This is a genomic window from Nostoc sp. DedQUE09, from assembly GCF_034530915.1.
Lineage (GTDB): Bacteria > Cyanobacteriota > Cyanobacteriia > Cyanobacteriales > Nostocaceae > Nostoc.
In genome coordinates, this window is the sequence record NZ_JAVRCE010000021.1 from 1 (window position 1) to 57671 (window position 57671).

At 40.6% G+C, this 57671-nt stretch carries 50 protein-coding genes and 1 tRNA gene (1 of these 51 running past the window's edge); 30 read left to right on the top strand and 21 right to left on the bottom strand.

Annotated features, from left to right (window positions below):
* The coding region (locus RMY27_RS15375; RefSeq protein WP_322664572.1) for an RtcB family protein at positions 1–855 on the bottom strand (855 nt) is incomplete at its 3' end.
* A 373-nt stretch (positions 856–1228) separates the two neighbouring features.
* Between RMY27_RS15375 and RMY27_RS15380 the strand changes: the two genes are divergently transcribed.
* From RMY27_RS15380 to RMY27_RS15390, 3 genes are all read left to right on the top strand, one after another.
* On the top strand, positions 1229–2116 hold the full coding sequence (locus RMY27_RS15380; RefSeq protein ID WP_322664574.1) for a class I SAM-dependent methyltransferase: 888 nt from the start codon (positions 1229–1231) through the stop codon (positions 2114–2116).
* Entirely contained in the window at positions 2113–2841 is a 729-nt protein-coding gene (locus RMY27_RS15385; protein WP_322664576.1) for an HAD family phosphatase, read from the top strand. Before RMY27_RS15380 ends, RMY27_RS15385 begins: the two co-directional genes overlap by 4 nt.
* A 65-nt stretch (positions 2842–2906) precedes the next feature.
* Positions 2907–2979: transfer RNA gene (locus RMY27_RS15390), tRNA-Ala, on the top strand.
* Positions 2980–4591: 1612 nt separating this feature from the next.
* Here RMY27_RS15390 and cas12k read toward each other — a convergent pair.
* Positions 4592–6499: a type V CRISPR-associated protein Cas12k gene (gene cas12k / locus RMY27_RS15395; protein ID WP_322664578.1), complete on the bottom strand. Its 1908-nt coding sequence runs from the start codon at positions 6497–6499 to the stop codon at positions 4592–4594.
* A gap of 162 nt (positions 6500–6661) precedes the next feature.
* Here cas12k and RMY27_RS15400 point away from each other — a divergent pair, with 162 nt between their 5' ends.
* From RMY27_RS15400 to hsdR, 5 genes are all read left to right on the top strand, one after another.
* Positions 6662–6835 (top strand): hypothetical protein, encoded by a 174-nt coding sequence (locus RMY27_RS15400; RefSeq protein ID WP_292754898.1) that lies wholly within the window; start codon positions 6662–6664, stop codon positions 6833–6835.
* Positions 6836–7099: 264 nt separating this feature from the next.
* Positions 7100–8614, top strand: a complete 1515-nt coding sequence (locus tag RMY27_RS15405) for an N-6 DNA methylase (protein WP_322664580.1) — start codon at positions 7100–7102, stop codon at positions 8612–8614.
* Complete coding sequence (locus tag RMY27_RS15410; protein ID WP_322664582.1) at positions 8611–9861, top strand: restriction endonuclease subunit S; 1251 nt, start codon at positions 8611–8613, stop codon at positions 9859–9861. Before RMY27_RS15405 ends, RMY27_RS15410 begins: the two co-directional genes overlap by 4 nt.
* Complete coding sequence (locus tag RMY27_RS15415) at positions 9858–11276, top strand: ATP-binding protein (protein ID WP_322664584.1); 1419 nt, start codon at positions 9858–9860, stop codon at positions 11274–11276. The genes RMY27_RS15410 and RMY27_RS15415 overlap by 4 nt, the downstream gene beginning before the upstream one ends.
* Positions 11277–11507: 231 nt before the next feature.
* Entirely contained in the window at positions 11508–13862 is a 2355-nt protein-coding gene (hsdR, locus tag RMY27_RS15420; RefSeq protein ID WP_322664586.1) for an EcoAI/FtnUII family type I restriction enzme subunit R, read from the top strand.
* Positions 13863–14064: 202 nt separating this feature from the next.
* Here the strand turns inward: hsdR and RMY27_RS15425 are convergent, their stop codons facing one another.
* From RMY27_RS15425 to RMY27_RS15440, 4 genes are all read right to left on the bottom strand, one after another.
* The gene (locus RMY27_RS15425) at positions 14065–17166 is read right to left on the bottom strand and encodes a peptidoglycan-binding protein (protein WP_322664588.1); all 3102 of its coding nucleotides are present in this window, start codon (positions 17164–17166) and stop codon (positions 14065–14067) included.
* The gene (locus RMY27_RS15430) at positions 17166–19301 is read right to left on the bottom strand and encodes an AAA-like domain-containing protein (RefSeq protein ID WP_322664590.1); all 2136 of its coding nucleotides are present in this window, start codon (positions 19299–19301) and stop codon (positions 17166–17168) included. Before RMY27_RS15430 ends, RMY27_RS15425 begins: the two co-directional genes overlap by 1 nt.
* 9 nt (positions 19302–19310) lie before the next feature.
* Complete coding sequence (locus RMY27_RS15435; RefSeq protein WP_322664592.1) at positions 19311–19655, bottom strand: CU044_2847 family protein; 345 nt, start codon at positions 19653–19655, stop codon at positions 19311–19313.
* A 338-nt stretch (positions 19656–19993) separates the two neighbouring features.
* Positions 19994–20254, bottom strand: coding sequence for a helix-turn-helix transcriptional regulator (locus RMY27_RS15440; protein WP_322664594.1), 261 nt, complete (start codon positions 20252–20254; stop codon positions 19994–19996).
* A 216-nt stretch (positions 20255–20470) separates the two neighbouring features.
* On the opposite strand from RMY27_RS15440, the gene RMY27_RS15445 reads away from it, so the two are divergent.
* From RMY27_RS15445 to RMY27_RS15465, 5 genes are all read left to right on the top strand, one after another.
* Positions 20471–20773: a hypothetical protein gene (locus tag RMY27_RS15445; RefSeq protein ID WP_322664595.1), complete on the top strand. Its 303-nt coding sequence runs from the start codon at positions 20471–20473 to the stop codon at positions 20771–20773.
* 325 nt (positions 20774–21098) lie between these two features.
* A complete protein-coding gene (locus RMY27_RS15450) occupies positions 21099–21284 on the top strand; it encodes a DUF6262 family protein (protein ID WP_322664723.1) in 186 nt (61 codons plus the stop codon).
* A gap of 126 nt (positions 21285–21410) precedes the next feature.
* A complete protein-coding gene (locus RMY27_RS15455; RefSeq protein WP_322664597.1) occupies positions 21411–22019 on the top strand; it encodes a hypothetical protein in 609 nt (202 codons plus the stop codon).
* 312 nt (positions 22020–22331) lie between these two features.
* Positions 22332–23345: a hypothetical protein gene (locus tag RMY27_RS15460; RefSeq protein WP_322664599.1), complete on the top strand. Its 1014-nt coding sequence runs from the start codon at positions 22332–22334 to the stop codon at positions 23343–23345.
* Between the two features lie 177 nt (positions 23346–23522).
* On the top strand, positions 23523–24380 hold the full coding sequence (locus RMY27_RS15465; RefSeq protein WP_322664601.1) for a KilA-N domain-containing protein: 858 nt from the start codon (positions 23523–23525) through the stop codon (positions 24378–24380).
* 1 nt (position 24381) lies between these two features.
* Here RMY27_RS15465 and RMY27_RS15470 read toward each other — a convergent pair whose 3' ends face one another.
* Positions 24382–24861: a MerR family transcriptional regulator gene (locus RMY27_RS15470; protein WP_322664602.1), complete on the bottom strand. Its 480-nt coding sequence runs from the start codon at positions 24859–24861 to the stop codon at positions 24382–24384.
* A 147-nt stretch (positions 24862–25008) separates the two neighbouring features.
* On the opposite strand from RMY27_RS15470, the gene RMY27_RS15475 reads away from it, so the two are divergent.
* A complete protein-coding gene (locus RMY27_RS15475) occupies positions 25009–25899 on the top strand; it encodes a DUF6731 family protein (RefSeq protein ID WP_322664604.1) in 891 nt (296 codons plus the stop codon).
* Here RMY27_RS15475 and RMY27_RS15480 read toward each other — a convergent pair.
* The 5 genes from RMY27_RS15480 to RMY27_RS15500 form a co-directional block, all read right to left on the bottom strand.
* On the bottom strand, positions 25892–26332 hold the full coding sequence (locus tag RMY27_RS15480) for a hypothetical protein (RefSeq protein WP_322664606.1): 441 nt from the start codon (positions 26330–26332) through the stop codon (positions 25892–25894). The genes RMY27_RS15475 and RMY27_RS15480 overlap by 8 nt on opposite strands.
* 213 nt (positions 26333–26545) lie before the next feature.
* Entirely contained in the window at positions 26546–27550 is a 1005-nt protein-coding gene (locus RMY27_RS15485) for a hypothetical protein (protein WP_322664609.1), read from the bottom strand.
* Between the two features lie 132 nt (positions 27551–27682).
* The gene (locus RMY27_RS15490) at positions 27683–28237 is read right to left on the bottom strand and encodes a TniQ family protein (RefSeq protein WP_322664611.1); all 555 of its coding nucleotides are present in this window, start codon (positions 28235–28237) and stop codon (positions 27683–27685) included.
* The gene (locus RMY27_RS15495) at positions 28191–29045 is read right to left on the bottom strand and encodes an ATP-binding protein (protein ID WP_322664613.1); all 855 of its coding nucleotides are present in this window, start codon (positions 29043–29045) and stop codon (positions 28191–28193) included. The genes RMY27_RS15490 and RMY27_RS15495 overlap by 47 nt, the downstream gene beginning before the upstream one ends.
* Positions 29046–29048: 3 nt before the next feature.
* Complete coding sequence (locus tag RMY27_RS15500; RefSeq protein ID WP_322664615.1) at positions 29049–30908, bottom strand: transposase; 1860 nt, start codon at positions 30906–30908, stop codon at positions 29049–29051.
* A 1034-nt stretch (positions 30909–31942) separates the two neighbouring features.
* Here RMY27_RS15500 and RMY27_RS15505 point away from each other — a divergent pair.
* From RMY27_RS15505 to RMY27_RS15525, 5 genes are all read left to right on the top strand, one after another.
* Positions 31943–32146 (top strand): hypothetical protein, encoded by a 204-nt coding sequence (locus RMY27_RS15505; RefSeq protein WP_322664617.1) that lies wholly within the window; start codon positions 31943–31945, stop codon positions 32144–32146.
* Positions 32104–32505, top strand: a complete 402-nt coding sequence (locus RMY27_RS15510; protein WP_322664618.1) for a hypothetical protein — start codon at positions 32104–32106, stop codon at positions 32503–32505. The genes RMY27_RS15505 and RMY27_RS15510 overlap by 43 nt, the downstream gene beginning before the upstream one ends.
* 238 nt (positions 32506–32743) lie before the next feature.
* Positions 32744–33196 (top strand): Hsp20/alpha crystallin family protein, encoded by a 453-nt coding sequence (locus RMY27_RS15515; protein ID WP_322664620.1) that lies wholly within the window; start codon positions 32744–32746, stop codon positions 33194–33196.
* A gap of 730 nt (positions 33197–33926) precedes the next feature.
* Positions 33927–35828 carry an ABC transporter ATP-binding protein gene (locus tag RMY27_RS15520; RefSeq protein ID WP_322664622.1) on the top strand — a complete coding sequence of 634 codons (1902 nt, stop codon included), beginning with the start codon at positions 33927–33929 and terminating at the stop codon, positions 35826–35828.
* A gap of 31 nt (positions 35829–35859) precedes the next feature.
* Positions 35860–37167: a recombinase family protein gene (locus RMY27_RS15525; protein WP_322664624.1), complete on the top strand. Its 1308-nt coding sequence runs from the start codon at positions 35860–35862 to the stop codon at positions 37165–37167.
* Between the two features lie 13 nt (positions 37168–37180).
* On the opposite strand, the gene RMY27_RS15530 is transcribed toward RMY27_RS15525, so the two are convergent.
* Positions 37181–38350, bottom strand: coding sequence for a hypothetical protein (locus RMY27_RS15530; RefSeq protein WP_322664626.1), 1170 nt, complete (start codon positions 38348–38350; stop codon positions 37181–37183).
* 739 nt (positions 38351–39089) lie between these two features.
* Here RMY27_RS15530 and RMY27_RS15535 point away from each other — a divergent pair.
* Complete coding sequence (locus RMY27_RS15535; RefSeq protein ID WP_322664628.1) at positions 39090–40709, top strand: glycosyltransferase family 39 protein; 1620 nt, start codon at positions 39090–39092, stop codon at positions 40707–40709.
* A gap of 427 nt (positions 40710–41136) precedes the next feature.
* On the opposite strand, the gene RMY27_RS15540 is transcribed toward RMY27_RS15535, so the two are convergent.
* Positions 41137–41523, bottom strand: a complete 387-nt coding sequence (locus RMY27_RS15540) for a hypothetical protein (RefSeq protein WP_322664630.1) — start codon at positions 41521–41523, stop codon at positions 41137–41139.
* A gap of 169 nt (positions 41524–41692) precedes the next feature.
* Between RMY27_RS15540 and RMY27_RS15545 the strand changes: the two genes are divergently transcribed.
* Positions 41693–41821 carry a hypothetical protein gene (locus RMY27_RS15545; RefSeq protein ID WP_322664632.1) on the top strand — a complete coding sequence of 43 codons (129 nt, stop codon included), beginning with the start codon at positions 41693–41695 and terminating at the stop codon, positions 41819–41821.
* Positions 41822–42000: 179 nt separating this feature from the next.
* Complete coding sequence (locus RMY27_RS15550) at positions 42001–43905, top strand: chloride channel protein (protein ID WP_322664634.1); 1905 nt, start codon at positions 42001–42003, stop codon at positions 43903–43905.
* A 156-nt stretch (positions 43906–44061) separates the two neighbouring features.
* On the opposite strand, the gene RMY27_RS15555 is transcribed toward RMY27_RS15550, so the two are convergent.
* Complete coding sequence (locus RMY27_RS15555) at positions 44062–44475, bottom strand: AbrB family transcriptional regulator (protein ID WP_104909531.1); 414 nt, start codon at positions 44473–44475, stop codon at positions 44062–44064.
* 491 nt (positions 44476–44966) lie between these two features.
* Between RMY27_RS15555 and RMY27_RS15560 the strand changes: the two genes are divergently transcribed.
* From RMY27_RS15560 to RMY27_RS15575, 4 genes are all read left to right on the top strand, one after another.
* Positions 44967–45407 carry an Rrf2 family transcriptional regulator gene (locus RMY27_RS15560; protein ID WP_322664725.1) on the top strand — a complete coding sequence of 147 codons (441 nt, stop codon included), beginning with the start codon at positions 44967–44969 and terminating at the stop codon, positions 45405–45407.
* Positions 45408–45464: 57 nt separating this feature from the next.
* Positions 45465–46436, top strand: a complete 972-nt coding sequence (gene cbiB, locus RMY27_RS15565) for an adenosylcobinamide-phosphate synthase CbiB (protein WP_322664636.1) — start codon at positions 45465–45467, stop codon at positions 46434–46436.
* An 89-nt stretch (positions 46437–46525) separates the two neighbouring features.
* On the top strand, positions 46526–47062 hold the full coding sequence (gene pyrR, locus RMY27_RS15570) for a bifunctional pyr operon transcriptional regulator/uracil phosphoribosyltransferase PyrR (RefSeq protein WP_094353001.1): 537 nt from the start codon (positions 46526–46528) through the stop codon (positions 47060–47062).
* 465 nt (positions 47063–47527) lie between these two features.
* Complete coding sequence (locus RMY27_RS15575) at positions 47528–50110, top strand: GAF domain-containing protein (protein WP_322664638.1); 2583 nt, start codon at positions 47528–47530, stop codon at positions 50108–50110.
* Positions 50111–50156: 46 nt separating this feature from the next.
* Here RMY27_RS15575 and purN read toward each other — a convergent pair whose 3' ends face one another.
* Positions 50157–50819, bottom strand: a complete 663-nt coding sequence (purN, locus tag RMY27_RS15580; RefSeq protein WP_322664640.1) for a phosphoribosylglycinamide formyltransferase — start codon at positions 50817–50819, stop codon at positions 50157–50159.
* A gap of 24 nt (positions 50820–50843) precedes the next feature.
* Here purN and RMY27_RS15585 point away from each other — a divergent pair, with 24 nt between their 5' ends.
* Positions 50844–51725, top strand: a complete 882-nt coding sequence (locus tag RMY27_RS15585) for a sugar ABC transporter permease (protein ID WP_322664642.1) — start codon at positions 50844–50846, stop codon at positions 51723–51725.
* A 169-nt stretch (positions 51726–51894) separates the two neighbouring features.
* Here RMY27_RS15585 and RMY27_RS15590 read toward each other — a convergent pair whose 3' ends face one another.
* Positions 51895–52461 (bottom strand): thermonuclease family protein, encoded by a 567-nt coding sequence (locus RMY27_RS15590; protein ID WP_322664644.1) that lies wholly within the window; start codon positions 52459–52461, stop codon positions 51895–51897.
* Positions 52462–52646: 185 nt separating this feature from the next.
* Between RMY27_RS15590 and RMY27_RS15595 the strand changes: the two genes are divergently transcribed.
* Both RMY27_RS15595 and RMY27_RS15600 read left to right on the top strand, forming a co-directional pair.
* Positions 52647–53390, top strand: coding sequence for a ferritin-like domain-containing protein (locus RMY27_RS15595; protein ID WP_322664646.1), 744 nt, complete (start codon positions 52647–52649; stop codon positions 53388–53390).
* Between the two features lie 557 nt (positions 53391–53947).
* Positions 53948–54289, top strand: a complete 342-nt coding sequence (locus RMY27_RS15600; RefSeq protein WP_322664648.1) for a helix-turn-helix domain-containing protein — start codon at positions 53948–53950, stop codon at positions 54287–54289.
* A gap of 211 nt (positions 54290–54500) precedes the next feature.
* Here the strand turns inward: RMY27_RS15600 and RMY27_RS15605 are convergent, their stop codons facing one another.
* The 4 genes from RMY27_RS15605 to RMY27_RS15620 all read right to left on the bottom strand — a co-directional run bounded on the left by RMY27_RS15605 (position 54501) and on the right by RMY27_RS15620 (position 56915).
* The gene (locus RMY27_RS15605; RefSeq protein WP_322664650.1) at positions 54501–54896 is read right to left on the bottom strand and encodes a salt stress protein, Slr1339 family; all 396 of its coding nucleotides are present in this window, start codon (positions 54894–54896) and stop codon (positions 54501–54503) included.
* Positions 54897–54923: 27 nt separating this feature from the next.
* On the bottom strand, positions 54924–55529 hold the full coding sequence (locus tag RMY27_RS15610) for a VWA domain-containing protein (protein ID WP_322664652.1): 606 nt from the start codon (positions 55527–55529) through the stop codon (positions 54924–54926).
* Positions 55530–55679: 150 nt separating this feature from the next.
* A complete protein-coding gene (locus RMY27_RS15615; protein ID WP_322664654.1) occupies positions 55680–56285 on the bottom strand; it encodes a VWA domain-containing protein in 606 nt (201 codons plus the stop codon).
* Between the two features lie 369 nt (positions 56286–56654).
* Positions 56655–56915, bottom strand: coding sequence for a hypothetical protein (locus RMY27_RS15620; protein WP_322664656.1), 261 nt, complete (start codon positions 56913–56915; stop codon positions 56655–56657).
* 516 nt (positions 56916–57431) lie between these two features.
* Between RMY27_RS15620 and RMY27_RS15625 the strand changes: the two genes are divergently transcribed.
* Positions 57432–57671: the 5' portion of a PAS domain S-box protein gene (locus RMY27_RS15625; RefSeq protein WP_322664658.1), read on the top strand. It continues 2814 nt past the right edge of the window; the window shows 240 of its 3054 coding nt (coding positions 1–240); its start codon is at positions 57432–57434; its stop codon lies beyond the right edge, outside the window.

Genomic DNA, 57671 nt, shown 5'->3' on the forward strand with positions numbered 1-57671 from the left:
ACCTTTACGAGTCACGTATACATCCTCGTCAAAATGCACTTCTTTTTCAGCATAATTGTGATGACAATTAACCTGCAATAAAGGTTTAGTTGCCTTCCCACCTGCGAGATGCTTCTCAACTATGTGCTTAAAACGCGCCATCATCACATCACGGTTGACACGCGCATAGTTTTGTGACCATTGTAAATCGTGCCAGTATGCTTGAAATTCTGGCGTACCAGCGACAAAGTGAGCCAAATCTGGGTCAGGCAACTTATTACCTGCCATTTTTGCTAATTCTCTGGCTGTATGAATATGACACTGGGCGAGTTTATTGCCGATGTTACGCGAACCAGAATGCAGCATCAGCCAAACTTGATTCTCTGTATCAAGGCACACTTCAATAAAGTGATTTCCTCCACCGAGAGAACCCATCTGTTTCATTGCTTTACTTTGTAGGTCTTGTACACCGCGATGCAAGTCTTTAAAATCATCCCAGTGTTGCCAATTGCTGACGGATTTTTCAACGTCTTTATTTTCGTTGAATCCAGTCGGAATTGCTGCTTCAATATCCAGGCGGATTTTCTTTAGTTTACCTTCTAGTTGTTCGGCGGTAAATGCTGTTTTGATCGCGCTCATACCGCAACCAATATCCACACCGACAGCAGCTGGAATAATTGCCTCTTTGGTTGCAATTACAGAACCCACTAAAGCACCTTTTCCTAAGTGAACGTCTGGCATTAATGCCACGTGTTTAAATACAAATGGTAATGATGCCACATTCTTGGCCATCTTGGTTTCTTCTGGGCCCAAAGAGTGATTTGCCCAAGATAAGACGGGTGCTGGTGTGGTAATTTCTAATTTTTCGTAGGGCATAATTTTTTCTATTTTGGATTTTAAATTTTAGATTTTGGTGAGGCAGTGCGGTCTTAGGGGTTTCCCCTATGAGCAACTGCTGAACCCGTAGGGATTTGGTATAGGGCAGTGACACTTATCGGTATGACATATAACCCATTACCTAGTTAGTTGTAGCAATTTATATGTTGTATTGTCTTTCATTTAGCTCCCTGAATTTTCGTGAAGCTGAAGAACTACTTTTAGGAATTACATCTATATACTACAAATGTAACAAATTTGATTACAAGCGTCAATCTATCACCACAGGGAGAAAGCAAATGTTTTCCCAATGTATTAAAATTTGTAAAGAAAATCACTGTGTTTAAATAGCTCCTTAAACTTCCGACACAATATGGCAGTGCGTCAAGATACAATCTGGGAACGTTTTTTATCCCCTGTAGTGCGTCTTTTGATTGATGAAGATGGGTTACGGCGTTACGCTGATAGTATTAATTGGGAAAAAGAGAGCGATCGCTATCGACGAGATGATGTCATAATTCCGTCGTACTACAGTAATCAAAACTTTCATGGTATTGCTGGCGGATATCTCAATTCCGATGCAGCAGTTACTTACGATCCGGTTACTCAATACGTTCTACCGCCTAATGAAGGTATTGTTCGTCAAGCTTTAGTTGATGCTGTCCAAGTGAAACCACGGCGCATACTCGATTTAGGTTGCGGTACTGGTTCCACTACTTTAATGTTAAAGCAGGCTTTCCCTGAAGCGGAAGTTATTGGTTTGGATTTATCACCTTATATGCTGGTAAGGGCGGAAGATAAAGCTAGAAATGCTGGCTTGGAAATAGTCTGGCGACACGGAAATGCTGAAAAAACTGGTTTGAGGGATGCAACATTTGACTTAGTAACAGCTTCTTTGCTATTCCACGAAACACCAGATGCGGTGTCACTAGGGATTTTGCGGGAAAGCTTCCGGTTGCTGGTAACTGGAGGACAAGTATTAATTCTAGATGGGAATCAGAAGACTCTGCGTCAGTTAGAATGGCTCAATGATGTTTTTGAGGAGCCATATATTCGTGAGTATGCTGCTAGTAGTACAGAAGCGAATATGGGTGCAGCCGGATTTGAAGCAGTGCGATCGCAGGATGTATGGTGGATAAATCAGGTAACTAGCGGCATAAAACCAATAGCAACCGAAAATGTCCGTCAGTATACTCCCACATCAGTAGATAATAATGATTTGGAGGGACTTGGTTCTCCAGCGTTTGGCATAAGGGCATGAGTTTAAAGGCAGTTCTCTTTGATTTTAATGGTGTCATCATTAATGATGAGCCAATCCACCTGCAACTGATAGATGAGATTCTCATTGAAGAAAATCTCCAACCCCAAAAGGTAAGCGAGCGTCAAGCTTCTTTAGGACGCAGCGATCGCGCTTGTTTTGGGCAACTACTCGCTAATCGTGGTAGAGTAGCCAATGAAACCTATTTAACTCAGTTGCTATACCGCAAAGCCCAAGCTTATACGGTGGAATTAGAGAAAATAAAGAAACTGCCTTTATATCCAGGTGTAGAAGACTTAATATTTCAGGTGCGATCGCACAATCTGAAACTAGGATTAGTCAGTGGCGCGATTCGCCAAGAAATAGAATTAGTACTCAATCGCGCTAAACTAGCTGAACATTTTAAAATTATTGTCGCAGGTGATGACATCACCACCAGTAAACCAGAACCCGATGGTTATCTGCTGGCAGTAAAACGCCTAAATAAAGAATATCCCGACTTGAATCTTCAACCACACGAGTGTCTGGCAATTGAAGATACTCCAGCAGGTATTGAAGCCGCGAAGCGATCGCAAATGCAAGTTGTTGGTGTAGCCAATACTTACCCATTCCACATGCTCCAGCGCTGCTGTAACTGGACTGTTGATTATCTCAGTGATTTGGAACTCGAACGGGTGCAAAAAGTTTATTCCCAAAAACAGCCTCAACCATCGGTAACAGAATGTTAGAATAATCTATGGTGATAATGTCTTGAGTTAATGAGTAATATTACTCTTGACTTAGCACCGATTAAGGGGAATTAGCTCAGTTGGTAGAGTGCTGCGATCGCACCGCAGAGGTCATCGGTTCGAATCCGTTATTCTCCATGTGTCCATTTGTACATTCGCAAATTATATGTCGCGATTCGCAAATTAATGTCGCTTGTTGCCAATTAAGGTCGATTTCGTAAGTTTGTGTCACTAATTTTAGTATATAAGGTTTTCGCAAATTAACGTCGTCTTCTTTCGTCATTAACTGTAAAATTTACCACAAGCAAATTATTTTTCCTTAACATTTGTTCGATCGCAGCACTCCTTTCAACCCTCCTAATAACTTAGTTGTACTTTTTGACCATTTTCAAATCTGGTTAGAATGAGTACATAGTTTGTATTGCTTATTCTTGGGATCTACTCCTAGCCGGGATGGTTGTTGAAACATAGCACAATCTCTAGAGAGGATAGCGATGTCTTTCAACCCACCCCTAGCCGGGATGGTTGTTGAAACTTTCAGTTTTACCTTCAGCATCCGTGTACTCAAACGATTCTTTCAACCCACCCCTAGCAGGGATGGTTGTTGAAACTTTGAACGATAAATATTTTCGATAATCTGCTTGGCTCTTTTCAACCCACCCCTAGCCGGGATGGTTGTTGAAACTTTGCCCGTCAGCGAACTAAATCAATGGGAGAACTTTCAACCCACCCCTAGCCGGGATGGTTGTTGAAACGCTAGGGGCACGGCTCCTCAAAGCAGTTTGGAGTTCCTTTCAACCCACCCCTAGCCGCAGGGCTGATTCATTCCATTTCAAACAGGATTTGTCAAGATGGTTAGCAAGAAAATTGTAAGTAAGCGTGACGAAGAGATGAATATTTAAGCACTGAAATATCAGTAAAATAGTTGGTTTCATCGGCACGCTAGTAACAAAATAACTAATTTTTAATTGCTATAACCCTTGATTTTTAAAGCTCTTTGGGGAATGAAACAGCCCTGCCCCTAGCCGGGATGGTTGTTGAAACAGCGCGGCGGAAACTTTACGGTTTACATAAGGCTCTTTCAACCCACCCCTAGCCGGGATGGTTGTTGAAACCTAACGCCGGAAATGTCGCTGCTCTCCTCAAAGATTCTTTCAACCCACCCCTAGCCGGGATGGTTGTTGAAACCTACAGGTTAGTTCAAGATAGTTACGGGATTCTTCTTTCAACCCACCCCTAGCCGGGATGGTTGTTGAAACTCTACCCGTCTAGAACCCTTTCTATAAAAGCTTTCCATACACATAATTTGGCAGGTCTGCTTAAAATGTCTCGAATTGCAAATTAAAAAACTAAATGCATTGACATACTAGTTTCTTAAATCAAGACTGGATAAGGGTTTTAAAGTTTTGGCGGGACTCCAGGGATTTTGCCCCCGCTTTGACACGCCAAAAAAATATTTGGAGGGTTCCCCTGACGAAGGGGGTGATTCAGTAGCCACCACTGTGGTAATCCACACCGTTATGAATAACGACTATGGCTAAAAGCCTTACTCCTTATTGCTGGGAGCGCACCTATCCTGTCTTGCAACAGCAGCATCAGAAGCGGGCAGCTACCAGGGTCAGAAAGCATGACGGTCTGACAACCGCCAAACTAACCCAGATTTTTCACAGTACATTGGCTCAAAAGAGCATGAACTGCGGCGCTGTTATAAAAATATTATATTTTCTAGGTTCGGATTAGTGAATTAAATTTAAGCGGCTTGACGTTCTTGGTAAGCAAAGACGGCTAAATTGCCCGCTTTTTCTTGTGGACTACCTTTGATTGGCTGTGTACCAATTTCAGTAGAAATTCCGACTTTTGCAGCTTGGGATTTAATACTCTCAATTAATCGACCGTAACTCCAGCGATGAATGCTCATACGATATTCTTTGGCATATTTTTGTTGAGCTTCCTTGTAACCAGGACATTTCTTTTCTGCTCTGGATTGGATTTCGCTGCTGATTTGCTCACGCATATCGCGGAGTTTTGGGATAACTATGCTGTCTGCTTGATAGGTTTTGGCGATCGCAATAATTGCATCTGCTAATAATCTATCTATATATTGCCCTAACTCTGATTCACCAAACGAGTTTGGCGCATTCTGTTTCTGAGCTTTGTGTCGTTCGTGAGATAGGCGTTGCTGTTGTTGTCGCTGACGATTGAGAAGATTGTAGTTTTCACCAAGTAGTTGTTTGACACTGCGATAAGCTAGAACTTCATTTTTAACAACATCTACCACCGCTACTGTGACTGGCTTTTTTAGACCAAAACTAACGCCAACTAGGATTGAGGGTTGACCTTGATAATTAGGCTTGCTGGGGCGAGGGAAAGGGTTATTAATTCGATCTAGCGTGGATTGCTGACGAGTGATAAAAGCTCGTTGTTCATCGTTGAGGTCATCTTTCTGTTTTGTTACAGTTAAAATTTTGGTAATTTTTGTGACTTTCTCTTCAATTACTTGTTGAGTTCCTTCAGTAGTCAACAACCGAGTATCTAAAGCACAATAAAGATTGAGTTGGTTTACTTTCCAGGCTTCACCTTTTTCTTCTCTTGGCAACCAAGCAAGTCTTCCTGAACACAGAGTGAACACACTGCTTGAATATTGATTTTTACTACTGCGTTTAATTTCTTGATCTTCTAGGAAGCGTTGGAAGTAGTGCAAATGACGTTTGTCGCAGTAAATCTCAAAGGTCAGTTTTCTCAAACCCTTGCCCTTGAACCGAACAAAAAGACGATTTTTATCATTCTTTAACCATGTCATATCTTCTTTAGATTCGTAAGCCACAGGAAAGGGAACATCAGCAGTTTTTCTTAAAAGTGCTGCTTGCCAAGCTTTTGCTTCTTTTTCATTTTGAGCTACATTAGCTGTAGCAATTTCTAAAGTTTTTAACCACTCTTCTCCTGTTAAATCTCTACCTTTCGGTATGCGGCTTTGAAGTTGGTCTTTTAATCGCTCAATTTCTATTTCCTTTCTGCGTCTATTTCTATTAAATTCTTCTGGGTCTTCGTCGAGTTCATTGATTTTACACTTATTTTTGAGCAGATATGCGAGAGCGCAACGAGTAAGAGGGTCTTGTGTTGCTCCGTAAGTGTTTAAGAGAATTTGGAAAAGTGAAGATTTTTTGGACTTTGTAGATTTTTTAGTGTTTTTACCCTTTTTCTGGTTGCTATTCTGCTCGGACTGAGGGGTAAATTTTGTAAGAATTTCGGTGGCTTTAGTACGAATTACGTTTAAGCTACATTGACTTTCTTGTTCGAGTTCTAGATCGCTTTTGAGCATTTTCAGCCAACGCTCTTTCCCTTCTATTTGGTACTTTCTGCGTTTTTGTAAGGCGAACCAGGATTTATATACATAATCCACTAAAGCGATCGCTGAGGTGTAAAAGCGTCCAGGTTGATCAGCAAAACGCTCTTGAGTTTTGAGGGAGTTAACAAGTGTTTTGAGTAATTCAGTAGGTATTTTGCCTTCTTCTAGCCAGGTTTCAAATTCTGGGTGCTTTCCTACCTGTAGCAACAATTCATTGATAAGTGGTGTATTTTTTTCAGCCATAAGTTCCCACAGTTGACGGAGAGTGTCTTCTTCCGCAACCAAGCGACATTGAATTGTAATAACGCTCATGGTGTCCTCAGCTTTGTAGATTGGGTAACACTGACAGGATTGTTAATTGTTTTTTTACTTCTAATATTATAGCGCAACGCCGCAATAGCGCAATTACGCAAATGTTTTTTTACTGAGAGGCTGTGCAAAAATGAAAGCCGCAAGTTTTGGCTTCAAATTAGGATGGCAGAAGAAACTAGAGAAGTTCGGGGTAGACTCCCTAAAGACTTAAAAATCGCTTTTGAAATTGCCTGTGCGCGTCTGGAATTGACCCAGACTGCGGCTTTGGAGGAGGCGATTAGAGATTGGTTGAAAAAAAAAGATTCCCCTCCTGGTGGAGAGTCACAGGGGAGTTAAAGGTTTATGGTCAAAAATACTGTAGTGATTGTATAATCTATATCGTAATTTTTTCTTGATTACTGCTTTGTCAGCCTTTGTGAGAAAGCGAGGTTTACACCTACATCAGTCGATAAGTTTAATCTAGGCTTAGGAGTTTTAGATTGCATTAACTATGTAATTTTTTTGACCGTGCCATAGCACTGAATCACAGGCTCATTTCTCCTTTTAGGTGCAAAATTATGAGCCAAGCTATTAATATTAAAAATCCCACAGTAAAGCTAAATGTTCGAGCAGACTTTTAAAAATATTGATGATGTTCTCTGGAAAGAGGCGGGTTGTACTACAGAGTTAGATTACACGGAGCAAACCTCTTGGCTGCTGTTTCTGAAGTATTTGGATGATTTGGAGCAGGAAAGGGCGCTAGAGGCGGAACTGGCTGGCAAGCCATACGAATTTATTATTGATGAGGCGCATCGCTGGTCATCTTGGGCAGCACCGAAAAAAGCGGATGGTACATTGGATCATGATAATGCGCTGATTGGCGATGATTTGATTGATTATGTCAACCGCAAGTTATTCCCATATTTACAGAGTTTTAAGCAACGGGCTACTAGTCCAGATACAATCGAATACAAGATTGGGGAAATTTTTAGCGAGATTAAGAATAGGTTTCAAAGCGGCTACAGCTTGCGGGATGCGCTGGAATATATTGATGAGCTACGGTTTCGATCGCAGCAGGAGAAACACGAGCTATCCCATCTCTATGAAGCCAAAATCAAAAATATGGGCAATGCAGGGCGTAATGGTGGGGAATATTACACACCGCGTCCGTTGATTCGGGCAATGATTCAAGTGGTGAAGCCGAAGATTGGCGATCGCATTTATGATGGTGCTTGTGGTTCAGCTGGGTTTTTGTGCGAGAGTTACGATTATTTACGTCGGGGTAAGCTGACTACCAAAGAGCTTGAGATTCTTCAAAAACATACGTTTACGGGTAAGGAAAAGAAAAGTTTGGCGTATGTGATTGCGATCATGAATATGATTTTGCATGGCATTGATGCGCCGAATATTATCCACACCAACACGCTGACGGAAAATCTCAGTGATATTCAAGACAAGAATCGTTTTGATGTCATCTTGGCTAATCCGCCATTTGGGGGGAAGGAACGCAAGGAAGTACAGCAGAATTTCCCGATTAAGACAGGGGAAACGGCGTTTCTGTTTTTGCAGCATTTCATCAAAATCCTGAAGATGGGCGGTAGGGCTGCGGTGGTAATCAAAAATACGTTTCTGTCAAATTCGGACAATGCTTCGCGGGGGTTGCGTCAAGAGCTTTTGAATAGTTGCAATCTGCACACGATTTTGGATTGTCCGAGTGGGACTTTTATCGGGGCGGGGGTGAAGACGGTGGTACTGTTTTTTGAGAAAGGAAAGCCCTTCGATTCCGTTCAGGGAACGCCTTTATTTTCTCAGGGAAAACCTTTAACTCAGGGAATGGCTACTCAAAAAATTTGGTATTACCAACTCGCTCCGGGGCGGAATATGGGTAAAACCAATTCTTTGAATGATGAGGATTTGCGCGAGTTTGTGGAGTTACAGGCTAGGTTTGCGGAAACAGAAAAGTCTTGGCTGGTGGATATTGCTGATGTGGATCGGGAGACGTTTGATTTATCGGTGAAGAATCCGAATAAAGCTGAAGAATCAACATTACGAGAACCGCAGGAAATCTTAGATGAAATCGCTGCTTTGGATGCGGAGAGTGCGGAGATTTTGGCTGGAATTGGGGAAATGGTATGAAAAATTGGGAACTGGTACGCCTTGGAGACGTATGTAACTTAATTAACGGTAGAGCTTACAAAAAAGCAGAATTGCTTCATGAAGGTAAGTACCCCGTTCTGCGTGTAGGGAATTTCTTTTCAAACCGTTCCTGGTATTACTCAGATTTAGAACTTGATGATAGTAAATATTGTGATGATGGCGATCTACTCTACGCTTGGTCTGCGTCATTTGGCCCGCGTATTTGGAAAGGTGGAAAAGTTATATATCATTACCATATTTGGAAGACCAATCTTAACTTAGACAAGGTTGATAAAAAATATTTGTATTATTGGTTTGAGTGGGACACTGAAAGAATCAAAGCAGAACAAGGTGTTGGCACGACCATGATTCACGTTACTAAAGAGGCAATGGAGAATCGTAGCCTTTATCTTCCTGCTATCTCAGAACAAAAGCGGATTGTGGCAATTTTGGATGAGGCGTTTGAGGGGATTGATAGAGCGATCGCTAACACCGAAAAGAACCTCGCCAACTCCCGCGAATTATTTGAAAGCTATCTAAACGCCATCTTCACCCAGAAAGGCAACAGGCGGGGAGATATAAAGTCTCAGTTCGTTCCTCTATCGACTCTGCTTTCTGAACAGCCTCGTAATGGTTGGTCACCACCAGCAATATTTCAAACTGGCGAGGGAATCCCAGTATTAACTTTATCTGCTGTAACAGGATTTAATTATGATGGTTCTCGCGTGAAACTAACAAGTGCCCCAACTAAAGAAAAGGCACATTATTGGTTGAAAAAAGGCGAATTATTAATAACTCGAAGCAATACCCCTGAATTAGTTGGTCATGTAGCAATCTATGATGGTAATCCGCAACAGGCTATTTGTTGTGATCTGATTATGAAAATGACATTAGATTCAACAAAAGCTGACACAAAATTTATATACTATTACCTTCGATCTTTGGCAGCACGTAAATACCTCATGAGTAATGCTACAGGTGCTAGCGCAACAATGCCAAAGATTAATAAGCAAGTTGTTCAAAATGCTCCAATTCCTGTTTTTTGTGTGGCTGAACAAAAAATTATTGTGACAAAGCTAGACGAGATAGCATCTCAAGCCCAACGCCTCGAAACCATCTACCGCCAAAAACTCGCCGCACTCAACGAACTCAAACAATCCATCCTGCAAAAAGCATTCACTGGCGAACTCAACGCAGACACCGCCAACCAAACAACAAAAGCCGCTCAAGAGGGAATTGCAGCATGATTACCCTAGAAACTCTTGAAAAATGGCTGAATGCACCTGCTGAAACCGAGAACCTTGAATTTAAACAAGCCAAGCAGCAATTTAATAAAGTTGACTTACTCAAGTATTGTGTAGCCTTAGCCAATGAAGGAGGTGGATATCTAGTTTTCGGCGTAACCAATAGGCCACCACGTCAAGTTGTAGGTTCCCAAGCTTTTCCATCACAGACTTCCCTGAATGAAATTAAATCCCGTATTGTAGAAAAACTCGGATTCCGCGTAGACGTAACAGAATTAGCCCATCCCAATGGTCGAGTGTTAGTCTTTGAAATACCACCTCGTCCTTTAGGACAAGCATATACCTTTGATGGTGCATACTTGATGCGATCTGGTGAAGATTTACGCCCGATGACACCAGATGTACTCAAGAAAATTTTTGCAGAAGACCAACAAGATTGGTTTTGCCAAGCTGCTCGATGTGACGCTAGCCCGGACGATGTAATCGCCCTCCTAGATACCCAAACATACTTTGAACTGCTAAAAATTCCCTATCCAACTACCCGCGATGCTGTCCTAGATCGATTGCAGAGCCAACAGTTAATTAAACTAACAGCACATGGTTGGACAATCACAAACCTAGCTGCGATCCTGTTGGCAAAAAAACTGGATGCCTTTTCCCCTACCTTGGCTCGTAAAGCTCCCCGTGTCGTAATCTACGAAGGTATCAATAAGCTAAAAACTCGTAATGACACCACAGGCATCCGAGGATATGCTGTTGGTTTTGACGGATTAGTGGATTTTATTCACTCAGCAGCACCGCAAAATCGCTTTATCGAGGAAGTTGTGCGGGAAGAAGTAAAAATGTTTCCGAAACAGGCTTTACGAGAACTTATTGCTAATGCTTTGGTGCATCAGGATATTCTAGCAACAGGTACCTCAGTGATGATCGAGATGTATAGCGATCGCATTGAAATATCTAATCCCGGCATCCCACCCATTAAGGTAGAGCGATTTATTGATGAAAATCGCTCCCGTAACGAACAACTTGCCAACCTAATGCGACTTTTCCATATATGTGAAGAAAAAGGCAGTGGCATTGACAAAGTTGTAAGCGCGGCAGAAATGTTTCAACTACCCGCACCAGATTTTCGAGTAGGTGACACACGCACTACAGCAGTGCTGTTTGCCCATCAGGATTTCGCCGATATGAGCAAGAGCGATCGAATTCGAGCCTGCTACCAGCATTGCTGTCTGCTGTATGTCAGCAATCAACGAATGTCTAACCAAACCCTACGAGAGCGGTTTCGTCTAAGTGAGTCACAAGCAGCTAATGTTTCTTACATTATAGGATTCACCAAAGAAGCTGGCTTAATCAAGGCAGATGAATCCGAATCAACCTCTACCCGCTATGCTCGCTATCTCCCTTTTTGGGCATAAAAGTGCTTAAAAGCAAACCGAGATTAGTCACTCTCAAAGCCTGAAACCCTTACAAAACAAACAAAAAAGTCCTTAAAAGCAAACCGAGATTAGTCACTCTCAAAGCCTGAAACCCTTACAGAACAAACAAAAAAGTCCTTAAAAGCAAATCGAGATCAGTCACTCTCAAAGCCTGAAACCCTTACAGAACAAACAAAAAAGTCCTTAAAAGCAAATCGAGATGAGCCAAATATGAACGAAGCCGAAACCCGCGCCGAACTAATTGACCCCGCACTAAAAGCCGCAGGCTGGGGAGTTATTGAAGATAGTCGCATCCGCCGCGAAGTTATTGCCCCTGGTCGCTTAGTTGGCAATGGTAAACGCGCTCACTCAGACATCGCCGATTATGTCCTGGTTTATCGTGGTGAAAAACTCGCCGTCATCGAAGCTAAAAAACGCGACTTACGAGATACCGAGGGTTTAGGACAAGCCAAAAAATACGCCGACAAATTGCAGACTCGATTTGCCTACTCTACAAATGGCATCGGCATCTACCAAGTAGATATGCACATAGGGGCAGAAGGCTACATCAACCAATATCCCACCCCGGATCAGCTATGGGAAGCTACCTTTAGCGAAAATAATGAGTGGCGCGATCGCTTTGCTGCCATCCCCTTTGAAGACAAAAGCGGCACATGGGAAGCCCGTTATTATCAACACAATGCCATTAAGCACGTCCTAGAAGCAATCTGCCAAAGACAAGACCGGATTTTGTTAACAATGGCAACTGGCACAGGTAAGACTTTCATTGCCTTCCAACTCGCCTGGAAACTCTTTCAAAGCCGTTGGAATCTCAGCCGACAACCCACCCGCCGTCCGCGAATTTTGTTTTTAAGCGATCGCAACATCTTAGCTAACCAAGCCTATAACTCTTTCTCTGCCTTCCCCGACGATGCCCTAGTCCGCATCGATCCTGAAGCCATCAAAAAACGCGGTCGAGTTCCCAAAAATGGCAGTATCTTTTTTACCATTTTCCAGACTTTTATGACCGGACGGGACGACGCTGGCAATCCTACCCCCAAATTCAGCGACTATCCCCCCGACTTTTTTGACTTCATCATCATTGATGAATGTCACCGAGGCGGAGCCAGTGACGAAAGCACCTGGCGGGGCATTTTAGAATACTTCTCCCCAGCAGTACAACTGGGACTCACCGCCACTCCTAAACGAAAATATAACGCAGACACCTACGCCTACTTCGGCGAACCGGTCTATACCTACGCCCTCAAAGACGGCATTAACGACGGGTTTCTTACTCCTTTTAAAGTCAGGCAAATCGAAACTAACCTAGATGAATATATTTACAGCACTGAAGATGAACTCATCGAAGGTGCAGTAGACGAAGCCAGAACCTACACTGAAGCTGACTTCAACCGCATCATTGAAATTAGCGATCGCGAACGCTATCGGGTGCAGTTGTTCATGGAAGAAATCGACCAGAATCAAAAAACTCTGGTGTTTTGTGCCAACCAACCCCACGCTCTAGCTGTGCGGGATTTAATCAACCAAATGAAGATTAGCAGTGACCCTAATTACTGTGTCCGCGTCACCGCCGATGATGGGAAACTGGGAGAACAGCACCTCAGCAACTTTCAAGACAATGAGAAAACTATTCCCACCATTCTCACCACCTCCCAAAAGCTCTCCACTGGGGTTGATGCCCGAAATGTTCGTAACATTGTGCTGATGCGTCCCATCAACTCGATGATTGAATTTAAGCAAATTATTGGTCGCGGTACTCGCCTATTTGATGGGAAAGACTACTTCACTATTTATGATTTCGTCAAAGCCTACGAACACTTCAACGATCCTGAATGGGATGGCGAACCCCAGGAACCTGTTCTCGTCAAGATTGCCAGAGGGGGAGAGAAATCACGCGTATACAACGACTCTATAACAGATGGTGGTATAAATAGAGGCAAAAATAGAAACGAAATTGCAGAAGTTCCCAACCCCAAAACCATCAAAATCAAACTCGCCGATGGTAAAGAACGAACTCTCCAGCACCGAATATCCACCAGCTTCTGGAGTCCAGACGGTAAACCTATGAGCGCCGCAGAATTTGTGCAACGTCTCTTTGGTGAAATTCCCGAACTATTCACAGATGAAGACGAATTAAGAGCAATTTGGAGTCGCCCTGACACCCGTAGACCTTTATTAGAAGGACTGGCAGAGAAGGGCTACGGGGAAGAACAACTCACAGAAATTAGCCGCCTGATTGATGCTGAGAAAAGCGATTTATATGATGTGCTGGCTTATATCGCCTATGCCTCACCACCTATAAGCCGCCGAGAGCGTGTCCTCGCTCACAAGTCATTAATTTTCTCGCGCTATATCGGCAAACAGCAAGAATTTCTCGACTTTATACTCGAACAATACATCAAAGCTGGGGTGGGGGAACTCGATCGCACTAAATTACCTCAACTTTTAGAGTTGAAATATCATACCGTTCGTGATGCTGTTGAAGAACTAGGGAGCGTTGCAACTATCAGTCAAGTATTTGTCGGGTTTCAGCAGTATTTATATTCTCAAGACAGAGCAGCTTAATTAGGCAGATAGCTAAAATTAAGCACCCCAGTTAGCCGATTAACTCAAAGCTACATAACCATAGCTAAAAATAGCGATCGCTTGTTTTGTAGTGAGGATGCGATCGCAATTCCTTCTACAGCAGAATTTCAATAACTATTAGATAATCTTATAGCAATCTCAGAAAAGAATGCAACAGATGGGTAGCGACTGTCTTAAATGCCTACCTACTTACTCGTGCATCTAGTCCATAAGCTCGCAATAGTTTAGCAAGACTTTCAGCAAGTGAGCGATCGCTAAATGCTCCAGCATTCACATAATCCCCTAGACTGGATTGCTCTGTAACAGCATTGGGTATATATTGTTGCACTTTACTTAGAGTCTTATTACTGGAGATGGGAATTATTACTCTGTAAGAGCTATTCAACCCTAATGCTTCCCAAGTTTGCCAATCTACATTTCCAGTGGAATTAATTCGAGAATATTGCTGGAATGCAATCACAGATTGTCTAGTGTAATCGCCGAAAAGTCCATCAGGATTCGTATTAGAGAAACCCAACTGCGCCAAACGCTCTTGAACTAACCTGACATTTTCTCCGCGATCGCCTACAGTTAGATAATTTCTACCTGGTTGTTGAATGCCACCTGTAGAGAATCTACGCACTGAGTCCAAAACTTGGGCATTAGCAATGCCATCAACAGGTAGTCCATTATTTCGCTGGAATGCAATTACAGCTTCTCTAGTTATTGGGCCAATATTCCCAGTGGGATCAGCATTTAAATAACCTAGCTGCCGCAAACGCACCTGGAGTTCTTTGACTTGTTGAGTGGAAAGACTCGAACTTCCTGGAGTCGGAGAGGAACCCATTAGTGCGTTCCAAGTTTGTCGATTCACAATCCCGTTAGCAGTTATGCGATAACTTCGCTGGAATGCAATTACAGCATCTTTAGTAATTGGTTCAAAATTCCCAGTCGGATTAGCATTAAAGTAGCCTAACTGCCGTAGACGCTGTTGTAGCTTTATTACTGCCGAACCATTACTGCCTTCTCTTAGAGAAGGATACTCACCACCTGTACCAAGACCACTGGATATTGCTTGTTGAGTTCTGGTATTGACAATACCATTAGCAGTAATTCCAGCAGATCGCTGGAATCGGATTACTGCTTGCTGAGTCTCTAAGCCAAAATAGCCTGTGTTCAGGCCGTTAAAATATCCTAACTCTCGCAAATCTTGTTGTAGCCTTGAGACTGCCGAACCTCTGCTACTCAGTTGCAGTGTACTGTCGGTATTAATACTTGGAGATTCAGTCTCGCCATCTTTAAAGGGAAGATTATTATTTAATATATTAAGAGTTTCCTCTAGTCTATTTTGAGTACTCTCAATTTTACTTTGGACTTCTTGAATTAAAACTTGTGTTGATTCTCCTCCTACTTTTACATTTTGCAATTGTGCATTAAAATCTGCTATTTGATTTCTAACTTTATCTAATTCTACGTATGTAACATCTGCTTTCTCTTTAACTTCTTTAATTATATTATCAGCATTTGTTTGCTCTATAACTATTCTCTTTATTTTAATTTTTTGTTTCTTGTTCGCTTCAGATAACTTTTGATTTTCAAATTTTGCTTTTTTTATATCATTTTGTACTTTATTAACTCTCTGTTCTGCTTTTTTTCTAATTATGTTATCTCTTGCAATTTTTATTTTCAACTCTTGGCTTTCTTGTTGATTTTTTTTTCTATCTTGTTGGTATTTCTTATCAGATTTTTTGATTTGTATCTTCAAATTTTTATTTGTTAATAAAAGTTGATTAGACTCTGATCGCTTATTTTGTACTTCTTTATCTAAAATTACTAGTTGGTTCTTTGCTGTCTCTAATTCTCCCTGTGCTTGTCGGGCTATTATTATTATTATTGCTGATAACACTGAGGTCATAGCCAATACAAAAATCCCTATACGAATCCTCAAATTTGCTTTTTTCTGAGAATCGGCCAATGTTTTATTCGCTTCAGCTAATATTTGGCTTGCCTCTTTTTCAAAGACTAAAGCAATTTCTACTGCTCTTTTATCCAATTCCTGGCTTGCAGCTAAAAACTGATAATCACGATCGCTCAAGCTTTTACCAATAGCCCATATTTGTGCGTCTTGTAAATTCTGACCACGCAATAAATGTGATTCATCCTGACAATATGAATCTAACCATGCTTGAATTAACTCTGCATAGGGACGCATTTGAGCTAAAACCTTATCAATCCAATTGCCGTCAAAAACAGCCTTATAAATACGGTTATAAATCCTTAACTTATTCTGTTGCTTAACTACCAACCCTGATAGTCGCAATTCCATTTGTTCTGAAGTCTCATCAAATGCAATTTCTCCTTGTTGTAAAATTTGCTGATAGAACCCCAGTCGCCGTCCTGCATGTTGCTCATTTCTGAGGATTTGATCGCGTATAGTCCTCAAATGCTCTGGCTCATCCTGTGATTCCCAGTTTTCGATGATGTGCGATCGCACCAATTCTTCAACTCTCCCCGCTTCTATATCAGCAGGAATAAGTTGACAAAGTTTTTGAGTGAGAAACGGTTGCCCACCCGTCCAATCTACAACCTCTTGCAGAATCGTTTGAGGGTTACTGACTTTTCCCACCAATCCCTTAAGTAAAGGCTGAACTTCAAACAATTCAAAGCCTTTTAGTTCAATTGCTCTACCAATATTAAATGGCGTGCGGTTTTTATCTTGAATCAAATCTGAGGGTGTAGCCACTCCTAACAGCGTAAAAGTAAGACGCTTATATTGTTGCTTGTCAGCACGCTGGTTATAGCAGTCTCGAATTAAAGCAAAAAAGTTGTCAGTCGAAAAATTCAGGCTGAGAACGCTATCGATTTCATCTATAAAAATGACAATAGGTTGAGAAACTTCAACCAGCAAAACTTCCTCAATAAATTCACTCAGTCGCTGTACCGGAGAAAGATAATCGCGATCGCGCCACCAACTTCGTAAATTAAACTTGCTTGAAAGCTCAAAACTACTGACTAAAATACGCACTACACCCGCATACCATTGATCTGATGTAACGTGCTGGCTACCAATTTTTGTCAAGTCGATTACAGCACAGGCAATACCTTCATTTTGTAGTCGTTGCATTGTTTGCACTCGCAAGCTAGACTTGCCCATCTGCCGCGAATTCAAAACATAACAGAACTCGCCAGCCTTCAACGCTTCATACAAATCTGTATCTGCTTGGCGCACCACATAACTGGGAGCATCAACTGGCAAACTTCCCCCGACTTGATATTCGTAGGCTGGGTTTGGTGCTGTGTTCATTAATTGACTCTCAGGCGATCACGGAAATATTGACGATACAAATTGCAACGTGGAGTGACATCATTTCCTTGCTGTTGTAGCAAGCCCATGCTGAGTAATTTAAAGCATTCTATCGAATTCAAGCGAACAGGGCTAGTAGCGGCAACTACTTTCTTAATTGCAGCAGCTAATTCCGGATGCTGTTCTAAATTCCACAAATGCCTTCGTAAATGGTCGCTATAAGGCCCAGCTTCTGTGGGTGCTTTTTGTAAGAGCAAATCGAGCGTAATATCCTTTCTGGCAATGCGATAAAGTGCCATCCGTACAATATAGGGATGTCCTCCTACCATTGTCATTAACTGCTCAACTTGATTAAAACTCCAATTAAGTCCATGCCTTTGTGCTAAATCTAGTACCTGTTGGGCATTAAACTCTGGTAATTCAATTGGCAAGCCTACATTAAAAGGTGATTGGTTAATATTCAACGGAATATAAACTTCGGTAGAATGTACCACTACCAACCGCAGTTTCTTCCAAATCTCCCGATTTTTTCCATCTTCATGCCAAGCGCGTAGTAGTCCAAAAAAGTCGGCAGCAATTTCGGGATATTGAAATACACAATCAACTTCATCCAATCCCAACACTAGCGGTTGGTTGATTTCTGCCAAGAGATACTCCTCAAAATAAGCAGTACAGTTATCTTTACTACCAAAAATCTCGTCCCAGTAATCTGTTAACTTGTTGGGTATCCTTAACCTCCGTCCTACACTTGCACAAAACCACCGGAGGAACTTGTCCAAATCAGCAAAAACCTTTCCATCCGCTAACTGAAAGCTCAAAGGTACAGTTAAATAATCTTGTTGTGAAGCTTGATGAAGAATCCGCGCCATGAGAGAGGTTTTACCCATTTGCCGAGGCGCTTTAATCCGAATGAGAGAACCTGGCTTCAAAATTGTCTCATTGCAGCGAGATTCAATAGGAGGACGTTCAACATAAAACTCTGAAGCTAAATCCACCTGTCCTTCAGGTAATTCTGGTTCTGCTACTGGCATGGGTGGATTTGAAGACAGAAGGATGATTTTCTCCTCTGTGCGAGTGGTGAAGTCTTTAGCTTCCTCACTACCTGCCAGTAAACTCAAGACTTCGTGCAAAATTCTAGAAGTATCGGCAGGCGACTTCCATTCTCGCTGCTGAATCTGATTTAAATAACCTCGCAAATCATAATTTAGTGGTTCACTCCAAGGGAAGTTGACGCGAATCGGCAAAATTAATGGCTTACGTTCAGAACGTAAATCCCGCAACTGTTTTGCCCGTCTCACCTCTTCTGTCACCATTTCGCTAGTGGCTGATTGTGAAGACAACAGCAGTAAGAAGTAATCACATCGTTCTAATTCTTTATCAATGCGTTGGGGCCAGTTTTCTCCTAAGCGAATACTCTCCCCCGCCATGAATACCTGATGTCCAGCAGCTTTAATAGCTTCGTAAAAATTCTGGGCGAGGCTCAAATCTGGATCTTGACTGCGATAGCTAATGAAAACTCTGGCAGTTTTGCTGGCTGGTGGTAATGGTGGCACATTGGGATGAATATCTATAAATTTTGACAAATTTGACCATTTTTCTAACACTGTCGATAGTGGTAGAGCCAATGCACCTTCTGTGTTGTCGTAAGCTGCAATTAATCCAATGACTCGTTGAGTTTCAGCGTCAAACACAGGTGAACCACTGTAACCTCCTTGTACCTGTTGAGAATTCGCCTTGACACGCAATCGCAGCATTGGCAAGTTGCCAAATTCGGACTGGGAGTTAATGTCAGTGATCGTGCCATCAATCGAAGCGCCTAGAGGAAAATCTAGCCGTCCATAGCCAATAGACAAAAATCGATCCATTGGCTGAAAATTTAAAGATATGGGCGCTGAAGCACCCTGATAACCAGGTAATTGCAAGATGGCAAAATCATCGCTAGTGCGATCGCCCAAATAAATTAACTTAACTCTCTGACGATTGATTCGGATTTTTTCCCAACCACCAACTGACTCAACTACATGAGCGCAGGTAAGTAAATATCCTGTAGGTAAGACGAAAAAGCCTGTACCCTGGATATTACCTTCTGGAGTAGCGATCGCCACTGTACAAGCTTTAACTAAATCCCAACTCATGAAAATTTATTACTTGTTTACTTCTGGTGTCAGATTCCATGTGATTTTCACCTTAAGTGATGCTTGTCCAGCAGATTCGACTACATAGACTGAGCCTTTGGCAGTAAAATTCACGCCAAACTCAACTTCTCCACTCATGGGTTGCGATTCTTGCTGCAAAGTACGAAATGCCTTTGTAATTGGGCGACACCCATGAACAATCAAATCCCTCACTGCATCAAAGCTCGCCTCTACTTTTTCTATAGGCAACTCACCAGGAGCAGATACACGGCCCACTGATACATCTGGGACATCAACTGCTACCAAAATCGTTCCGCCATCCTCTGTATTCAGTTCTAAAAGTTTACGAGCCATAATTCAATTAGCTTGTGAATATCTGTAAAAGTATCAATTAAGTAATTTTTCAAATAAATTTATCTAGGATTTTTAGGTAAATATTTTTTTCCAAGGAAATCTAATTAAGGATAATTGCTAAAAAAATGATACCAAAAAAGCAATTCCTTTAAAAACTTATACTAATTCAAAAAATGTTTGCGACAGATACAGAAACCGTCCAGGAACGCAATATTGAAGCAGGTGTGTTGCTTACTGATTCAGCAACAGCCCAAGCCTTACGCTTGTAGTTTGACAGTTCGGCGTCTCACAAAATCCTGCGTCCCATTCCTGGGATTTGATTGTTATAGCAATCGCTTTCAAACGATATCAACCTGAGAAACAACATTCTCTTCACCTTCATCTGATACGTATTCCAACAGTTCCCCTGGTTGACAATTCAACGCTTTACAAATGCCATTCAATCGTTCCGGTGCTAATCTTGGCATTTCATCAACCTTACGTAATCTATAAATTGAGTTTTCAGTTATACCAAGTAGCTTGGCTAGATCCTTATTTTTAACCCGCTTTCGCGCCATCACTTCATTTAATTTCCAACGAATCACTTTATCCATAGGCATATCACTACATCCCCAGTTTAGTGGCTGTTAGATGTAGATTTCTCTACTTGTCAGTATCTAAAATGACAAGTAGATTTATAACATTCTAAGTTTTACAAATCTACGCTTGACGTAAGTCTACACGTCACGTAGATTAATTGATAGACAAAAGCGATCGCCACTCCGGGAAGAGACTGCGATCGCCTTTTGTAAAACCCCATTGATGAGGTTACTTAGATGATTGTACAAGAAGAATTTGATAACCAAGCCTTGGCTCAATCAGAGTTTGAGGGCTACGTTGACCAACTAACAGACCCAGCACCCCCAGAAATAGAAATTGATTCCATAAACGATGATTTTGGAGAACTTTATCGAGTTTGGAACGGTTCACAATTGTTAGGTACTTTTTATCAAAATCTAGAGGGTAAGTGGATAGCGCAGCCTTGTAATAGAGATGAAAGACCCTGTTTTGATACTCCTTTGCAAGCACAGTTAATCATCATAGCTGTTAATGGCTTGCTGGTTGCAGATGTAGCATAACCTTTAAAAAATTTTCCCATCGCCTGAAGACGTGGTTCGTACCCGTCTCTTTTTTATTTATGAGTGGCAGTGCGATCGCATCTCTAAATATTCAAGATTCGCAAGAATCAAAATAGGAAAAGGTCAGTTTAACCTGTACTCATTTCCGAACTACTTCAGAATATTTAGCGGAACACAAGCAGCAACTAGAGCAGACCAACCAGATTATCCAAAAAGCTGAGGCTAATGGATGGGTGCGCCAAGTTGAGATGAACCAGAAGATCAAAATCAATTTAGAAAACATCATTTCCGCGCTGGAGGTAGAGGCAAATGACGTTTGAACACAATGGTTGATGGGCTGCGTGCTAATGCTCAAAGAAAACAGAAAGAGGCATTTGAGAAAGTTGAGCAGGGAATTCAAAAGTTAATCGATGAAAAACAAACTATTAACTTCAACACAGTGGCAAAAGCTTCTGGTCTGAGTAAGGCTTGGCTTTACAAACAGCCTAAAATTAAAGCTTGGATAGAATAACTTAGGGAAAATAACTCAAAAACCAAGAAAATACCACCTAAGCAAAGAAGCTCAGATGCTTCTAAAGATGCAATCATTAAAACCCTAAAAGAAAGAATTAAAAGAGTTGAAGCTGAGAATAGAGGATTGCGTGACCAGCATGAAGCAATTTATGGGCGCGTTCTTCAAGCTTCTGAAATAGAGCAGCGATTGGAGAGACTAGAGGCAGAGAATAACAGACTAAAGAAAGAATTAGAGGCATGTCTTACCCAGCCACGATCTCAGACACAATCATTCGCAGTATCTAATGAGCCTGAACTTACACCTCATTTAACAAAAAGACCAAAAAAGGAGATTAGCGACGCGATTAGAGATGAGTTAATTTCTTTGGGCATTAAGCTTAGTACCATCCTTGCTTCCAAGATACGGAAATCTACCGAAGAAGTAGTATTGACAGCTATTGAGGCACTAAAAGAGCAACTACAACATCAGGTAATTAAGAGTCCAGGAGGATGGTTGGCTAGTGCAATTGATGATGCATGGGAACCTAACCAGCCCCAAGGTGTTGAAGGTAATCCAACAGACCTGTTTAGTGAATGGTATGGCTTGGCTAGAGAATTTGGGATTGTAATCGGGAGCAGGAAGGAAGAAGATGGATCTCTGTGGGTTCAAGAAAATACTAGCCACTGGTTCCCGTTTGAGCAGTTTTCATCAAAATGGACGCTTGAGTATTTGCATTCAAAAAAGATTAAGTAAGGACGCAGCAAGTCAAAATCGATATTTATTGCCTTGAGTCTAAATGAATCCCTTGAATCGATAAAAATATTTATTCCAATCTTTCAACTATTCTTCTTCTGTGGTAAAACTTAGAAAGCAGACATTAGTCTGCTTTCTAACATAATCAATAGTTCCACCTTGAGCAGAGTAAGCGAAAGTGAATTTCCAGGCCACAACGCTTAAGCTGCCTAAAGATGGAGCCGACACAAACCCTCACCATAAAGGAGGTTTAATATGTCTAGACTAAAACCTAGTCTAGATGACAGTGCGCTGCGTAGTCAACTCTCTGACTTGAAGCAATCTGTCGATAATTCAACTAAGCAGTTGATAGATAAAATCTTGAAATTATCGCCAGTAAAACTGCTTATTCTTTTCATTGTTTATTGCTTAGACAAAGCTACCAGCAAAGAAGTTGCTGAAAAGATTTTTTTCAATCGGCGTACAGCAGGACAGTACCTGGGAGAACTTGTTGAAGAAGATAATTTCCTTGGTTTTGTCCAGGCTGTGAATGATAATCCAAATTTTCCAGGGCTAAAAACTTATTTCGTCTTAAATGAGTCAACCAAGATAATTCTTGGTTTTGTTGCTGGAGCGGTCAAGTCAATAGATTTAAGCAATCATAAAAACAACGGGACTTTGCCTAAAGCAGTTGTGGAACCTAATTTCGACAACCTTGACGAAAACCTGATGGATAACAAGCTAATTACTATAGAGCAAATCTCTCAAATCCCTGAAAGTATCCTGGTTTTCCCGCCTACATCTCAAAAAATTTATTCTTGGCTTGATGAAACTCCGAAAACGGTTAAACAATTTTCAGAGCGGATTGGGTGCGATTATACAACTGCAAGCAAGTACCTAAAAAAATACTGGGAATTGGGTATAGCACATAGAAAAATAGCACCTTCCTCCGGTAGTGGCAGGGGAGAATTTTTGTATTTTTTAAATCCTGATGTCGCTAAAGCACAACCAAAAGTCAAGAATCAGCATTTAACTCTAGCGTCTGCAACTCAACCAGAGTCTGGAGATACCAGTCATGTTGATGCAGAAGATACGGCAGTCTCCACTTCAAACATAAAAACATGCCAGAGCAGCGAAGGAGTCAATATGAGTACAGAATCTTCTCAGCAGCAATCAGTTGGTCAACCTATCGATACAAATGTTGCTGAAAGATTTGATGATATAGACGACCTAAATGAAATAGTTGCTCATTTAGAGCAAATTGAAAAAATCGAAAAAAGACTACGCGAGCGTTCAGGCTCAAAGGTAGAGAAGTTAATAGCTATAGTCAAATCCAAAAAGTCATAAAACAAAGTGGTGAGGTTTTACCCTCACCACTTTGTCAACTCATGGGCGGTGCTTGGTGCCAGACGGGTCTCCTAAACTCAGTGCTGAGGATTTCGATTATCCTGCCGTCCAAAAGCTGATACGCACATATTAATACCTGTGCGTCGAATTTTGATATGACTCTAGCCAAAGAAAACCATGAACAAAAATAAGCCAAAAGAACTCCAGTACGAAGGTCATGTGGTTCACCGCCGTGTAAGCGATGGACTGGTTAGCTTAACTGATATGTGGAAGGCTGCTGGAGAGCCACCAAATAAATCTCCGCGAGACTGGAAACGCCTCGATAAAACCCAAGAATTACTTGAAAATTTAGCTTTTACGACGGGCATCTCGCCCGTCCGAGTTAAAACTCAACGAGGCAAGTTATCTAAAGTTCGGTACATTATTTCTGAAATTCTTGGAATTATTGAAACTATTAAGAACGGAAGGCATCCTGCAACATACGGTACTACTGAATTAGCAATTGATTATGCACAGACTCTTTCAGTTAAGTTTCATCGATGGGCTTTGGCTGCACTCAAAGAACGAATTGAAGAGGAAGGCAATCCAGAACTTGCCCTGAGCAGAGGACGGGCAAGAGCTATTCAAGGATGGAAGAAACAAGGTAAATCTGATGATTGGATTCAAGACCGTATCAATGGTATCCAGAATTACAAACAACACACAAATATACTTGCTGCTCATGGTGTTGGCTGGCAAGGACATCGTAATGGCTTTGCTGAATGTGCAGATGCCATTAATTTAGAAATTTTGGGAGGACGTTCTAAAAGACTCAAAGTAATTTTAGGATTAACCAAAAAATCTGCACGGCTTAGAGATAGCTTGAATAGAAAACAATTGACAGCACTAAGCTTCGCAGAAGCATTAGCTGATGATGAAATTGAAGTAAATGATTTACAAGGCAATAATCTTTGTCGGCAAGCATGTTCTCAAGCAGCCTATAGAGTAGTTTTAGCTGCTCAAGGCTCGACAAGGATTGTAGCTTATCTAGACTAACTTATAACCTTTTGCTGGGCTGCATTTTAGCTCTGCTCTTAAAATCTTCAATAGCAATTATTTTGGATCTTTCTGCAACATCCCAAATCTCATTAACAATGTCTCGCAAAGCTGGAACAACCAACAGCGTATATTGTCCTATTCCTTTGCCACCACGATCTGCAAGCTTAAGTGCTGAAATTCTTTCAGCAAAGTTTGACCAATCACAATCTATCAAAAAAACTTCTTCGTTAATCGCTATTATTTGTTTGTCCCTCAAGCTTTTATCAATTTTATAGCCTTCAAAGAAGTCTAAAATCTTCCGAATAACTTGCAGTGAAGTCGTTTTTCTCAAATTACGTATTACTCTGACTTCTAAAATTTGTTGCCAGTTGTAGTAAACGTTAGGCTTTTTTTTACCCTTCCATTCCCGCATCGGTTTGATCAACCCTGAGCGCTCAAGATACTGCAACTGATTGGAGGTTGCTCCAGTCAATTCCATCGTTTCTCGCCTAGTAAACTGCTCAATCAGGATCTTTTCCCCAGAAAAACTATTCAAACCCGCAAAAATAAATGTATTTGCTAGCATAGGCAAGAGGGTGAGCTAACTAAGTAAGGGCTTGCTCCTTCTACATTCTATTTGGTTGAAATGAGTAAAATACTAAATATTGATTTTTTCAAGGTTGTAATACCTTCAGAAATGAATTTAACTTTTGGAGAAGTTTTACAAAAAGTTATAGCTCTACCTGCGAAAGAAAGATTTAAAGAAGTTCGTCTACACCATCTCTCTGTACACGAGGCTAACTTTGGATGGCAGCAGACATGGGAAGGAGAAATACTTCGTATTCGGATGGACAATATACCTACCAAAGCTGATCTTGCCGGAAAAATAGAAGAATTCAAGCTCGCAGACGATGAAGGCATAGGTGAACAATCAGCATTTATATACCATCCGGATACCAATATTCTGCTGCTTCAATCCAACAAACATGGTGTATCGCCAGGAAACTTTGCTCAATATTTTGAATTAATAATTGGCTCTAATACTTCTATTTATATTGAGCCGGTCATTCAGGAGGATGCGTTACAAAGACTAGAAAGTATGAGCAAGGTTAAAAAGTTTGACATTAGTATCGCTGCTTTAGAAGATATGAGCATTTTTAATAATTGTGGGCTTGAAGAGTTTGCTAACCTCACCACAGTTTATCAAGCTCCATCAATTAACATAGAGCTAAAGGTTTCTCGGAAAAAAAATTCATCTTTACCTTTAGAAAAAGTGCGTAACGCAGCAAAATCATTGCTAGGGATTTCTGCTCAAAACCAAAGTCAAGTTAAAAAAATCAGAATTTCCGGTTCTAGCGATGAAGATGATAGTTTATATGTAGATTTATTGAAAGACAGAATGCGTGAATCTATACAAATTAATGCTTTAAAAAATCAACGTAATATTTCTTATGTAGAGCGACAAGAAGCTTTACGTAATGCTTGGCAAAAGCGAGAATCGGAAATATTAAAAAATTATACTAAGTTAACTAATTAGCACCACGTAGTATTGCCGCAAACACTCTAATAACCCTATAGGAACTAAGACCAGATGTTAAAAGAGTGAATAACCAAATCCCAAAAACCAGCCATTGCAATGAACCAAAAGTTTTAATTTCAACAAACAAACCAAAAAAACTTAAAGATGCTAACAGGAATGACCAGTTAATAGCATCCATAAAGTAATTTATCAGTATAGTATACTTGTTAGAATTTTTCATCTGCTTTACAACATTAGTATTGCCTATTGTAAACAAGATTGACATTGCAGTAGCAAGAAAACCTATTGCAATACCACTAAGTGTTGTGGCAGCAGAAAATACGTCTTTTAAAGAGGTTGGTAAAGGTTTACTCCGCAACAATGAGCAATACAATACTGTAAGAGCTAATCCAAATGTTATGGGATACCATCTTTCTATGTTTTTATGCATATAAATCACCCGGCAACCCAATCAAATATAGTATCTGTAAACATTGTATCCTTTTTATAGTAATTTTGTACTATAAAAAGGATACAAACAATCATTCTTTAAAATCTTTTAAATTTTAAAGATATACACTTACTATCTTCTTTAGCCAGTTATGAAAAAGAGCAAGTAAACTTCTTAAATATTAAAGTTTTTTAAATATTCTAGCTATCTATTTTAGTTAGATATTTTACTTTGTGGATATATATTCAAAGTAAAACCATTATTGCATAAAGATTTGATAATTTTAGCTATAGATAAAATTAAATTATGCAAACCTACAGCACCACTAGGATCACATTCAGTCCCAAAATCGGTAACTGGGAATGAGTTACCTGGACAAAGACAATTTTCTAACTTTACTTGCTCCGCGATCGCTTCTATCAACCAGCTTTGAGCAACTTGAATCAGAATTTCTGCATCTACTTGCTCCATAAATTCTGGGTAGCGTCTCAGGCGATTTGTTGCAATGTGTGCATCTTCTAGAAGATTACGCATTTGCCTAACGCCTTCTAGCCACCCAGGATAAATGCCAGGGCCATTCAATCGAATCTTCAAATCCTGCTCTATTTGGCCAGATTGATGTAAATCACGGGTATATCGGTTACTCAGCCAACCATTTTGAGCTTGGTTGAACTTCATACCAATGTACTCTAGGTCAGTAACTGAGCCTTCAAACCAATAGCGACGCAATCCTTCACTGCCCAGTTCGGCTAGTAGAGAAGCAATCCGAGTTTCATCCCACAAATCAACAGTGATCCCTGGATGAGTTGTCTTAGCAAAAGTTATAAATTTATTCCAGCGATCGCGTTCAGTGTCAACTCTTTGTCCGTTTTTACCAATTCTTCTGACATCACTCAAGTCACGAGGAACCACAACTACGTATCTTACTAACCCACTCCTTTGAGTCGCAGCTGTGCTGAGTGAACCTTTAATCTGAATAATTTGAGAAGATTCAAGTGGTTCTCTAAACCATTTTGCCTGTAATCCAATGATATCCCCATTATTCAACTGAGCATACGCTTCAACGCCGCCATCTCCTCCAGCCCCATTAACAAATATCACCTGCCTAACCTGTGAAGCATATTCACGGTGACACCATCGCTCGAAAATTATTCCTGTTAGAGATTCAAAAGCACGTTGAGGAGCATCGCCATGAAGATTGAAGCTAGACCAGTCCAATTTTCCCTAAACCTTGTTCTCAAGACGGATTTTACTTTATTGCAATTTTATCTCTAGAATTCTGCCGTGTCTGGGTGACAAATACTACTCTATTTGTTTCATAGACATATATTTTTTTTAGACATCTAGAGGTCAATAAATCTTTTGACGCTTTGCCATCTTTGCAAAAGGCAGAGAACAATGAGGGCATTCACTTTTTACCCAATCTGAGGGAATTGAGAAAGGTGTCTCGCAGTTAGTACATTTGGTTAAAAAACCCAACTGGTGGCGATCGCACTTCATTTTCTCCTTAAACTGCCACTCAATGCGGTGACAAGGAACTTCTGCATAGCAAGCACCACATAACCGAATTGGTCTGGGTTTCATAGTTATACCCTTTGGTGGCAGCATCTCATATAACCTCTCGACCTGCACACCAATTAGCTTACTCAAAGCTTTTAATTCCTCAAGACTCGGAAAGGGATTGAAATAAAGCTTCTCCCATCGTGTTGTGATAGCACCAAGACCAGTAATTTTTCCTAAAGAATATCCTGAAGGAAGACTGTTAGCCTTAAATCGGCGCAAGCGTCCTAGATAATGACTTATGCTTTCATTTGGGTATGGCTCAACATAGCCCAACCTTGGCAGAATGTCATAATCTTCATTTATTGCTATTTCTGTTTTCGAGGGGAATGTATTTTCTGCCATACCGACTAGCGATTTTTTCTAAAATGCTTTGATCAATTTTGCCAAAGCCATGCTTGAGTGAATGTAAAACTGCCTTAGTGAGTATTTTGACTAGCAGTCCTATCCGCGCACCTGTACTTTCAGCTAGAACCTCAAATATAGGACTGCAAGATAAATTAGAAGCTTCCGGCAGAGCCAGAATATCGAATTCAATTGTACTTAGTGTTTTCTTAAAATCATCGTATTCTAGGCGATCAAACTCATACAGTGTTGGAAAGCTAGTCAACAAATCAAAATCTATCAAGATTTTATCTAGCTCCTGTCCTCCAACTAAGACGACAGGAACATGACATTCGTCAAAAAGTTGCTTGAGGTCTAACAGTGCTTCTCTTTGGAGGTTTTCAGCATTGTCAATAATGACCTGTTCTATCCCAAATAATTCAAGACTACCAGCCAATCTTGGACGTAAATCTACCCGCTTACCTGTTGGTGCTGCGTGGTTAATATCCTTAAGAATTTGCGAAAATAGACGCTTGGAACTCGATGCTGACCAAGCTCTGACATACGAAAGTTTTTTCCTATCCTCTTGGCGATAGTGAAGAGACGCTCGGCTTTTCCCCACATCTCTGGGGCCAATTACTCGACCGCATTGTTTCAGTATCCGCAACTCATCTAACCATCTAAAATATTCTGAAGCACGATCAGTTGGTATGAAGCAATTATTGAATATTTCTTCAACTTCAACGACTTTAGCAAGTTGAGCATTTAAATCTAGCTCAGGAGCTAAGGCTTCAACGGAAGACTGAATAGCAAGTTGCGATCGCGCCATAAATTACCAAATCTTCTTCAAATGTTGTTTACGGTTAGGGACAAGCAGTTTGTGTCTCTCCTGCTCTTGAGTGTCAGCTTGACCAGATAGTTCTGGTTGCAGTTCTGTTTTCGGAAGCTGTATTTCTTCCCTTGAAACTCTCTCTGGTAAGAGTTCCAGTTTGTCATCTTTGTTTGAAGAAACGTTAGCTCTACTTTTCCTCAGTTCAACAACATTTGAGGCTTTCTTGGAAGCTGAACGTAGACGCTTTTGTTCTGAGCGTCTTTTTTCTTTTTTGTCTTCTTTACGTTCCTCTACAAGTTCCTTCCGTTTACCTAATGCTAATAAGGCATCATAGTTAAAATGCTCCTTACGAGCTTGACTTCGCTCTTTATTCAAGGCTTTCAATTCTTCTATACTCAAATCATGGGTATCCATGTTTACGGCATGAGCGTAACCCAAAAATTCTTCTCCATTATCATTAGTTTCGCAGCTGTAGATATATAAAGTCAGGATATGGTCTGGATCATATCTCAGCGTTACAAATTCACCTCTATATGCCTTGAGTGATTCTCCTCGATAAATCAGGTTCTCAAACTGTATAGATCCATGCGCTTGAACAACTCGTTGCGCTTCTTTCATCAAACAGATATCTAATTCTCGCTCATCCAAAGGTTCAGGTAGTTTTCTTCCCATTCCTATAAACCAGCGCTCAAATCTTGTTTCGCGGGGATCTTTGGGATATGGTTCGTGGTTATAAATATCACAAAAGAAACTAGCTAGGATCTTGTCTATATCTTGTATTGTCAAACACGCTTCTTTCTCTGCATTTTTGGGGCGTTCCTGAACATTTGACCCTGTATAACCAGGTAAATCTTTGAGAACTTGAGTATTAATAGTTCCAAAAAGCCGTTCTACAATACCGCCTTCGGGAGGGCGATCGCGTAGTTCACACTTAAATCCTAGTTTCTTACCAATGGCTTTTAGATGTTTTGATCCTAAATCTTTTCCACCATCAGTAAAAAAATATTGAAAAGGAGGACCGCATATTTCCCAAACTTTATTTAGCTGATAATCTTCAGGATAGTTCTTGGGCAAAATAGCATGTCTTAAGGCTAAAGCCACCTCTGTAGAACCTGGTTGTTTGATCCATAAGTGGAAACCAACAACACAGCTTGAAAAAGTATCCACAACAGTAGTTAGCCAAGGACGGTCAGACAATAAATTACCATTACTATCAACTATGCGAATATCCAGTTTGGTATGGTCGCATTGAATAATTTGGTTACTAAAGTCAGCCTTCAGTAGCTGTCCATCTTTTGTTACAACTGTCATCCAAGATCCCGAACCCGGATTTCTGACTTTTGTCTTCTGTTTCTGTTGTGCGATTAAAGGATCTAAAATTCTATAAACAGTAGCTTGATGAGGATAATCTCCTGGTTTCAGCTTAAGGTCAACCTCCGCGTGTCGCTTTACTTCACGAACTATAGATGCTGGTGAAATTGGATGTTTCTTGTCAATACTTTCTTCATAAATTGCTTTGATAAATTCTTGCCACTCTTCGCTGACTCGATGTTTTCCCTTATCTGAGCGTTGTACTCCTGCTGATTCTGATAACTTGTCATCATGGTATTGCTTGAGGAGACGTTCCACCTGGCGAGTAGAAACACTAAGCGTATTTGCAATAGCGTGCTTTCTCTGAGACTTAATTGTGCGATTCGGTGATTCAGCAAGCCACTGGATCAGATTAAATGTCAGTTTATGCCTATCTGATGTTTCCAGAATAATTTGGGATGGATCTACAACAAAATTACTCTTGTCAAGAAAAATAGCATCTGGAGCTTGCGTTAATTCTTCCGTGAATTCAAATTGTTTGTCTGCCATTGGAGTGAAAAACACTCATGAATAATTAAGGTACTAATGTACCATTAATTTACTAAGAATGCGACATACAATTTGATAAATACCTAAATCTTAACAAACGACATTTAATTTGATAATCTAGGATTTACGACATAGAAAATGCGAATTAAGCAAATTTATTTTCTGCATCATTAAATAGTTTATAATCCTTACATTATAAAGGTTTCAGCTATTTCGATGCGGTTGCGACACTATCTGCGAATAGCGACATATAATTTGCGAATGTACACCATTAAATAATTATTGTCCATTTTAAAGAATTAATGTCCATTTTTTCCAATTTCAGGGGCATAAGTTACCTATTTTCGCGGCTTTCAGCAATTAAATCAGTTTTAAAGAATTATTGTCCAGAGTTGAAACCAGTTTTAAAGAATTATTGTCCAAAATCAGCCTGTAAAACTCGGCTAAATATATGTTTGCTAATTTAATTTATTACAGCAAGTCCAAGACTCTTGAATTACAAGAGTAGCTTTAAAGCCCTTTCTTTGCAGTCTAATTAAAAAATCTACTATAGCCGTAGTCACATAGGTTAGGACAGTGTTGATTGCTCAAAGGCTTGAAAGACCGGGTTCTTACTCAGCACTCAGCACTCAGCACTCAGCACTTTGCTATACCTCTTGTTTTGCTGTTTTCACCTAAACAGAGGCTCTGCTACTATATAGCTGCGTTTCTACGGCTCCGTACTCCTGCCAACGCAATTTTAACAGCGACAAATCCTTGCCTGATAGTGTAATAGAGTAAACCGTAGGTATCGCTTTTCCTCATCTACAATACTTAGGGTATTCCGAAGTTTTGCACAATTGTTAGTAATGTCAGTTTTTATGTTTGAACAGCAACCTGAAGATTTACGATTTTATGTTAAACAGTTAGCTACCGAAGCTGTACAATAATCAGAACCATCAGCATGGTTTGATGTGTTATATACCGAAGCTAAAGGTGATACAGCAAAAATTCCTTAGGCAAAGTTAACTCTTCACCCTTATCTACAAGATTGGTTGACGAATCATCAACCGTTCGCTTCTGGGCAAAAGGCGCTAGTGATTGGTTGCGGCTTGGGAGATGATGCCGAAGCTTTAGCTCATCTGGGATTTGAAGTAACCACCTTTGATATTTCACCGACAGCGATGTCTGACGACAAGCTGCTTCGCATCTACGCTTGTGTCAAGAGCGATTTCCAGATTCGACTGTCAACTATGTAGTTGCAGATTTGTTAGCAATTCCCTCACAATGGCATCAAGCTTTTGATTTTGTTTTTGAATGTCGTAATATTCAAGCTTTGCCGTTGAATGTACGTTATTGGGTTATTTCTTCAGTTACCTCCTTTGTTGCTCCTGGTGGCACACTTTTGCTGATTACTCGTGTTCGAGATACAGAAGTTGAACCCTCTGGCCCACCTTGGCCATTATCAGACTCAGAATTAGCACAGTTTGAAAATGTGGGATTACAGCAAGTAGAAAAACTCGTATTTTTAGAATCTGAGCTTGATGTTAAGCAAGTGCGGATTGAATATCAAAGGCATAATTCTTTGACAGATTTAAATTCTACAGCCAAAACCTAATTTATTACTACGTATGAATTTTACAGATTCTCAAAGTCATTATTCTGGTTTACCGAACCGAGGAATTCGGGTAAACCGTAATCTTTGTTTTAGGTCTAATTAAGTGCGGTAATCATTATTTAATGAGGTGATGATTACCGAATTTACAGGAGTTGGAACCATACTTATTATGAATACATAAGCACAAAATCAAGTGCAAAAACGATTAAACAATAGCTGAATTTTCCGAGAAAGAGTTATGGTACTAGTTCGTTACAACCCCTGGCAAGAATTGAACGCTTTAGAACGTCACATCAACGGCTTATTTGGAGATACCAGAGTACCATCTGCACGGCTTGAAAAAAGCTTTATCAGAGTTCCGGCTGCTGAACTGCACGAAACCGATGATGCGATTCATCTCAAGCTAGAGCTGCCAGGACTGGAAGCTAAAGACTTAGATATTCAAGTCACCCAAGACGCTGTTCACATTAGCGGTGAGCGCAAGTCTGAAACTAAAACCCAAGACAAGAGTATTACCAAGAGTGAATTTTACTATGGCAAGTTCCAACGTGTAATTCCTCTATCTGCTAGGGTTCAAAATACCAATGTTACCGCAGATTATAAAGACGGTATCTTGAATTTGACACTGCCTAAGTCCGAGGAAGAAAAGAACAAAGTTGTCAAGGTTAATCTAGAACAACCTGCTGCATAAATGCGAAACTTCTCACCTCCAATAGATTGAGATAGCTAAAAGCCCAGTTAGAGATGACTGGGCTTTTTTGTATGCAATCTTCTACTTTAAGGGGAATGGCACTAAGTTAAGATACAGCCCTTGCCCTGACTGGTTCCCAGCCTGGAGACTGGGAACCCATTCTGGGAGGCTCTGCCTCCTCTTTCTTGACGAGAGGCAGAGCCTCTCTGAATACATTCCCAGTCTTAAGACTAGGAACGAGACTAAACAAGCCTTTGGGCTTTTCTTAGTGCCATTTTACTTTAAGGGGCTGTGACGCTTCTGCGGACGCTTGCCGACTCGGTGTCGCTCTCTTGGTAGAGTAGATGGCGGGTATTATACCGCGCAGTTCTGTGTTAAATAGACCTAGACCTCTTGCAAAAATATATTTTTGCCCTCTTAGGGAAAAGGGTAAAGGTTAAAGGGAAAGAATTTTGAGTTTCTTTACCCTTTTCCCCTTCACCTTTACCCCGACTTTCGCAAGAAGTTTAATCTATATGTGCGATTTTCACCGCTTCCAACTTCCGATATTCTTAGCTTTCGCTTTTGCTCATGTGCAGGTAGTCATAACATTTCATGGATTGCCATCAGATTTTCCTTTTTCCAGTTGGCATGGTTCCTGTTTTGTCATCTTTAAAGCTAAGTAAATCCGTTGAATTGAGATCACAACGTCTGTCTGGGAATTTTGCTATTATTTGCTACTTTAAAATATATGCAAATAATTGAAATTTCTCCATTTCAAGCATTTCGCCGGAGTGTAGCAACAGTAATACAGGTAGTTCCAAAGGAGCTACGCTATGTAACAATACTGACATTAGTGGGTGGTGCAGGCCCAGCGATCGCTATTTGGCTCAACAAAACGATCATTGATGAAATTACCCGCTTATTGAGTACAGGGACAACGCAGAATGCAATCGCCCTCATACTTTCGCAACCGTTGCTAGTGTCCAGTATTGTAGGTTCGCTGCTAGTAAATTTGGTTAGTGATGCGATCGCTAACATTAATGCCTTTGTGTATAGTTCTTTGCGCGATCGCATTCTCGGCTTTGTCCAAGGACAAGTGATTGAAAAGGTTGCCACTTTTGAAGATATTGCGCTGTTTGAAACACCCGATTTGCTCAATTTGGTGCAGTTGACCGAAAAGGGAGTGCAAAGACTTCCAGAGCTTTGTCTTAGGCTGGTGACGATGTTAGAGGGAATTTTTATTTTCATTCCAGCCATACTGCTTTCGGTGTCCTTGGCTTGGTGGATACCGCTAATTTTGTTTAGCTGCGTTACCCCCGTCATGTATGTGCAGGTAAAATACCGTAAGCAAGCTTGGGGAGTAGAAAGAACCCAAGCAAGTGTTCTTCGGGAAATGAACTTATATAAAACGGTTTTAACTGGGGAAACATACGCCAAAGAAATACGCTTGTTTAGCTTGCAACCTTTACTACTAGAACGCTGGCACGGACTTTACCGTACCATTTTTAGAGCAATGGAACAAATCCGCCGTCGAGGGACGACAGCGGTTATTGGTTGGTCTTTATTGAGTGGGTTCGGCTTGGCGTTGCCATACATATACGTAATTCAGGGAGTGCTAGGTGGAACCCATACATTAGGAGATTTGGCACTTTACACTGGGGTAATTTTGGAAGTGCGGCGGAGTTTGGATAATCTGATGTCTGGCGGGTCAGAGTTATATAATATTGCACTGGCAACTACGCCGATTTTCCAGCTTTTGGAGTTAGAGCCGCAGTTGTCCGGTTCTCATGCAGAGTTGCAATCAAAATCAGTAACAAAGGTATGGGGAGAAGTCAGAGAATCGACTGCTAACAATCGGCATTTTCAAAGAAATGAGAACGATCGCCGATCGCAAACAGGTATTGACATCAAAAATCTATCTTTTACCTATCCCAATAGCAATCAGCCAATTCTAAAAAACATCAACCTGACGATTCACCCCAACGAGATGATTGTATTGGTGGGTGAAAATGGTGCTGGCAAGACTACATTAGCAAAGTTATTATGTCGCCTCTACGATCCTAGCCAAGGTGCGATCATTTGGAATGGCCAAGATTTACGATCGCTCTCATTAGAAGATTTGCGATCGCGAGTTGATGTAGTGATGCAAGATTACGCTCGTTTTCCAACTACCGTGCGGGAGAATGTTGCTTTTGGGGATTTACTTAAAATAAAGGATGACGATGCAATTATGGAAGCGATCGCTGAGGCTGGTTTGACAAAAGTAATTTCAAATCTCGATCGAGGTTTGGAAACTCTCTTAGGCAAACAGCTAGAAGGTGGTATCGATCTATCAGGAGGACAATGGCAAAGATTAGCGATCGCTCGTGCTTTGCTGCGACTCTCTCCAGCCGAATTAGTCATCCTTGACGAACCAACAGCGAACCTCGATCCGAAAACAGAACATGAAATTTACAATATTTTGCGTAACCTGGCGAAGGGAAGAATAGCCGTTGTAGTTAGCCATCGCCTCGCTTTGGCAAAACTAGCAGATCGAGTAGTAGTACTAGAACACGGTCAAATTATCGAAGTAGGCACTCATGACGAACTCATGGCACTAGGCGGACAGTATCACTTGATGTTTTGTCGTCAAGCTAGTAGTTATAACTAATACCATTTCTTTGTGGGGCTGCGCTAAACTTTTGAAAATAATTGCTTACTCTTACACCGATCCGTTATTAGAATCTTCTCCCGATCAAGCCGATTGGGGATGGGAGGTGGATCGGGTTTATGAAGATTTGGGCAAGCCAGACTCTTCTTTGCGATCGCAATTACAACAATTATTTACCGATTGCCAAAATGAACCAGCAGATTATCTCCTGATTCGTCGGTTGGAAGAATTGGGAGATACTGTAGAGGAAATTAGCGATCGCCTCAATCAACTTGAAGTCATGGGAATCGCAGTAATCGCCACTGAACAACCCTACACTTCCGAAAATTACCCTTTGGGCGCTGACTTGCTGAATTTGCTACACGCAATCCAACGTCAGCAACGTAGCCGTCGCATCCGCCAAGGACACGCCCGTAATCGTCTTGAGGTTGCACCGCCACCTGGCAAAGTTCCCTACGGCTATCGCAGAGGTAAGGGAAAATATACCATTGACCGCAGTACTTCACCAGTTGTCAAAGATTTTTTTGAACACTTTTTACTTTATGGCTCCCTGCGGGGTTCAGTGCGTTACTTGGCGAAAAAATACGGCAAGAAAATCTCTGTAACCACAGGAAGACGCTGGCTGACTAATCCAGTCTATCGCGGCAATACAGCTTACCAAAATGGTGAAATTATCTCCAATACCCATATTCCAATAATTTCTAAGGAAGAAGCAGCCCAAGTTGACCGACTTTTGCGCCGTAACAGCCGTTTACCATCTCGAACTGCTAGCGCACCGCGTTCTCTCGCTGGGTTGGTTGTCTGTGCTGAGTGTCAGTCACATTTCACAGTTACCCGTGTTACCCAACGCAACCAAGATAAAGAGTATCTTTATTTACGTTCTACTAGCTGTCCCCAAAGCCCCAAGTGTAGGGCTATTCCTTACCAACAGGTGTTGGAACATACCATTGAAACCGTTTGCCGTGATTTACCTCTGGCGGTAGCAGGAATGAATTTTCCTCAGTTGGATGCATTCAAGAATAGTTTAGGACAAGCGATCGCTCGTCAGCAAGAAATACTTGCTCAGTTACCCGCTTTAATTGAAACTGGAATTTTAGATGTCGAAACAGCAAAATTAAGGGCTTACAAACTCCGCACAGAAATTTCTGCACTCGAAGCAAAGTTGGCAATTCTCCCTCCAGTTAACTTGGGTTCTGTTGCTCAAGCTGTTTCAATACCACAATTTTGGTTAGATTTGTCGGAAACAGAACGAAGATTTTACTTTCGAGAATTTATTAGGCAAATTGACATCACTCTTCAGAATAAAGAATTAAAACTCCAAGTTATTTTTATTTTTTGATTTAATTTAAACACTATTTCTGAGACGGTTGATCCTTAGTATACGCAACAGGTTTTGGCCCTGCATTCCGCACATTGATAACTTTATTCAGGATATCAAACCAAAAAGGCGCACCCATAGCAATAGCAAAACCACTCACTATCCAACCGCAAATTAATTTAAAAACCTGTGAAATTCTGATGTAAATTCTATTCGATTCCGTCGTATCTAATAACTCAAACTGTTGATTAATATTTTGCCATCCAATGGGTATAGAAGCATTTCCTAATAGCTTTTCAATCTCCTTTCTGGCTTCTGGATCTTTAATATAATCGATTCGTTGACTTGCACTTTGAGTAATGGTAGAGCGGATAACCGAATCCTGCGACAGTCTTTTAACCAAGTGAAATGTATCAGTATTGGTTAAAAAAGCAACTAATATTCCAATTAAAATAGCAACTCCTTTGGCATTTCGCTTATAAACACCGCTTGCTCGATCCATCGAGCGATCAAACCATGTTTCTACTTCATTTTTAAATTGATTCACTTCCTCTGTGAGATCGCCAATCTTTATCCTGCTACGTTGAGCAATTACACTAAGGCTCTTAATTAAACTATTAGGGACTTCATCAGGTAACTCATTATTAACAAAATTTATAAATTTTTGGTCAATCTCTCCATAAATTTCTTGAATTTTTGCGTAACTTGCACTATTTGGATTATTAATGCCTTTTTTAAGTTCTTTATAAGAGGCTAATATCATCTGCAAATTGGTTTTTGTTTCTTCACTAGGATGTTTAACATGATTAATTAGCTCAGGAATTTTTAAGGTATCTAATAAAGTAATTGAAAATGTTTCCGAAGGAAGATAGGAAGGACCGCTTTGTTTTTCTAGTACTATTTTATCAGGTTTTTTAGTAATTTCTTGGAAATGCTTTTCTAATTTACCCTTGGCTTGTTGATTCAATGTATTAATCAAAGGATCGTTATAAAGTTTTTGTACCAAATGAATTGCATTAATAATATCTGACTTTTCACTTTCACTACCACCTGATAAAAGTAATTCAATTGAAGTTCTTAAATGTTTTGCTCTCCATTGTAATAATGTGGCAATTAATTCCTGAATTTCCGAAGCTAGCAAGCTCAAAATCAAGTAAATAAAAACCAAGCCAAGAGTAATATCTACAACTACAGGTAAATTCATTGACAGTCTCCAATAATTTTTAGTTATTTATTGTTATCGAAAGTGCTTCAAAAATTGTATATCATAGATATCTTAATTCAAGAATTGCTTAATTAAAATTAAAAAAGCAAAATTAGTTTATTTGAACAGGTTTATTAATAACTAGTTTCTATTAATAATTGTTGGATTTAATTGAAGTAAGTAGGTATAATTAAATATAAAATAAACTCCTAGTTTGTAGTGAGCAATTGATCGCTCAGAGCAAGGATTATCAAAAGTAAACTCCTTACTACAAACTTTAAATTTATTTATGCTTAGATACTTATTAAAAAAATGAATAATTATGTTTTATCGTAAAACTACTATTCAAAAATTTATCTATCAAATTTATGAAGTATTCAGTATAGAATTTAATTAGTGTAGCAATCGGTTACAAAATTTATGGACTTAGCCAGATAGAAATAAATAGATAAATTTTAAACTAAGCGTCACGTTCAAAAGAAAATACAAGTTTATTTACGGACTATCTAACAGGTAATAAATAATTGATCACTTGTATTATTTTTATCATTTATTGGCTTAAATGTTATTTAAATAACCAATATATTTTTTTGAAAAATAGCGCTAATTAGAAAAATTTGAGTTAATCTTGGAAACTAGCAATTGTTAAAAACATACGTTGTTACTGGGTGACAACATTGGAGATTCGCTAGATGTCTCTATGTAATCAAACCAGCAAGTAAAATGATTACCAGAGAATATGCAAGAAGGAAGCTTTATTTGGAGTCATCTGGAAAAACAGCATCGCACGGTTGGCAAATGGATTGATTGGGTATGGCTAATAGTATTGCTGTTGGCAGCAGTATTACTGTTTAGCATCAATCTGGGAGGGTTGCCGCTGCGAGATTGGGATGAAGGTACTGTGGCACAGGTTGCTCGTGAAATTTGGCACGCCCCAGCAGGTTCAATGCGTTGGCTTTACCCAACGTTAGGAGGCGAACCATATCACAACAAGCCGCCTTTGATGCATTTGCTAATAGCTTGGGCTTATTCTCTAGGAGGTGAAAATGAGTTGACAACGCGCCTACCTGGAGCAATTTTAACAGCAACATCTGTACCTTTACTGTATTGCATTGCTCAAGAGATATTTCGCCAACGTTGGGCTGCTATTTATAGCGCCTTAATTTACCTAACAATGCTACCCGTGGTACGTCATGGGCGGTTAGCAATGTTAGATGGGGCGATGGTAAGTTTTTTGATGGTGATGATGTTGTGCGTATTACGATCGCGCCGAGATTTACGTTATTGTCTTGGTGTTGGCATTAGCTTTGGGTTTATTTGTTTAACTCAAGGACTGTTAGGTGTATTACTTGGTGCGATCGCCATCGTATTTATGTTTTGGGATACACCACGACTGCTCACTTGTTACTATCTCTGGATCGCAATCTTAATTGGCATTCTACCTGTAGCTGCTTGGTATGGTGCGCAACTAATTCACTATGGTTATACTTTCGCCCAAATTGGTATTGCCAACCCATCACTAGGCCGAATTGGCTCAGTTGTAGAAGGGAATTCTGAACCGCCTTGGTACTATGTGATTGAACTTCTCAAATACACATGGCCGTGGTTATTATTCTTACCACAAACTGTCCGCTTAACCTGGGAAAATCGCAACCTTAGCTGGGCAAAACTAGTAATGGCGTGGAGTGGAGTTTATCTGCTGATAATTTCCTTCATGATTACCAAAGTTCCTTGGTATCTATTCCCGATTTACCCTAGTTTAGCTTTAGCTTTTGGTATCCAATTATCAGAAACGGAAAATTCGCCTTTACTCTCATCTTATCCCCGTGCTTGGGTTGCTGGTTTGGCAATACTTGCTGTGGCTGCTTCTGCTGGTAGTATTTATTTCAGTGCGGGTACAACACCAAAAACAGATTTACAACTGATTTTTGCCGCAGTAGCTTTAACTATGTCCTTAGCAGCTATTTTGGCAGAACGAGGCGACGGACAATTTCTGAAGATTTTGTTTTGGGGAAGTTATATTTCGCTGCTACTGTTAATGAAATCTAACTACTGGGTTTGGGAATTATCTGAAGCCTATCCAGTTAAACCAGTCGCCGCCATGATTGTGCGGGCAAATCCAACGACGAGGAAGATTTACACATCTTTTCCTTACCATCGTCCCTCGTTGGATTATTATAGCGATCGCACCATCATTCCCGCTTCTGTTGGTGAACTGGAATATTATTGGCACTACAACGGCCAACCCTACTTTCTGCTTAATGTATCTGATTTCAACAATCTTCAACTAGAGTCGATGAAGCTAATTGACCAAGCTGAAGGTTGGAAGTTAGTCACAAAAAATACTAATCGGCTGTAAATATGGGACATAGGGCATGGTTATTTTCCTTGTCCCCTTGTCCCCTTGTCAGGAAAAAATCAGATCGTTGCCCAAAAGGTAATGATAATCGTGTAGTGTAGTGATCGCCTTTTTCCCAAAAGTATAAAAAACCTGCGATTTATACCAATTGGAAAAAAGAATGCGACAAATAGACCATTTGTAGAGACGCGATTCACCGCGTCTTTACCCAAGGATCTATTGCAATCATTAGATAAGCATAAATAAACAACAGTTTGTAGTTAGCACTTTAGTGCTGAAAATACTTACCTAATTAGCGATCGCTCTTTAAACGGACATAATATAAAACCGCGTCCTATTTAGGGTAATAAGACACGGTTTATCAGAGTATTTAGTTATAATATTACAAAAATCAAAGTAGAATTTGATTTATACAAAAGTAATCCATTTACTGAGATTTGTTTCCTGGTTCATTAACTTTCTCTGTTGTGGGAATAATTTGGCGATCGTAACTTGTCTTTTCTTGGGTCAAAGCGATCGCACTAAAGAAAATGGCACTACCTACAGCCAATGCTACCATCGGACGCTTGAGTAGGACAAAATCTCTGATAATCCTCGCTAAAGGTCGGCTTTGACGACGTAGCGATGAAGACATCATCAATTGTCTCCAAGTAAACGGATCGCGGACATAATGACCACTTTGGCAAACTACTAGCCTTTCCTGGCAATAGGGACAGCAAAACAAGCCCATGCGCGTTTTAACTGGTTTTGGCGTGGCATTTCTTTGGCAAATTGGGCAAGTAACATAATGATTATCAAAAGTGTGTATATTCATTTACCTCATCCGCCTAGTCCATTTACTCGCTCTATAACAAATAGCTATATTGAATTGGGATCAATGTACGATCTGATATCAAGCATCAATCATACATACATTCTATTACTACCAAGGATGGCTCAATAGTCGCAACACGAGTATAGCTAGATTTAAACAAGGATGACTCATGGTTAATGTTTACGGGTGCGTCCACCCAGCCGAAAAAACTTTGTTGTCTCTAGAAAAAATAGTGTTGGTGCCCACTCGCACCCCACTAGCCGCAGCTACGCCCAACTTAGGCATCGCTGACCCTTAAATAATAATTGTCTCTCATTTAACCATTCTCCCCACACAAATTTTGCACAATGACATTTTTAGCTAAAGCTTTGTAAGTTAAGCAAATAAAGTCTACTTGTCCGGTTGCTAAATAATGGCTCACAATGATAAATAACAGATAAAAATTTAAATTTTTTCTTACATTTACCCCGCCTCTCAATGACTCTCTTGCCTCCCACTCAACTGAGGAAGGTAACGGAACAACCTGCCTTTCCTACACCTTCCGCTCGTTTAGCTCACCTAATTAATCGTTTTCAACCATCCCCAGAAACAGTGGTGCTGTTTTTAGCCATGCTCATTGGCGGTGGTACTGGTATGGGTGTAGTCACCTTTCACTATTTAATCCAGTTGGTTCACCAGCTGATGTTGGAAAATTTAATGGGTCAAATTGGCGCCTGGGGTGCTTGGACTTTAGCCTGCGTTCCCACCCTTGGCGGATTAATTGTTGGCTTGATGCGCTGGCGCACTCAAGACTTTGGCCCTGGACTTTCATCTCTCATCGCCGCCTCTCAGGGAACAGAGATTAGGCGACCACTACGACCAGTTAGCAAAATGCTGGCCGCATCTGTTTCTTTAGGGAGCGGTGCTTCTTTGGGGCCAGAGGGGCCGAGTGTCGAAATTGGCGCAAATTTTGGGATGTTGTTCTCTGTAATTCTCAATGTATCTCAAGAACGACAACGTTTGCTATTGGGTGCTGGCGCGGCGGCGGGACTTGCTGCGGGATTTAATGCTCCCATCGCTGGAGTATTTTTTGCCCTGGAGGTGGTGATGGGAGCGACATCTTTCGCTACTTCTGCTGTCAGTGTGGTGCTACTAGCAGCGGTGGTAGCAGCATTAATTGCCCAAATTGGTTTGGGGACCCAACCTGCTTTTGATTTACCTGTCTACCAAGTTCGCAGTCCTTTGGAATTACCTCTTTACCTTGGTTTGGGTTTAGGGGCCAGCCTCGTTTCTCTGGCTTATACTCAATCAATTCGGGGAGCAAAAGCTTGCTTTGCTGGGAAGGTTCCAGGTTTTGCCTTTTTGGGACGAATTCCTGAGCCGATTCATCCAATTATTGGCGGTGTAATCATTGGTGCTGTTGCTTTGCAGTTTCCGCAAATTCTGGGTGTAGGTTATGAAACTGTAGAAGCAATGCTTCAAGATGTGGAGTTTCCACTCTACTTATTGGTGGTATTGTTGGTGGTGAAATTATTAATGACCGCAATTAGTGCAGGTAGTGGTTTCATCGGTGGTTTGTTCGCACCAGCAATGTTTTTAGGTGCTTCTTTTGGATCGGCTTACGCCAAAATGTTGGGTGTAGCATTCCCGACAATTTGCGATCAAATGGCGGCTCCGCCAGCTTACGCAATGGTGGGAATGGCAGCAGTGCTAGCTGCTAGTGTGAGAGCGCCGTTAACGGCTATTTTAATGCTGTTTGAATTAACCCGCGACTATCGAATTGTTTTACCGTTGATGGCAGCTGTGGGTTTGAGTGTTTGGTTAGTAGAAAGGATTAAACCAACTTTTAACTCTAACTCTAATCTACAACAAATCGGTCTTTCGGAATTGAAAGATGAACAAGCGGAAATTGTGCAGCAAATTTTGGTAGAAGATGCAATGTATCCCTGTCCCAAAAAGTTACCTGCAACTTTGGGAGTATTAGATGCAGCTGTGGAAATGACCCGCGATCGCGTTCGTAGTGCTTTAGTATTTGATGAAGCAGAGCAATTAGTTGGTATACTTTCTTTGGAAGATATTAACCGTGCCCTTGCTATTTGGCAAACATACCCAAATTCCCTAACCGAAATTCCCGATAATTTATCCAGTCAAACCCTCATAGACATTTGTACTACTGAAATTCTCTATGCATGGCAAGATGAACTTTTATCTGAGGCTTTAGATCGGATGAGTCTGCGAGGTTTACATCAATTACCAGTGGTAGCAAGAGATAAACCCGATCGCATTTTGGGTTTATTAGAAAAAGAACAAATTGCATTAACCTGTAATTTAGCAGTTACGCGCAAGGCACTTCGCCACTATTTACCAGTCTTACCTACTACAGATATAGTCATTAGTCATTAGTCATTAGTCATTGGTCATTGGTCATTGGTCATTAGTCATTATTTTTCACAAAGGACACTTGACTAATGACTGTTTATAGTCATTGTTTTTCACAAAGGACAAATGACAAAGGACACAAGACAACGGAGAATTGACTAATGACCATTTATTTATTTATTAAGCCGTGGCTTCTATGGCTTCATCATCTTCGCGATCTTCTGGATCTACCTGTCTCAGACGAATGTGCTTTTTGCCTAAAGTGATCAGAAACTCATCTCCTGGTTTAAGATTCATCTGTTTTGTATAAGCTGAACCTATCAGTAAGTTACCATTCGATTGCACACTAATTCTATAGCTAGCACTACGTCCACCACGCCCATTAGCACTGGGTGTACTGTCTAATTGAATGCCTTCAGCATCAATTAGGGCATTTAAGAACTTCATCATATTGACGCGCTCTATACCATTTTTGGTAACGGTATAGTAGCCGCACTTCTTAGCTTTGTCTTCTTTGCTCTCGTTCTCTAGCTCTTTAACTTTTTTGAGCAGTTCTTCGCCGAGTAAGGGTTCAATTTTTTTCTGTTTAGGCATCAACTTAGGTCGAAAATGAATGTTTGAAGTGTTTGAATCGATTTTATTTTAGCTGAGGTTGAGCTAACAGGAACATAATCCTTTAGTTTTTATCTCAACCTAGCCAAGTATATTACACTCAGATGCACAATTGTTATGCCATTACCAATATTGCCAAGACAATCTATTTTAGAGAATGCTGGCAATGCTGATAACTATATATATAGTTTGTAAATTACTGGTAGACTATATAAGTTTTAAGTTTTCTAAACTAACGCCCTAAATTTTGTCTATTTCTTAAGGATGAGAACTGAGTCACAGAATGATAAGCAAAACTGATCCCTAGTCATTGGTGATTGGTAATTAGTCACTTGTACTGAGCGTAGTCGAAGTATTGGTTATTTAGAAATGACAAACTAAAGAAGTCTATGAGTGGGAAGCCGACATCAGAATTTCTTTTAAGGGTGATGCAGTGCCATGAAGACAAAGAAAAAACAACAAAGCTTGCCAAAATGAAATTAACTACCAGAGGACACTATAGTGTAAAGGCGTTGCTAGATTTGAGTCTACAGCCAAGATATGGGCCTGCATCTGTGAGAGCGATCGCAAAACGCCAAGATATCCCAGCTCCTTACCTCGAAAAACTACTAATAGAAATGCGTCGTGCGTCAATAGTTAAATCAATTCGTGGTAGCATCGGCGGATATCAATTGGCAAGAGAGCCTGCACAAATATCTATAGGAGAAATTTTAGAAGCTGTTGGCGAGACTAGCCATTTACCTCATCACACCCCAGCACCTACACAAGCTGAAGATTGGGTAACGTTTAGCCTCTGGCAGAGACTCAACCAAAAGCTCAAAGAAGCTTTATACAATATTACTCTGGCAGACCTTTATTACGATGCTCGAAGTCGGCAAGCTTCCCTTGGAGAAGAAGCTAGTTTTGTGGTTTAGTCAAGAGTCAATAGTCAAAATATTGACCCTTAACTTTTAACCCAAGACTTGCGACTTATGACTAATAATATCTATATCTTAATAATTGCAGCATTTTTAGATTACTTAATTGGCGATCCTTGGGATTGGCCTCATCCAGTGCAAGTTATGGGGTGGGTAATTTCTCGGCTGACCAAATTTTTTCTCCAATTGTGTCAAAATTCTCTAACACAACGCCTAGCTGGAATTGTACTAGGTATTATCTTAATAATTGGTAGCGGTCTTGTTGGCTTTTTGATGATTCAAACTGCCAGATGGGTTCATCCATTCTTAGGAATTGCAATAGATAGCATTCTTTTGGCTAGTTGTTTTGCTGGCAAAAGTTTGCGAGTAGCAGCGGAGGCTGTTTTACAACCTTTAACAGTCGGAGATTTAGAGAAGGCTCGAAAGATTTTAAGTAATTATGTTGGTCGAGATACTCAAAACCTCTCACAAGCAGAAATTTACCGAGCCGTTTTAGAAACGGTTGCAGAAAATGCCACTGATGGGGTAATAGCTCCGCTTTTTTATGCAATTGTTGGTGTCTTTATACCAGTTGTGGGGCCAACTCCCTTGGCTTTAGCATATAAAGCCAGCAGTACCCTTGATTCAATGGTGGGCTATCGAGAAGCACCCTATACTTATTTAGGATGGTTCTGTGCGCGCTTAGAAGATTATTTGACTTGGCTACCTTGTCGGTTAACAGTCGTGACTCTGGCGCTGCTATCAGGTAAGCCGATGCATATTTGGCAAATTTGTCGTCGGGATGCAATTAAAGATCCTAGTCCCAATTCTGGTTGGAGTGAATGCGCCTATGCTGCATTTTTAGGTGTGCAGATGGGGGGTACAAATTGGTATCGGGGGGTAGCTAAGTACAAACCACTGCTAGGAGATGCTCTTTATGCCATTACTGCAACTTCTATTCAGAATGCTTTACAGCTGACTCGATATTGTTTTTTGCTATGGTTAGGGATAGCGATCGCAATATTCTTAATGCTCCCAAATAGGTAATGATAAATATAAAGTTAGGAGTTAGGAGTTCGGAGTTAAGAATAAAAACTCCTAACTCTTAACTTATCACTCCTAATTGATGACTCGCTATGTCTGCCAAAGTAGTTGAAATTCTCTCATCCGAAGAAATCCGTCGTACCTTAACTCGCCTTGCTTCTCAAATTGTCGAAAGGACGCGTGATTTATCTCAACTGGTGCTTCTTGGTATTTATACCAGAGGTGCGTTATTAGCCGAATTATTAGCGCGTCAAATTGAGACACTCGAAGGTGTAGCAGTCTCAGTCGGAGCTTTGGACATTACATTTTATCGAGATGACCTCGACAAAATTGGATTGCGGACTCCAACAAAAAGCGAAATTCCTTTTGACCTTACTGGGAAAACTGTTGTACTCGTGGATGATGTGATTTTCAAAGGACGGACGATTCGCGCTGCTTTGAACGCAGTCAACGATTACGGTAGACCAGAGGTGATTCGTTTAGCTGTGTTAGTAGACAGGGGCCATCGAGAATTACCAATTCACCCAGATTTTATTGGCAAGAAGTTACCTACAGCTAAAGAAGAAATTGTCAAAGTTTACCTACAAAATTGTGATGGACGAGATGCAGTAGAGTTGATTGCAGATTAGGCTGTGGGGGCAGGGGGCAGAGGAGCAGGGGAGCAGAGGAGCAGGGGGCAGGAAGTACCAACTTTTTGTGTCGATGCATGAATTTTGCATGTCCCTTATGTACTTGAAAAATCATGTCAGTAATCAAACGGACATGAGATTACGGGTAAGGGTAACTGTGAAAACAAGTCTGTAAAACCTTGTTAAAAAATAAAGATTGTTTGGCTGCCTTGCCAGAAAACCACAACTCCTAATGAGAAAATAAGACATTCCAACCAAGCGATCGCCATCTGATTGTTAACAAGCCTGTTTATTAGACCCAATTTTTTTGAGTTGAAAGGCAATTAAAGCCCTATGGGACATAACCTAGAACATTAGTGCCTCAAAATACTCCTAAAAGCCAGTCCTTGTTTTATAAGTTTTATGTAGAATTTGATGGTGAGGTTATTTACTTGATTCTCAATTGCAGCAATCCAGGTTTTCTTTATGAGTCAGTCTTTTTCTCAAAGCCAAACAAGACAAAATCGTCAACAGAGACTCTGGCAACAAAAATGGAGTTTAAAAACTAAAGCAATAGTTTGGGCACTAAGTATAAGTGTCCTTCCTGTGGTTGCAATTGGAACAGCTACTTATAAATATGGCATTAATTTAATTAACACACAAACTCCGCAAGTAAGACTTGAGAGTGAACAAAGTTCAACAGAAACTGAACTTGCTCTAGAAAGACAATTGTCACTCTTGTTAACTGGTATGGGAGTGACAGCGATTTTAACAGGTGCGATCGCTGTTTTTGTGACGAATCGAGTTATAAGTCGAGTCAGCAACGTTGCTGCAATTTCTAATAAGATTAAAAAGAAGCTACGTCCAGACAGTGAGTTTACTCAAGTCTTCATCGCTAGCCAAGATGAATTAGTGATGTTAGAAAGAAACATCGCCTTATTCACAGACCTGCTTTCGGTTTTAGTACAAGAGAAAGAAGCCGAAGCTGATTACTCCCAACTATTAATCAAAATTACCCGTTGGGTTCGAGAATCATTCAATCAAGAAGATGTTCTCAAAACTACCTCAGAAGAAATTCGTAAAGCTTTAAGCATCGATCGCGTCACCATCTTTTGCTTCGACTCCAGCTATAATGGAACCTTTATTGCCGAATCAGTAGCACCTGGTTTACCGAAAATATTAGGGGTTACAGTCTCTGAGCCTGGATTTGAGGCAGGGTATATAGAAAAATATCAGAATGGTAGCATCCATGCTATTGATAATATCCATCAAGGCGATCTCAGTGATGGTGATATTGAGTTGCTGGAGCAATTTGCTGTCAAATCTAATTTAGTAGCACCGATTCTCAAAGGCAAACAGCTATTCGGTTTATTGATTGCACATCAATGTTCTAGACTTCGCTTTTGGCAACAGTCTGAGATTGATTTGTTCTCTCAAATAGCCATGCAAGTAGGATTTGCCCTTGATTACGCCAACCTTCTACAACAAGTAGATACCAAGGCAGATAACGCTCAGGTATTTATAGAAATTACCCGCAGCATTCGCCAATCGCTCAACGAAGAAGATGTCCTCAAAACGACGGTGGAAGAGGCTCGTAAAGCTCTGAGTACTGACCGAGTGCTGGTTTATAGCTTTGACGCTAATTGGTCTGGAATTATAATTGCCGAATCAGTGGTTCCAGGTTATCCCAAAGTTTTGCGGTCTGAAATTCAAGACATCTGTTTCGGTCAGGGTTATGTAGAAAAGTATCAGTCTGGTCGCGTTGTAGCCACAAACAACATTTATGAAGCTGGTTTGGCTGACTGCCATATTAACTTACTCGAATCCTTTGCTGTCAAAGCAAATCTGGTCGCCCCCATTCTCAAAGATGAACAATTATTTGGCTTATTAATTGCACATCAATGTTCCAGACCCCGTGATTGGCAACAATCTGAGGTTGATTTATTTGCCCAAATAGCGATGCAAGTCGGGTTTGCTCTCGACCATGCAAGGCTGCTGCAACGCATCGAGGCTGAGAGTGTGCAAAGTCAGTTATTAGCAGATACTATCGGCATCATTCGTCAATCACTCAACGAAGAGGATGTCCTCAAAACCACTGTGGAAGAAGTTCGCAAAGCTCTAAGTACCGACCGAGTGATGGTTTATAGCTTTGATGCTGATTGGTCTGGAACAGTGATTGCTGAATCAGTTGTTCTCACTTACCCAAAAGTTTTGCGAGCTGAAATCCAAGACCCATGTTTCGGTCAAGGCTATGTAGAAGAGTATCAGTCTGGTCGCGTTCTGGCAATCAACAACATTTATGAAGCTGGTTTGGCTGACTGCCATATTAACTTGCTCGAATCCTTTGGTGTGAAAGCAAATCTGGTCGCCCCCATTATTAAAGATAAAGAGCTATTTGGCTTGTTAATTGCACATCAATGCTCCAAACCCCGTGATTGGCAACAAACTGAGATTGATTTATTTGGCCAGATGGCGATGCAAGTAGGATTTGCTCTCGACCATGCAAGACTCCTGCAAAGAATTGAAGCTGAAAGGATGCGAAGTCAGTTACTAGTGGATATTATCCGCAGCATTCGCCAATCTCTCAAGGAAGAGGATATCATCAAAACTGCTGTGGAAGAGGTTCGCAAAGCACTGAGTACTGACCGAGTGCTGGTTTATAGCTTTTACGCTAATTGGTTTGGAATTATTATTGCTGAATCAGTGCTTCCGGGTTATCCCAAAGTTTTGCGGTCTAAAATTCACGACCCTTGTTTTACTGAAAGCTATGTAGAAAAGTACCAATCTGGTGATGTTGTCGCAATCAACAACATTTATGAGTCTAATTTGGCTGATTGTCACATTAACCTGCTCGCATCTTTTGGTGTGAAAGCAAATTTAGTAGCACCAATTATTAAAGATGAGCAGCTATTTGGCTTATTAATTGCACACCAATGTTCTGAACCCCGTGATTGGCAACAATCTGAGATTGATTTATTTGCCCAAATAGCCATGCAAGTAGGATTTACTCTCGATCATGCTAGGCTTTTGCAAGCGTATCAAGCTGCTGAAGCTAACTCTGATGAATAGTAAGGGCGCGCAGCTAGCTGTGCGCCACTAATTGATATATGTATTTTTACGACAAGCTTAGTGTAACTTTTGACGAAGAAGCTGCCAGAGCGATCGCTAATGGTAAAATTCGATGTTCTTGAATTTGAATCCTGGCGTGGAGTGTTTCTGCTGTATCATCCGGCAGTACTGGTACTGCGGCTTGCATTAATATTGGGCCGCTATCCATTTCTAAACAAGCTATATGCACTGTACAACCAGTAATTTTTACCCCAGATGCTAAGGCTTGTTCTACAGCATGGATTCCTTTGAAACTAGGTAACAAACTAGGATGGATATTGATAATCCTCTCAGGAAAAGCATCAATAAAAACTGACGTTAATAGTCGCATCCACCCTGCTAAAATTACCCATTCTACATCGTAGTGCCGCAATGTCTGCACAATCTTTTCGTCAAACTCTTCTCGGTTTTGATAGTTGCGGTGATTTAATAAAACAGTTTCTACACCTCTATTAGCTGCTCTGACGGCTGCTTTCGCCGAGGGGTTATTGTAAATTAAAACTTGAATTTGGGCATTTAGCTGCCCATCTTCGATAGCTTGGGCAACTACATCAAAATTGCTGCCATTCCCAGAAGCCATAATTCCCAGCTTTAAAGGGGCGAATTGTTGGGAATTATCGCTAATGTTGGGAGAAATTAAGCTCAGGGTAGAATCAAGGCGGAGAGTCATAACAGCTAGGAGGGTTAATTATAGATGCCAAAAATATATACTAAGTCGTGGTTGGATAATGATACAGTAGCCGCGTGGATTTTTCTTGCACCAGCATTAATTTTGCTGGGTGTTTTTATCATTTGGCCGATTGCCTATTTGTTCTATCTCAGTTTCACTGCTGGTAGTTTCACCTTAAAAGGTATTTATTGGATAGGCTTAAAAAACTATTGGCGTTTGCTACTCAACCCCGACTTCTTGCAAGTTTTGGGTAACACCTTCTATTTTACTGTTGCCACCATCATTCCCAGTTTAGTTATCTCCTTGGGATTGGCAGTACTATTAAACCGTTCCATTCCCTTGCGGGGCATCCTGCGGAGTGCCTATTTTCTACCTTCAATTATCTCACTTGTGGCAGCCGGTTTGGGGTTTCGCTGGCTGTTTCAAACATCAGGCCCAGTTAACGGACTTTTAAATTTTTTTGGGATTTCAGAGATACCCTGGCTAGGAGACACATTTTGGGCAATGCCAGTAATTATTTTAATGAGTATTTGGAAACAACTGGGTTTCAATATGGTGGTTTTTTTAGCAGGATTGCAAGCAATTCCTCCCAGTCGTTATGAAGCAGCAGACTTAGATGGAGCAAATGCTTGGCAACAATTTTGGTATATTACTTTGCCCGGATTGCGCCCGACTATGATATTTGCAATCATTACTACCGCAATTTTTACATTGCGGAGTTTTGAGCAAGTTTTTGTGATGACTGGCGGTGGACCACTAAATTCGACTAATCTGCTGGTTTACTACATTTACCAAGAGGCTTTTGGTCAGTTTGATTTTGGTTATGCAGCAGCAGGAGCGACTGTATTATTAGCAGTGGCGCTGGTACTAGTTTATTTGCAACTGCAAACTTGGGGAGAGGATTAGGGGGGGCAGGGGGGCAGGGGAGGCAGGGGGGCAGGGGAGCAGAGGAGGCAGGGGGGCAGGGGAGCAGAGGAGGCAGGGGGGCAGGGGAGCAGGGGAGCAGGGGAGCAGGGGAGCAGGGGGGAATTTTGGGAGTTGCTAAATTATCGCGCAAATATGCAATGCCGAGTTTTTACTTCTTATATAGACTGCGATATTCCCAAGGATTTACAAATTTAGTATCGCTCCAAACGCCGAGCCGTTGTTCTTTCGCTTTAGTTTCGGCTTGCTGAACTAAGTCTTTACTAGGACACTTGTTTAAATAGGGACGATACACTTTTGCTAGACCTTCTTGCAACAATACCTGTTGCACAAAAGTGCCATTTTTTAAACGGACTTCGGCAATTTTACGCCCATAGCGATCGCTATCGGTGATATTCAAAGTCACGCGATCGCCTCCTTGTTGTACCAGTTGTTGCACGCGTTCTTGGGCTTTCACACCCCAAGTAAATTGATTGCGATCGCTAATACGTTTACTCTGCTTTTCTTTGTTAGTATGAGCTATCTCTGGTGCATCTACACAAGCAAAACGGACTGTAAGATTTTTGCCATTAGTATCTTTTACTACTAAAGTATCGCCATCACTGACTCGCTCAACCGATTCTCCAGAAGTACCGATAAAGCGATCGCAGCCCATCAAATTTAAAATTATGATCGTTGCACAAAGCCAAAATCGCATTAGTTTAATTAATTTCTCCATCCAAATTTACCTACCTCTGTGGGATGATATTAACAAAATACAAAGATATATTTGTTAACTGTTGGCATATAGTTCTACAGGCAATTCAAAATTTGAAATAATAGTAAGACACTCTGGCGGCAACCGATAGAAAATGCGAATTAGTATAAGAATTGTAACCTTCCAATTGTCAGCGGGAATTTTTGATGAACTTCTTGACTAACCTTCTGCATCTAGCTGGTTCAAGTGTCTTTGCCTATTACTCTGCTGCTCAAATTCGTGACTCTAAAACCCGCCCCAACATCCTTGCGGGGTTTCAGTTGGCCGAATCTGGCTCTGTGCCATTTTTATCTGCACTTAGCGATCGCGCAGCTGCTGAAGGCGATACATGGCTAGCCGAAAAACTAGCAAAACATGCATCAGATGAAACTAGGCATGGTCAAATTTTTGCCCACGCCTTACAACAGCTGAATAAACAAGTTATAGATTTCAAGCGTCAACCCCCAACTACATCCACAAAAAAATCACAACAGCGTAGTCCCTTTTTCGCAGCATTCTATGAAGGTTACACTCAAGAACAGCTAAAACCAGCTGTCATTGACTGGGATATGTTTATGGCTAGCACATACATTCTGGAGTTAGATGCTAGTAAAGACTTTGCGCGAATGGCAAAAGTATTACCTGATAACGAGTCAACCGCTCGTAACTTAAAATTAGGAATGCTAAGTATTGCCCAAGATGAAACTGGACATGCTGCTTATCTCTACGAAGCGATGCTGCGCCGGATGTCTGCGACTGAAGTGCAAAATCTCGTAGATATGTGGCGAACTCGCAAAGTGAACGCTTTGTTGGCAATGGTTGGCGGTATCCTCCAGCGTAACGGTGAAACGCGATCGCTAGTCCAGGATAGTGCGCCGTCGGAAATCGATTCTGAGTTGGTAGCTACGTAATTATAGATATCTTGAGTATCTAACGATCAACTATCCCTGGCTCAAACTTTCGTTAGCCAGGGGTTTCTTAACCTGAGATTTTTGTTGCTGTATACTATTAGTTTAGCGGCGTATTTTGCTAGAGATTGGGACTCATTATCTAAAGCTTCTCAGACATCCTCTAAGCTCGACTTGATCCAAAATTAAGAACTCGCTTTCTTTATCCGGCCAAAACCCTAGCTTTTTGGTAAATACTTTTTCCACGTCACAGATTATATATGAAGTTAAAAAAGTAAAACTACTGCCCTACAAAGGTTTCATCTTAAGCGTTCGTGCAACGACTCCGCAGGAGTATCGCGTTGCGAAAAAAATGGATAAAGTCAAGCTAAGAGCGATCGCACTTTGATTGCTTCTGGTAACAGTAATAATCAAACATCCGCGTTCAGTGGACTGCAAAAGACAGCAAGTATCTACTGTATTGTCATATTCCCGCAGCTGCTACACTAGTTATGAACAAGTAACAGATAACTAGCGATATATCCAGAAAACCTGAGTCAGGTGATTCCTACAAAAAAACTATGAAAGCTGAAGCAGAAAACCATTTCAGGCTGACTTGTGAAGTAGAAACTACCCTAAAAGTGATTGGCGGACGCTGGAAAGTTTTGATTATTAGAGAATTAATGACTGGTGTAAAACGGTTTGGTGAGCTGCAACGAGCTTTACCTGGAGTTACCCAAAAAATGCTAACTCAGCAACTCAGAGAAATGGAGGAAGATGGAATTATTCATCGAGAAGTTTATCCCCAAATCCCACCCAAGGTAGAATATTCACTGACACCTTTAGGAGAAACTTTGCAACCAATTCTCTATGCTATGCACGACTGGGCTGTGCAACATTTAGCTCAAACAAATCATCATTAATATTGATTATAAATAATAATTGCTGATTTTTAAGACAACTGTAATATTACGGCTTGCCTAACTTACAATTTGAGGTTTTCGGTGCGTTAAGCTAATGCGGTAACACACTTTACACTATATTTTAATTATTTGGACTTACTTAACTTAAATAATAATTGCTAATTTTCAATTCAAGCAAGCACATTGATAAGCAGGATATTGAATTTTTAATTCATTCATTGCTTTTTAAATATTCAATTGCTGCCTCTAATTTTGACGGGTAACTTTCCGCAAACCTTTCAAACCAAAGTCCTTCAGACGAAAGTGGATCTACTTTGGTTAACCATTCTTTCGCCTGCACTTTTAAACCTTCTAGTTGTTTAGCTTTGATTTTTTCTTGTTGAATTCGTTCCTGTTCTAGTTCTTGCTGTTTTTTTAATTCAATAGCAGCATCCTCTTCGGCAAAATCAGCTTTAACTTCTGCCAAAAGATTATCTATCAAAGATGCCGACTTTGGCGATGATGAAATAAACGATTTGACTGTGGCTGATGTTGACTGCTGCTGTTGAGGTTGTACTTCTTTACATTCAGTTTGTAGTTCAGCTAATAGCTTATCAATGGAATCCATTTTTGCAATTCCTAATAAATAGTATAGCTAGTCATTAATAGCATTAAGTAGCACTTCCGATAAACTCAAATCTTCCATATCTTCCATAGTAATGGTGTCACAGATATCAAACTTAGCACCAGCACTTTGGAGTTCATCATCTAAGACTTTGAGAAAGCGGGTAGCTTGTTGATCTGTACCAACTTGAATAAAAGAAATGGCTAATTCTTCATCTCTATCGATGCGGCGAGAAGTTTCAATAATTACCCTCATGACTGCTTTGCGATCGTCCGGCTCACCATCAGTAACCACTAAAATTGTTTCACCATTTGACTTGGTTTGACCGGCTGCTTTGCGTTGAAGGTAATCATCAGTTGCATGTTTCAATACGCTTGCCAAATCAGTTGTACCAGAAGGATCGTTCTCTCGAAAAATTTGTGATACCTTGTTGGATGTGACGTTTTCGTATCGTTTGAATTTACCAGAAAATACATATATAGTGATGCCATCTGGGTCAAATTGCTCACACTTACTAGCTAAAGCTAAAGTAGATTCCTGGGCTGCAACCCATCTAGTTCTACCACCCTTTTGATCTTGGGTTGCCATGCTACCGCTTTTGTCGATAATCAAGGTATAGTCACGATTTTCTAGCATTATTCAATTCTCCAATCAAGAATTAACAGTTACTAAACTATTGCTGATCGATAAACATGGAGCAGATTTAAAGTTGGTGAGCTACACAAGGTAAGCCTGCTACCCAAGTATAAAGCGTGTTTTACTCCTGAATTCTAAATTCTGGTATATTTAGTCAGTTATTGCGTTCGTCAATACATCTACAAGACTCATTTCTTCTAAGTCGTCTAAAGTGACTGTATCGCAAATATCAAATTTAGCACCAACACTTTGCAACTGGTCATCCAAAGCCTTGAGGAACTTAGTTGCTTGGGCATCTGAACCTACTTGAATGATCGAAATTGCTAATTCTTCATCACGTTCCATCTGACGAGTCGCATGGATGATGACTTCAAACACAGCTTTGCGATCGTCTGGTTCACCATCGGTGATGACTAAAATTGTCTCTCCGTTTGGCTTGGTTTTACCGGCTGCTTTGCGTTGAAAGTAGTTATTGAGGGCATCCTGGAGTACACCTGCTAAGTTTGTTGTGCCAGCAGGGTCATTTTCGAGAAATATCTGGCCGACTTTGGCTGAGGTGACATCATTGTAGCGTTTAAATCTCCCAGAAAACACGTAAACGGTGATGCCATCGGGGTCAAACTGTTCGGCCTTTCTGGCCAAAGCCAGAGTAGACTCTTGAGCGATTTCCCATCTACTTCTACCACCCACTTGGTCGGGTGTGGACATACTGCCGCTTTTGTCAATGATTAAGGTATAGTCGCGATCGCTCATCATAATATTCCTCTGATGGTACCCTGTGGTTCTAGTCTAGTCTACGAATTTGACGATACAGCAAGCATTTTAAGGTTTCGTATCAATACCGCTATGCTTTATCCTCATATTGGGCGATCGCAAGTGGCGCTCATACTACCCAAACGCTACTCATTTGACTGCCCACTGGAGACTAAATTACAACAAGTGTGACAAAAAAGGAATTTTGACTCTATCAGGTATTGCACCGAGATAGACGTAATAAACCTGCAAGATGCCTACTTTAGGTTATAGGTTCCAACTGTGGAGGCTCTTTAAACTTCAAGCTGCTTATCTAAGCCTGAAGGCAAGCGTCTCCACCATGAACTAAATAGACTCTTTACCAAAAGTCTCTCACGCTTCGTCTCTTAATAAACTACGGTCTGTCTCTAACACAGAGATCAAGTCTTTGAAACGTTTATGCTGTGCTAACCATTTTTTACAAACTTCTTTAGTAAGCTGTATCTCTTCTTGTGTCAACACTTCATCAGGCTTCTGTAGCGCTAAAATCTCAGATGCTTTTCTTGCTTTTTCATATTCCACACCGAACTTGACTAATTGTGTATGAAATAATTTTTGTTTTTCCTCGACCGTTAGTGAAAATTTTTGTTGCATCAGTAAAAGATTGTTGAAACTTCAAATCTGAAGTATCTAAATGAGTTTACAATTTTTAAAAATATACGTTTTTAAGCTTATTCACTTCTACTCTTGGATAGATGAGTCAACAAAACTTAATTATTTCTTAATACTTAAGTTTCCCGTTAAAACTGCCATTTGAAAGTTTTTGAAGTTCCCGAATGCATTGATTGCCTTGCCATATAGAGCCTGCTTGCCCATTTTCAGCTTGGGCAAGGACGAATTTTTTTTACTAGCAAGCAAAGCTTTTAAGGTTTCGGATCAATTATGGTATTCAAAAAAGCCGCGCCACAATTAATAAATGCGTTGGCGTAGCTGGCCACAGGCATCGCTAAACCTAACCTCATCTCTTTGTTCCCCCAGAGAACATAATCCTCTCAATCCCCAATTCCCTGTTGCATTAGTAGTGATTCTGGGAATAATAAATACTACTCATGGTTACACATAGGGAGCTAAAAAAAGCTGTTTAGCTCCATTTTAGAGATAAATTTGGGTATGAACGATTCTAGATATTTAGATAACCCCGCGCAAAAAAACACACAACAGCAAAACTTCTCCCTAGCATTTCTGCATCAAATAATTAATGGCATCTCTGACCCAATTTTTGTCAAAGACCGTCAACATCGTTGGGTATTACTGAACGATCGCTACTGTGATTTTGTTGGTCATAGCCGAGAAGAATTAATTGGCAAGTCAGACTATGATTTTTTTCCGCAAGTAGAAGCTGATGTGTTC

Coding starts and splice junctions, on each gene's coding strand:
- RMY27_RS15380 (WP_322664574.1), top strand. CDS start 1,229: ATGGCAGTGCGTCAAGATACAATCTGGGAACGTTTTTTATCCCCTGTA.
- RMY27_RS15385 (WP_322664576.1), top strand. CDS start 2,113: ATGAGTTTAAAGGCAGTTCTCTTTGATTTTAATGGTGTCATCATTAAT.
- cas12k (WP_322664578.1), bottom strand. CDS start 6,499: ATGAGCGTTATTACAATTCAATGTCGCTTGGTTGCGGAAGAAGACACT.
- RMY27_RS15400 (WP_292754898.1), top strand. CDS start 6,662: ATGGCAGAAGAAACTAGAGAAGTTCGGGGTAGACTCCCTAAAGACTTA.
- RMY27_RS15405 (WP_322664580.1), top strand. CDS start 7,100: ATGTTCGAGCAGACTTTTAAAAATATTGATGATGTTCTCTGGAAAGAG.
- RMY27_RS15410 (WP_322664582.1), top strand. CDS start 8,611: ATGAAAAATTGGGAACTGGTACGCCTTGGAGACGTATGTAACTTAATT.
- RMY27_RS15415 (WP_322664584.1), top strand. CDS start 9,858: ATGATTACCCTAGAAACTCTTGAAAAATGGCTGAATGCACCTGCTGAA.
- hsdR (WP_322664586.1), top strand. CDS start 11,508: ATGAACGAAGCCGAAACCCGCGCCGAACTAATTGACCCCGCACTAAAA.
- RMY27_RS15425 (WP_322664588.1), bottom strand. CDS start 17,166: ATGAACACAGCACCAAACCCAGCCTACGAATATCAAGTCGGGGGAAGT.
- RMY27_RS15430 (WP_322664590.1), bottom strand. CDS start 19,301: ATGAGTTGGGATTTAGTTAAAGCTTGTACAGTGGCGATCGCTACTCCA.
- RMY27_RS15435 (WP_322664592.1), bottom strand. CDS start 19,655: ATGGCTCGTAAACTTTTAGAACTGAATACAGAGGATGGCGGAACGATT.
- RMY27_RS15440 (WP_322664594.1), bottom strand. CDS start 20,254: ATGCCTATGGATAAAGTGATTCGTTGGAAATTAAATGAAGTGATGGCG.
- RMY27_RS15445 (WP_322664595.1), top strand. CDS start 20,471: ATGATTGTACAAGAAGAATTTGATAACCAAGCCTTGGCTCAATCAGAG.
- RMY27_RS15450 (WP_322664723.1), top strand. CDS start 21,099: ATGGTTGATGGGCTGCGTGCTAATGCTCAAAGAAAACAGAAAGAGGCA.
- RMY27_RS15465 (WP_322664601.1), top strand. CDS start 23,523: ATGAACAAAAATAAGCCAAAAGAACTCCAGTACGAAGGTCATGTGGTT.
- RMY27_RS15470 (WP_322664602.1), bottom strand. CDS start 24,861: ATGGAATTGACTGGAGCAACCTCCAATCAGTTGCAGTATCTTGAGCGC.
- RMY27_RS15475 (WP_322664604.1), top strand. CDS start 25,009: ATGAGTAAAATACTAAATATTGATTTTTTCAAGGTTGTAATACCTTCA.
- RMY27_RS15480 (WP_322664606.1), bottom strand. CDS start 26,332: ATGCATAAAAACATAGAAAGATGGTATCCCATAACATTTGGATTAGCT.
- RMY27_RS15490 (WP_322664611.1), bottom strand. CDS start 28,237: ATGGCAGAAAATACATTCCCCTCGAAAACAGAAATAGCAATAAATGAA.
- RMY27_RS15495 (WP_322664613.1), bottom strand. CDS start 29,045: ATGGCGCGATCGCAACTTGCTATTCAGTCTTCCGTTGAAGCCTTAGCT.
- RMY27_RS15500 (WP_322664615.1), bottom strand. CDS start 30,908: ATGGCAGACAAACAATTTGAATTCACGGAAGAATTAACGCAAGCTCCA.
- RMY27_RS15515 (WP_322664620.1), top strand. CDS start 32,744: ATGGTACTAGTTCGTTACAACCCCTGGCAAGAATTGAACGCTTTAGAA.
- RMY27_RS15520 (WP_322664622.1), top strand. CDS start 33,927: ATGCAAATAATTGAAATTTCTCCATTTCAAGCATTTCGCCGGAGTGTA.
- RMY27_RS15530 (WP_322664626.1), bottom strand. CDS start 38,350: ATGAATTTACCTGTAGTTGTAGATATTACTCTTGGCTTGGTTTTTATT.
- RMY27_RS15535 (WP_322664628.1), top strand. CDS start 39,090: ATGCAAGAAGGAAGCTTTATTTGGAGTCATCTGGAAAAACAGCATCGC.
- RMY27_RS15540 (WP_322664630.1), bottom strand. CDS start 41,523: ATGAATATACACACTTTTGATAATCATTATGTTACTTGCCCAATTTGC.
- RMY27_RS15545 (WP_322664632.1), top strand. CDS start 41,693: ATGGTTAATGTTTACGGGTGCGTCCACCCAGCCGAAAAAACTTTGTTG.
- RMY27_RS15550 (WP_322664634.1), top strand. CDS start 42,001: ATGACTCTCTTGCCTCCCACTCAACTGAGGAAGGTAACGGAACAACCT.
- RMY27_RS15555 (WP_104909531.1), bottom strand. CDS start 44,475: ATGCCTAAACAGAAAAAAATTGAACCCTTACTCGGCGAAGAACTGCTC.
- RMY27_RS15560 (WP_322664725.1), top strand. CDS start 44,967: ATGAAATTAACTACCAGAGGACACTATAGTGTAAAGGCGTTGCTAGAT.
- cbiB (WP_322664636.1), top strand. CDS start 45,465: ATGACTAATAATATCTATATCTTAATAATTGCAGCATTTTTAGATTAC.
- pyrR (WP_094353001.1), top strand. CDS start 46,526: ATGTCTGCCAAAGTAGTTGAAATTCTCTCATCCGAAGAAATCCGTCGT.
- RMY27_RS15575 (WP_322664638.1), top strand. CDS start 47,528: ATGAGTCAGTCTTTTTCTCAAAGCCAAACAAGACAAAATCGTCAACAG.
- purN (WP_322664640.1), bottom strand. CDS start 50,819: ATGACTCTCCGCCTTGATTCTACCCTGAGCTTAATTTCTCCCAACATT.
- RMY27_RS15585 (WP_322664642.1), top strand. CDS start 50,844: ATGCCAAAAATATATACTAAGTCGTGGTTGGATAATGATACAGTAGCC.
- RMY27_RS15590 (WP_322664644.1), bottom strand. CDS start 52,461: ATGGAGAAATTAATTAAACTAATGCGATTTTGGCTTTGTGCAACGATC.
- RMY27_RS15595 (WP_322664646.1), top strand. CDS start 52,647: ATGAACTTCTTGACTAACCTTCTGCATCTAGCTGGTTCAAGTGTCTTT.
- RMY27_RS15600 (WP_322664648.1), top strand. CDS start 53,948: ATGAAAGCTGAAGCAGAAAACCATTTCAGGCTGACTTGTGAAGTAGAA.
- RMY27_RS15605 (WP_322664650.1), bottom strand. CDS start 54,896: ATGGATTCCATTGATAAGCTATTAGCTGAACTACAAACTGAATGTAAA.
- RMY27_RS15610 (WP_322664652.1), bottom strand. CDS start 55,529: ATGCTAGAAAATCGTGACTATACCTTGATTATCGACAAAAGCGGTAGC.
- RMY27_RS15615 (WP_322664654.1), bottom strand. CDS start 56,285: ATGATGAGCGATCGCGACTATACCTTAATCATTGACAAAAGCGGCAGT.
- RMY27_RS15620 (WP_322664656.1), bottom strand. CDS start 56,915: ATGCAACAAAAATTTTCACTAACGGTCGAGGAAAAACAAAAATTATTT.